The organism is Qipengyuania sp. CAU 1752 (genome assembly GCF_054482615.1).
In genome coordinates this window covers 115,344-170,653 of record NZ_JBTLRE010000002.1, presented here as the reverse complement: position 1 = coordinate 170,653, position 55,310 = coordinate 115,344, and the positions used below count along the sequence as shown (strand labels likewise).

Genomic DNA, 55,310 nt, shown 5'->3' with positions numbered 1-55,310 from the left:
TCCCCTTTGGGTTGGCCCGCCAAGGTAACTTGCTGTGTTGCACTGTCCTCGGTCATGGCTCGCTATCCTTATGCCTCAGTCGGGGCCGGTCCCTGATCCGGTGTCTGAGCCGGTGCCGACATTGGTCGTCCTGATGGAATCGGGCTGTTTGACCTTGCCGTCGCGGTATCGCTGGACCGCTGCCTGGGCGACTTCACCACTCGAGGTTGCAGGCTCGGCGTAAACCGGCTCGGGATCGATGACTTGTGCCATCATCGTCTGCCGGTTGGCCTCGCCGAACTGCGCATCGCCGGGCTGGTTGAGCACCGACTGCGTGCAGCCGCCAAGCGCCAACAGGGTAACAGCCCCGCATGTGGCGTATCCGAGCGGGCGGAACTTAATAGTCATAGTCATCGCCGGCTCCTGTTTCGGGTGTTTGCGGTTGTGCCAGCTCGCTCGCCGGCTTGGGATTGTACGGCTCGCCGAGCAGGATGGTCTGTTCAGCGGTCGGATCCTCGACCCGGTCGGTCGGCAACTTCACCTGGTCGGGCCGGATTGGCCGTACGAGGCGCGGCGTGACCACGATCAGCAATTCGGTCTCGCCTTTCTGAAACTGGGTCGAACGGAACAGTGCGCCCAGGATCGGGATGTTGCCCAGGATCGGGATCTGGTTGATTGTCGTCTGGAAATCCTGCTGCAACAATCCGGCGATGGCGAAGCTTTCGCCGTCACGCAGTTCCAGCGTGGTCGAGGCCCGGCGCGTCTGCAGACCAGGAATCGAGAGCCCATTGAGCTGGATCGACGCGGCCGGGTCGATCGCGCTGACCTCGGGTTCGACGATCAGATGGATCGTGCCGTCACCCAGCACGGTCGGGGTGAAGCCGAGACTCACGCCGAACGGCTTGAACTCGACAGAGACCCGGTTGCCGCCGTCGCCGCTGCCGGACTGGACAACGGGAATCGGAAATTCGCCGCCAGCAAGGAAACTGGCCTTCTCGCCCGACAAGGCGATCAAGGTCGGTTCGGCCAGGGTCTTGGCAAAGCCCTTGTTTTCAAGCGCGTTGAGATAGGCTTCGACATTGAGGCCGAGGGCCCGGAACGTATCGCCGAAGATGCCGAAACTATTGCGCACCGCGCCGACTTGCAGCGTCGAGCCCACGCCGCCGGTCCCGGGTATGATCCCCGCGCCAGCGCCGAAAGCTGCGAAAGGCCCGCCAAGGTCGGTGGCAAATCCCGAGACGCCGATGTCCTCGCCGATTTCGCGTTTCACCTCGGCGAAACGAACTTCGACCATGACCTGCTGGCTGCTGCCCATGGAGATCATGTTGACGACATCGCTGCCGGCATAGGTCCTGGCCAGCTGGACCACCCGGTCCACCTCACCTGCATTCGAAGCCAGTCCGGTGAGAACCATCGAACTGCCAGAAATATGCGCGTCGATGGTGGAACCCGGCACCAGCCGGCCAACCATCGATCGGAAGGTTTCAACGTCTGGCCCGACGGAGACATCCATGACCGCCAGCACGCGGCCAGCCCGGTCGTAGAGCGTCAGGCTGGTAGTACCCATCGACTTGCCGAGGACGTAGATCGACCGATCGCTGAGCGGGACGATATCGGCGATATCGGGATTGCCGATCATTGCCTTGGCTATGGGCCGGTCGGCGGTGACGACCTGGCTCTTGTTCTTGGGTACCTCCAGCGATCCGGCATGGACCTGGCTGACGGTGGCCTGGGCATGCGCCGGAGCGGCTGCAAGCAAGGCAATGGGCGCTGCGGCAAGCGCGATACTCGCGAGTGTCTTAGTAACCATGGCGACCGACCTCCTCGTTACGTGATTCCGTACCCCTGACCACGGTCATTGTGGGACCTGTTGGTCGCGGGGGCGACACGCGGGCCGGAGCCGATGCGTTAATGGTACGAACCGTCGTGGGGGTGCCTGCTGCGCCTCGCGAACGGTCGGCGATATAAAGACCGCGACCGCCAAGGTCGCGGGTGGTCAGTACCGCGGTGGAGCCGACCATCTGGTCCTCGACATTGCGCAGGGCCATGGTCAGCCGGCCGACCTGGGTGGCGAGGCTGAGACGCTGGGCGCCGGCCTGGTCGACCAGCACGGTGGCTGTCTTGCCCACCTGCGGCTCGGTGGCGTTTTCGCTGGCACGGAGATCGACGGCCAGGACCTGCACGTTCTCGAGCAGGACGGAAATCATCTTGTCGTCGCTTTCAGCGCCATCCCCGGGGATCTGGCGGGTCAGGAAGATATCGACCACGTCACCTGGGAATACGAAACCGGCCACGCCGGTCACTGCACTGATGGGAACGGTCACCGCGCGCATGTTGTCGGGAATATTGGCCGACAGAATGGCGCGGTCGGAAATTCTTGAAATCAGGATGGGCTCGCCGCGCGCAATCGGGCGAATGGCGACGTTCTTGCCGTCAGCAAGCCTCTTCATGTCCTGGATGGCGCCGGTTGGCACTGATTGGGCTGGCCAGTTGGCGAGCCGAACCGTGTCGGGGCTGAGTGGTGCACCGAATGCAAGGTCCTGGTTGGCAACTGCAACCTGGACCAGTTCCTGTTCCTCGGCGATACGGGCCTGTTGGTCCTCGACCCCGGAAAACCAGGCGTTGGCCAGGTAAACCGCAACGAGGCCGATAACGACCGCGATGCCCACGATAATCAGATTACGTCGTTCCACCAGTATGCCCCCCGCATGACCCCTAAGGTAACAGAGACCCGGTCCGCCCGGTTCACACCGGACGGATCGAGTTCATCTGCGATTAGCTGGAAGCAGTACCGTCGATTTTGTCAGCGGTCCGGTCCATCGCACCACCGATCGAACTCGCCAGTCCGGTAGCCGCTCCAACGATCGCCAAGCCAACGACGACGAGGATCAGCGCGTACTCAGCAGCCGATGCACCGGATTCGTCAGCGATGAAATCATTAAGGAACTTAGTCATAGTCATACCCCATTATTTCGACAGCGACCGAAGATGGCCGCAGTCCCGTCAAAATTGGGCTCCGGCATCTATATCCGGCTGGCCCTCTTAATCGTGGGGGTAATCTCTGGAACCGGCGCGACCTTGTTTTGTTTTACCGGCATGCGCCGGATCCTGAAACGCAGGTTCCCTCACGAATGAACAGAGTTTTTCACATGTAGGCCCTATGTCAAAATTAAAAATTTTAACGGAAAGTTTACCAAGACAATCATAAGCTTACACAAGAGGTCCGTTAAGATTTTGAGTTAACTCGACGGCGGAGAGATACCTTTGCATGAACAAATTCAGAGGAAAAGTTCTGGCCGCGCACATGATTCGCGGATTGATTCGTTTATGATTATTGGGTTTTCTACGTGAAGCCCCCGAAACCTAACGACTTCTTGGCGCACACTTTGTTGCCGCGGCTGCGCTCTTGTCATGCAGGGCTGTCTACGGCCCTGATGCGCAAGTCGAGAGCCCTTGTGGCCGGCCTGCCAGGCGCAGTTGAAGCGATCGTCCCCTGGTGGCTCGTCCTGTTCCTTGTGGCGGGTTTGGCACGCATGGCTTTGTCTCCGGCACCGCCAACCAATATCGTACAATTTGCCGATGTATTCCTGCCCTATGCCGTCATCGCGCTTGCGCCGGCGCTCGCCTTGCGGCTGGCTTTTGCTGCCTTTCCCGAGAAGCAAGCTCACAAGCGTTTGAATTTCCATCTCTCCGCTTTTGGCAAATGGAAGAAGATCCCGCCGTCCAAAGCCCGCAGAGATCCGGACTACGGGCCTTTTGGGTTCGTCGCGTCACTGCTGGTGGGCCTGCTGCTGACTGTTCCTATACGGGGATTCGAGTTTTTTCTTGCCGTGCCCGCAATCCATGCTGGAGCGCCGGAATGGGCCCGCGTACTGTTTCTCGCCATGGCATTCGAGGCGGCCGCGTTGAGCTTCCTCTACGTTGTCTGCTTCGTGATGGCCTTGCGAACAGTGCCGCTGTTTCCCCGCATGCTGGTCGCAGTATGGGCGATCGATATCTGCTTCCAGCTCGGCATCGCCCAGGTCGTAGCGCAGCAGCCGGGACTGCCGGCATCAGTGGCCGCTCCGCTTGCCGATCTGCTCACCGGCAATATCACCAAGGTTCTGGTCAGCATATCGGTGTGGCTGCCCTATTTGCTGCTGTCGAACCGCATCAACCTGACCTATCGGCTGCGCAAACAAGCTACCTGATCCAGTCTAGCCCGCAACGCCAGGCCAGGGATTGCCAAGAGTAAACAGGCTTGCATTGCGCTGCTTTCCTCGCGAGCTTCCGGCTAGGAGATGTCGTGGGAGGAATGGTTGGCGCATATATTGCGATCTGCTGGAGAGGTAATCTTCGATGGATTTCGGCGAGATTGGCTACCGATAGTCATCGCGGCACTGATTTGTATCGTCGGCTCTGCCGCTTTGCTGGCGCAAGGGGTTAATCCCTTCAGGTTCAACTCATTCACGTACAACCTGTTCTTTTACGCGATCGCCTTGCTTCTTATGCTGGCAATTCTCACGGGGAAGCAATTGCTGACGCACAGGCCGGACCGGCCGATTGCGTTTTTGCATGAGAAAATCCTTGCTGAACACTGGCCGAGGAAATTGCTTTCCAATCTCCCGATAATCCTTGTGCTGGCGGGCTACATGCCGATTTTTTCCGCGCTCAAGAGCGCAGTCCCGTTGTTAAATGATTATACTTGGGACCAGGCGTTTATCGATCTTGATATTGCTATTCACGGAACCGATCCATGGCGCCTTTTACAGCCGATGCTGGGTCATCCCGTGATCACGTTTGCGATATCGCTGCTCTACCAAGTCTGGGCGTTCTTGATATACTTCGGATGCCTCTATTTCGCACTGTTTGGACGCGATGAGATCTTGCGGCAGCAATACTTTATCGCATTCTTTCTCGCCTGGTTTGTGATCGGGGTGGTGGTTGCGACCATGTTTGCCTCGATGGGGCCGTGTTTCATGCTGACACTCCAGGGAGATCCGCATTTCATAGAGTTGATCGGATACCTGCAAACAACGCACCAGGATCATACCCTTATCGCAATCAACATCCAAGAAATGCTAATACGCGCCTATCATGTCAAGAATTACGACCTTGGCTCGGGCATCACCGCGATGCCGTCGATGCATGTTTCGCTGGTCGTTCTCGTCTTCCTGGGCATGCGCAGGATCAGTCCGCGGCTGGGCTGGATATTCGGGATATTCGCGTTCGTCATAATGCTCGGTTCGGTCCACCTTGCTTTTCACTATGCGGTCGACAGTTACGTCTCGATCATCGGCACCGTCCTGATCTGGTTCCTCGCAGGGTATCTGGCGCGCAGGTTCGCCGCAGTTCGCGTACAGGCGGAAAAGCCACCAGCATCGCCAGCCCTGGCACAGACCGCGCCCTGACCGGTCCCAGGGGCAGTCAGAGTTCCGTTTTGAGGAATCGTCCCGCCGGTCTATATCGCAGGACGGCACAGGGTTTGGGGGAAAACCATGAAAGCCAGCGAACGGCTATTCGAGTTCGGCAGGGCAAGAGCGATCGGCGAGATTGCTCTCGTGCTGTATCTGGTCGTCATCGTAGCTGCATTGCTGCTTCTGCTGATCAGGCCGAACCTGGGGCCGCTCCGGCTTGCAGCGGCAGCGGAATTCAGCGCGAAACCCGCCAAGGGCGCGCTGGTGGAAATGGATCTCGAAAGCGGCGGTGGCGGCGGCTCGACATCCCCGGACGCATCGACCGCGATAGATCAATCCGACGCAACCGCCGAGGGTCTTGCCTTGAAGAGGGCCGGAACAGATGTGGGCACAAATACGCGCTTGCCGTCCCCGAATGCCGAGAGCGGCGCGGCCGAACGATCGTTCATCCCGCTCGATTTCTCGTTGCCGCCTGGTAATACCGACAACGGCACGCTCACCGCTGCGCCGGAAGGGAGCATTCGGGTACGCAAGGCGGTGCATGTGGGATCGAAACCGGTCGGCTCGCTGCAGATCACGATCGACCGCAATTCGCGGCTGCTGCTCGATGTGCGCGACCTCAGGAAATTAATGCGTGATCGGCCCCTGCCCGATGGTTTACCTGCCGATGGGCTGGTCAGCTTCCGGATGCTGCGCGATCTGGGGGTCAATCTGCGCTACAACCCGACCGAAGATCTGGTCTCGCTCGAGACCAACTAGCAGCCAGTCAATCCGGCCTAGCGGCCCATCGAACCTGCCGGGTTTTGCGCATTGCCATGGCGGCGGATCTCGTAATGAAGGTGCGGCCCGGTGCTCCGGCCGGTCGAACCGACATAGCCGATCACCTGGCCCCTGCTGATCGCTGAGCCGCGGCCCACTGCGATGCGCGACAGGTGGGCATAGCGCGTCTCCACGCCCGAGCCGTGCCGTACGATCACGAGGTTGCCGTAATTCCCGGCGTAGCCTGCCAATGTCACGACCCCGGCAGCAGTGGCCACGACAGGTGTGCCATGGCTGGCTGCGAGATCGATACCGGCGTGGCGACGCCATTGCCCTGTCACCGGATTGACCCGGTAGCCAAAGTTGCTGCTGACACGGCTGGTGGCGAGCGGAGAACCGGCCGGGGCGCCGCCGACTATCCCTGCTCCGCCTTTACCGGTCGTGGTGGCCGGCCTGGTGTTAACAATCCTGACCAGCGCGCCCGACTGTCCGTCGAGATCGGAAGCGCGCGAAACAGTAAGCACCACGGCGGGTTCGGGCGGTTCGACAATCACCGTTTCAGCCGCATCGGTGGCCGGCAAGACATCATCCTCGGCAAGCAATGCGGGCGAGCCCGCTGCCGAAAAAAACAATGCAATCAGAACTGTTCGTACCACCGAGATCCCCTCCTCGATGGCAGACCATACTCCTGATTTTTCAAATCTCCGAATCCAAGGTCCAGGGCTGGCCCAGGAGGACACACAATACAGCGAGCGGGGAAATTCGTTGTCCGATAGCTTTTTTCGCCCAGAACCTGGCAATCTAGCCGGTTCGGCGGTGCCTTGCCGAGTGGACCGGACGTTCGACCTGTACATCGAACTTTTCGATATACCGCCCCATCCGTTGATGCACTTCCTCCGCTGAAACGCCGAACATCTCGAGGCTGTAATTGTGCGGGTGGCGTTTCAGCTCCTTGGCCCGCTCGAGATAATCTTCCATCGCCGGGACCGCTGGATCGATCTCGAGATCGAGGAAGTCATAGATCCGCTCCATCGTCCCGCGCCAATCCCGGTCCATATCATCATACTGGACATCAATCATGCGATCGGCCGGGATCTGATCGCGCGCTGCCATCATGCGTTCGACCTGGAGTTGGGATTTGCGAAGCCATTCCTGGCCGATGCCTGCCGGATCGGCATGGTCTGAATAGATGATGGTCTGGTTCCATGCGAGCGAGGCAGCGCTACCGACGACCTGCTGCGGATCGCGGTGGCTGAAGATCAGCCGCGCATCGGGGAACACTTTGAGCAGAGCCGGCAGGTCCAGCATGTGCTGAGGCGTCTTGAGGATCCACGGGCGAAGGGTCGACACTTGCTGGCTCCAGCCGACCAGCCGCAACTGGTCGGCCATGTAGCGATAGGCGGGCGTGGCGTCTGCCTGTTCGCACCAGCGGGCATAGCTGGGTACGTGCCACTGCGCCTCGTGCTTCATCCCATACAGGCTGCCGCACAACAGGCCCAACTCTTCCTCTGGCTCGTATGGCCCGGTCGGATGGATCGACAAGGTGCGCGGATTGGCCAGCCGCGCCACGCGCATGATCCGCTTGGCCAAGACGGGGCGAAAATCTTCCTGTTCACCCGCCAGCACTGCTTCAAAATCCTGCCTCGGTACGGGACTGATGGTCTCGAAGCTGCGCATGTGACTGAAGCGATGGTCGCTCGCCAGCAGCCGATGCAGCCGCGTGGTGCCCGATCGCATCGGGCCGACAATGACCACTGGCCGCTTGATTGCGCGCTCGAGAATTTCGGGGTGACGTTTGTACCACCACTCGCTGAGCAGCCGGTGCATCAACACCTGGTTGAAATAGAGCATGGCAGAAAAATCACCCGCCGCGTTTAATCGCGCCTCTTCGCGCACCGCGTCGAGCAGGACTTCGAACGGTTCGTGAAACCATGGGTCGCCAAAATCGTCGAGCTTGGTCTGCTCGCGCGCCTGGTCGAGCAGAAAGTCCTTCTCCAGCCGTGCCGGTCGGACCTGTCTAATGGCGCGGCCGGCGCGCACGACCTTGTCGGCAATATCGATGAAGGGGGAACGGCGGGGCGGCTTAGTTGTGTTCAAGGATTGGGCCCCGCTGGCAGAGTGGATCGGATGCGGTGGACGTGGAATCCGCCCTAGTGATGGAAAAATAGCGCGCAACCCCGCGTCAGGTTCCCATCCCCAAGCTCCTCGAGACCATAAACAGTCCGCGATTTGCCCACTGGCAATCGCTGCGGTGAAACGGCATAGCGCCGCCCATGCACGATATTCGCCAGATCAGGGACAATCCGGAACACTTCGACGCCGCCTTGGCGCGTAGGGGTCTCGCGCCGGTTAGCGCAGACATCCTCGCGCTCGATGAACAACGCCGCGCCATCACCACCCGCGCGCAGGAAGCGCAGGGCCGCCGCAACGAGGCTTCAAAGGCGATCGGCCAGGCCATGGGCAAGGGCGACAAGGACACCGCCGAGGCGCTCAAGGCCGAAGTTGCCGAGCTCAAGAAGACCCTGCCCGCGCTCGAAGAGGAAGAGCGCAAACTGGGCGCAAAGCTGGAAGAAGCGCTGGCGGTGATCCCCAACCTGCCCGCCGACGACGTTCCCGAAGGTGCGGATGAAAACGGCAATGTCGAAGTCGCGAACTGGGGCATTAAGCCCGAATTCGATTTCGAGCCCATGGAGCACGCCGATATCGGCCCGCCCCTGGGGATGGATTTCGAGACCGGCGCTGCGCTCAGCGGATCACGCTTCACGTTCCTACGTGGATCGATGGCCCGGCTCCACCGCGCACTCGGCCAGTTCATGCTCGACCGGCAGGTGAGCGAACAAGGCTACACCGAATGCGCGCCACCGCTGCTGGTGCGCGACGAGGCCATGTACGGCACCGACAAGCTGCCCAAGTTTGCCGAGGACAGCTTCCAGACAACCGATGGTCGCTGGCTCATTCCCACCGCCGAAGTCAGCCTGACAGCCAGTGTCATGGACGCAATCCTCGACAATGGCGCGCTGCCCATGCGGCTGACGGCGCTAACCCAGTGTTTCCGCAGCGAAGCGGGCGCAGCTGGCAAGGATACGCGCGGCTTCATCCGCCAGCACCAGTTCGAGAAATGCGAGCTGGTCAGCATCGTCCGCCCTGAAGAGAGCGATGCCGAGCACGAGCGGATGACCGGTGCGGCCGAGGCTATCCTGCAAGCGTTGGACCTGCCCTATCGCAAGATGCTGCTGTGCACCGGCGACATCGGCTTCGGCGCGCGCAAGACCTACGATCTGGAGGTCTGGCTGCCCGGCCAGGGCGCCTATCGTGAGATCAGTTCGTGTTCGAACACCGGCGATTTCCAGGCTCGGCGGATGAACACCCGCTACCGACCCGAAGGGGAGAAGAAGACAGCCTTCGTCCATACGCTCAACGGCTCGGGTCTCGCGGTCGGACGCACGCTGGTGGCAGTGCTGGAAAACTACCAGCGCGCCGATGGCAGCGTCGACATCCCAGCGGTCCTGCACCCCTATACCGGTGGCCTGACCCGGCTGGAGCCGTCCTCCTGATGCGCATCCTGCTGACGAATGACGATGGCATCCACGCTCCCGGCTTCGAAGTGCTCGAAGCCATCGCTGCCGAATTGTCCGACGATGTCTGGGTCTGCGCCCCGGCCGAGGAGCAGTCGGGCGCAGGGCATTCGCTGACGCTGCATCACCCTGTGCGCCTGCGCGAATTGGGCGAGCGGCGCTATTCGGTCACCGGCACCCCGACCGACAGCGTGATGCTGGGCCTGCGCACCGTGCTGAGGGACAAGCAGCCCGACCTGATCCTGTCGGGCGTCAATCGCGGGGCGAACCTGGCCGACGACATCACCTATTCGGGCACCGCTTCGGCGGCGATGGAAGGGGCGCTGGCGGGGATCAAGTCGATTGCGCTCAGCCAGGTGCTGATCCGCGATGCCGAGCATGAATCCTTCGACGCCGCCCGGCGCTTTGGCCCCGAGATCGTTCGCAAGCTGATCGATGCGCCGTTCGGCGACCGGACGCTCGTCAACGTCAACTTTCCGCCTCTGCCAGCCGGCCAGGTGCGCGGAATTCGCGCTGTACGGCAGGGTTTCCACGACTATTCGCGCGGATCGGTGGTCGAGGGACGTGACCCGCGCGGACTTAAGTATTACTGGTTCGGACTGCACGCGATCGAACACACGCTCGATCACGGCACCGACCTGGAAGCCATCGACGAGGGATATGTGTCCGTGACGCCCCTGCAGCTCGACCTGACCCACCACAGCCTGCTGTCCACCCTTGGCGAGCGGTTCGAGTGATGCACCGCGCAGGGCTCATCGCTCTCGTAGCCCCGCTGCTGCTGGCCGCGACCAACCCCGCCACCGAAACCGAGCATGTCGTTACGCAGGGCGAGACCCTGTCCGGCATAGCCGAGCGAGCCGGTGTGCCTGCGGCGGTGATTGCCGCCGCCAACGGGATTCCCGAACCGCATGAAGTCCGCGTGGGCGAAGTGCTCGCCATTCCGCGTCAGCGCAACCACACGGTTCAAGCGGGTGAGACGGGCTTTGCCATTGCCTTGAAATATGGTGTGCCGTTCGAGAACATCGCGATCGCCAACGGGCTCGACGACAACGGTACCGTGAAGGTCGGCCAGAAACTCATTATCCCAGCCATGTTTCAACAGCGCCGCATCACGCGCCGCTCGGTTCCGGCCCAGCCCTATTTCCGCCGGCCGCATGATGGCCGCGTTCTATACGGCTTCAGCAAGCGGGCAGATGGTGGTGGGCATGACGGGATCGATATCGAGGCGGCGATCGGGGACATGGTCCGTGCTTCGGCCAGCGGCACCGTCGTATTCGCCGCCGAGGAGCCGACCCGCTTCGGGCGACAGGTGCTGATTGATCACGGCAATGGCTGGCAAACGTCATACGGGCACCTGGCCCGCATCACCGTGAAAAAGGGCGATGTGGTCAAGGCCGGGGAGCGAATTGGCCTGGCCGGGGATGCCGGCAAGGCTACCCGACCCGAACTGCATTTCGAAATCCGCAAGGATGGCGAGGATATCGACCCGGCAAGCAAATTGCCGCCCCGCGCCAGATAGGCTAGCGCCGACAGGCGCATCCTCTTGCGCAAGAATAACGTTCGGAGCCGATGAGCGAGCAACTCGACAAATTCGAAACGGGCAATGCGAAACGCCGGGTCCGCAGGTCGCGCTTCAAACCGCTGCGCCGCGCCGTCCGCCTGCCCGTGTGGGGGGATCTGGGCATCCGTCTCGGCTCGGCGCTGTTCCTGATCTTTGTCGTCGTCTTGATTCACTGGTGGGACCGCGGCGGCCTGGTCGACAATCTGGACGGTGAGGTCAGCTTTACCGACGTTTTCTATTTTACCATGATCTCGATCACTACGACCGGTTTCGGCGATATCGCACCGATTACCGATCGCGCACGGATGGTTGAAGCAATCATCGTCACGCCGATCCGCTTCGCGGTGTTCTTCATCTTCGTAGGCACGGCGTATAATTTCATCATCAAGCGCAGTTGGGAGAATTGGCGCATGGCCCGTATCCAGGAACAGCTATCGGAGCACATCGTGGTGCTCGGCTTTGGGGTCTCGGGCTCGGAAGCGGTCGAGGAACTGATCGAACGCGGCACCGATCCCAGTGGCATTGTCGTTATCGACCCCGGCGAGGAACGGGCCCGGGCAGCCGAAAAGCTTGGCTGCAACGTGATGGTCGCAGACGCCACTCGGGACGACACGCTGGAGGCGGTGCGTATCAGCAAGGCCTCGAACGTGCTGGTTTCGGCCGGGCGCGACGATACCTCGATCCTGATCGTTCTGACCGTGCGTCACCTGGCCCCTGACGTACCGATAAGCGTGGTGGTGCGCGCCGACGACAACGAATTCCTAGCCAAGCAGGCAGGCGCCGACAATGTCATCAACCCGGTTCGCTTTACCGGCCTGTTGCTGGCCGGCAGCGCCAAGGGCGCACATATTGCCGACTACATGGCCGATCTCGCCAGCGTTTCGGGCCGGGTGCAGTTGGTCGAGCGCACTGTCGCGGCCGGCGAAGTCGGACAGCCTCTCAAGGACAGCTGTGGTCGCGGCATCGGGTTGCGCATCTATCGCGACGGGGTGGCCTATGGATATTGGGAATCGGCCTGCGATGCCTTGCAGGAGGGCGATGTGGTAGTGGAAATCATCCCGACGCCCGATGACGAGGACGCCTAGAGACGCGCCCTGTCCGGGTCGGCCGGCTGCTATTCTATGACAATGCCCTTGGCCACATTGGCCCATTCGTCGGCATCGGCATCGCGCGCCAGCTGATAGGCCTTCCACGAAGTCTGGTCCTGGCACACGGTCTGCGCTTTGACGCGGCTTCCGAGGACAGGCTTGCGGATGCAAATCTGTTGCAGCGGATGCTCTATCTCGACGCGCAAAGCCTCCGACGAATCGGCCACGAAAATGCGTTTCAGATCGGATGGAACAGACTCGGATGCCACCGGCGGTGCTGGTGGAAGGTCCGAAGGCGAAGTCGCCTGCTGGACCATGAGCGAAAGGACAATGGCAGCATTTATCACGGCAAATCCTCCTACCATGCTGAGCTAGCACATATTGCGCTGGTCAGCGACACTGCGACGCTATCACATTGAAACCATTGCGCCAAACCGCAGTTAGGGCATGTAGGCGTGCACAAGTCCCATGGCGATGTAGAACAGCAACCAATAGCTTGCGTCGATGAAGAACAGCGTCTTCGATTTTTGCGAGAACAGATAATTGGTTCCGATCGCTGGCACGATAAATCCAAGCGCGATACCTAACGCCGTCATCACCTTGGCGAAGACTGAGAGATCGGCCCCCGCCTCGGCATAGGAGCCGAAGGTGTGCGCCAAGGTCCAGCTGGCCAGCAACGAGAAGGCGAAGGCACCACCATAAATCAGCGCCATATTGCCTTGCTTCATCTGCTCCTCGGTAATTCCAACCGCGCCCATCCATTTCTTGCCCATGATGGGCCCGTACCAGATGCCACCGACAACGAACCCTGCCAGTGCTGCCAGGATTACCCCCAACCAATTGATGTCGAACATCGCTTCGCCCTCCCCCACGGTGCGCCCCGCGCGAAGGGGATAGCGCAAACGGCCTATCAGGTGTAGAGGGCCGCCCCATCTATGACAGTTTCAACAACTCTGCCTGACCAGAAGAAAGTCGGGATGGTCAGCCTTGGCTGTCCCAAGGCCCTGGTCGATTCCGAACGCATCCTCACCCGGCTGCGCGCCGATGGCTATGCCATGAGCCCCGACTATGCCGGGGCTGACGTGGTGCTGGTGAACACCTGCGGCTTCCTCGACAGTGCCAAGGAAGAAAGCCTGGCCGCCATTGGAGAGGCCATCGCCGAGAACGGCCGCGTGATCGTGACCGGCTGCATGGGTGAGGAGGCCGACGCAATCCGCGCCGCGCACCCGCAAGTGCTGGCAGTGACTGGCGCGCATCAGTACGAGCAGGTGGTCGAAGCAGTCCACGAGCACGCTCCGCCGAGCCAGGGCCCGTTTATCGATCTGATTCCCCAGCCCGACATCAAGCTGACCCCACGGCACTACAGCTATTTGAAAATTTCCGAGGGCTGCAACCACTCCTGCGCCTTCTGCATCATTCCTGACTTACGCGGCAAACTTGCCAGCCGGCGAGTAGACGCGGTGCTGCGCGAGGCTGAGAAACTGGTCGCTGCCGGGACCAAGGAATTGCTGGTCATCAGCCAGGACACCTCGGCCTACGGCGTCGATACCCGCCACGAGGAACGCGACTGGAAGGGTAGCCCGGTTCGTGCCCACATGACCGACCTGGCCCGCGAGCTCGGCCATTTGCGCACAAGCGAAGGTGCGCCGCCGTGGGTCCGGCTGCACTACGTCTACCCCTACCCCCATGTCGACGCAGTCATCCCGCTGATGGCCGAGGGGCTGCTGACGCCTTATCTCGATATCCCGTTCCAGCATGCCAGCCCGAAAGTGCTCAAGGCGATGCGACGTCCGGCTAACGAGGCCAAGGTGCTCGAACGGCTGAAAGGCTGGCGCGAGATCTGTCCCGAAATCGCGGTACGATCGAGCTTCGTCGTGGGTTTCCCCGGCGAAACCGAAGAGGATTTCACCTACCTGCTCGAATGGCTCGAACAGGCCCAGCTCGACCGGGTCGGCGCATTCCGCTTCGAACCGGTCGAAGGCGCGGCTGCCAATGCCTTGCCCGATCCCGTTCCTGAAGCGGTGAAGGAAGAGCGCTATGCCCGCGTGATGGAGCTGACCGAGCGGATCAGCGCGGAAAAACTCCAAGCCAAGATCGGACGAACAGTCCCCGTCATCATCGACGAGGTCGGAGAGGCCGATGAAGACGGCGATATCGGTGCCACTGGTCGCAGCCAGGCCGATGCACCCGAGATCGACGGCGCAGTTTACCTGCGCAATGTGCCGGCAACACTGGCTCCCGGCGACATCGTGCAGGTTCAGGTCGAGGATGCCGACGCACACGACCTGTTCGGGGTCATCGGCTAACTCACCTGTCATGCCGCACCATGTTCATGTGATCGAAGTCTCGACCAACGGGCCGGGCCTGCATGATGTGACGCGAGATATTGCCGATTGGCTTGAACAAACGCAGGTCGAGACCGGCCTTCTGACACTCATGTGTCGCCATACATCGGCATCGTTGATCATCACCGAGAACGCTTCCGCCGCCGTCCAGCGCGACACGCTCGGGTGGCTCGACCGGTTGGCGCCGCAGGGTGCGCATTACGAGCACGATGACGAGGGGCCAGACGATATGCCCGCGCATCTCAAATCGGCGCTGACCGGCGTGTCTTTGTCGGTTCCCGTCTCCGCAGGCCGAATGATGCTGGGTACTTGGCAGGGTCTATTCCTGGCCGAACACCGCGCCAGGCCACATCGCCGCGAAATCGCGCTGCATCTGGCGGGAGACTAACTTGTTGGGGGAACCGTGACCGAACAGTCCGGTTAGATATTACATGGCGCTTTCAATCGAATCTCATCTGGCATTCACCGCGAAAAATCCGGTCGATTGCCTCCTGCAGTGTGAAGCTGCTCCGACCAAGTTGCAGACGATCGAATCGGGCGTAACCACCCTGCCCGCCTCGATCGAAGTGCAAAGGGTCGCGGCGCAGGACAATGTCGGCGAGCGGTTCTGGATTACCGCGCAAGGCGAGGTCGACATCACCTACCATGCCCGGGTCGAGATCGGGCGCGCCTCGCCGGAGCTCGAGACTTTGACGCAGGTCCATAAGCCGGACCTGCCGGCACACGCGACCCAGTATCTGTTCGACAGCCGTTATTGTGCTGGCGAGCAATTCCAGTCCTTTGTCGACGACGAATTCCCAGGACTTACGGGCGGAGCCAGGATCGCCGCCATCCGCGACTGGATCGCCGAGCATCTGAGTTATGTTCCTGGTGCCAGCGGACCGCACACTACGGCGCGCGACAGTTTCGTCGCCCGCCGCGGAGTGTGCCGCGATTATGCCCATGTGATGATTGCGCTGACGCGCGCCGCCGGTATCCCGGCCCGCTATGCAAGTTGCTACGCGCCCGATGTCGAGCCACAGGATTTCCACGCCGTAGCTGAAGTTTTTCTCGGCGATAGCTGGGTGCTGGTCGATCCTACCGGCATGTCGCAACCGCACGAAACGGCTGTCATCGGTGTCGGCCGGGACGCGGCAGACGTCAGTTTCCTGACCAGCTTCGGCCAGGTCGATTTTACCGGGCATGAGGTCACGGTCGAGCGCGTCTAGCCGAGCGCTAACATACTGAATAGCTATGCGCGGCTCTGGCCCTTGTTCGCTTGCGCTGATAGCACGAGCTTCCAAAGAGCGGAGGAGACGCCCCCATCATGAGCTTTTCTGCCGATCGCCTGCTGTTATTCGGCGCCACCGGCGACCTCGCCCAGCGGATGCTGCTGCCCTCGCTTGCCGCGCTCCACGCCGATGAGCTAATCGCCGATGATGTCTGTATCGTCGGCACCGCGCGCTCGGACCTAGACGACAATGCCTTCCGTAACTTCGCGCGCGAGGCGCTGGAAAAATACATGCCGGCGGATCGTCGCACAGGCATGGCGCGCTTCCTGAACCGCCTGAGTTACCAGCCGCTCGATGCCACCACATTGGAGGGATACGAAGCGCTCGCCGCCAAGGTCGGCCAGCCCGAGCGCGGCCTCGCCATCTTCCTTTCGACTGCGCCAAGCCTTTTCGAGCCGACCATCGCCGGCCTGCAACATGCCAAGCTAGCGGGCGAAAATGTACGGATCGGGCTGGAAAAGCCGCTCGGAACCTCGCTCGAGACCAGTTGCGAGATCAACGACGCAGTAGCCGCGGCCTTCAGCGAAGACCGGACCTTCCGGATCGACCATTACCTCGGCAAGGAAACGGTCCAGAACCTGCTTGCGCTACGATTTGCCAACATCCTGTTCGAACCGATCTGGAACGCGACCTATATCGAACATGTCCAGATCACTGTCGCCGAGACCGTCGGGCTGGAAGGGCGCGTTGCCTTTTACGACGATGCCGGCGCCCTGCGTGACATGGTCCAGAACCACATGCTGCAATTGCTCGCGCTGGTGTGCATGGAACCGCCGACCGATTTCGATGCCACCGCCATCCGTGACGAGAAGGTCAAGGTGCTGCGGGCGCTCCGCCAGGTCGAGACGGGAGAGACGGTGACCGGGCAGTATCGCGCCGGTGCCATCGAAGGCCAATCAGTCCCGGGTTACGACGAGGAACTGGGCAAGGACAGCACAACCGAAACCTTCGCCGCGATCAAGGCGCATGTCGACAATTGGCGCTGGAAGGGCGTGCCCTTCTACTTGCGCACCGGCAAGCGGCTGCCCGAGCGGGTGACCGAGATCGTCATCCAGTTTCGCTGCATCCCGCATTCGATTTTCGGATCCAAAGGGGCCAAGACCCAGCCCAACCGGCTGGTAATCGGCATCCAGCCCGACGAAAACGTGACACTCAACGTCATGGCCAAGGTCCCCGGGCTCGGCCGCGATGGCATTCGCTTGCGACAGGTGCCGCTCAATATCGCCATGCCTGATGCCTTCAGCGGGAAAATCCGCCGCATTGCTTACGAGCGGCTTCTGCTCGACCTGATCGAAGGCGACCAGACTTTGTTCGTCCGACGCGACGAGGTCGAGGCGCAGTGGGAATGGGTCGACGCCATCCGGGCGAACTGGGAAGCCAGCGACCAGGCTCCGAAGACTTACAGCGCCGGGACATGGGGCCCCAGCGCTGCCATTGCCCTGGCCGAACGCGACGGAGTGAGTTGGCACGATGAGTAAGCTCCACGATACAGTCCACCGCGTCACCCAGCGAGTGATTGAACGCTCCAAGCCGGGTCGACGTGCCTATCTCGATCTGATGGACCGCGAAGCCGAGCGTGCGCCCGACCGCGAGGCGGTGAGCTGTTCTAACCTCGCCCACGCCTATGCCGGCGCGACTGACGACCAGGCCACGATGAAGGCTGGCGGCGCGCACAATATCGGCATCGTTTCGGCCTATAACGACATGCTTTCGGCGCATCAGCCCTATGGACGCTACCCCGAGCGGATGAAGATCTACGCTCGCGAAGTCGGGGCTACGGCGCAAGTTGCCGGCGGCACACCGGCAATGTGCGACGGGGTGACGCAGGGCGAGGATGGGATGGAACTGTCGCTGTTCAGCCGCGACACCATCGCGCTCGCCACCGGGGTCGCGCTCAGCCATGCGATGTATGACAGCGTCGCCTGCCTTGGTATCTGTGACAAGATCGTACCGGGCCTGCTGATGGGCGCACTGCGTTTTGGCCATCTGCCGTGCCTGTTCGTCCCCTCCGGCCCAATGCCCAGCGGCGTCGCCAACAAGGAAAAGCAGCGTGTTCGCCAGCTTTATGCCGAGGGCAAGGTTGGCCGCGACGAATTGCTGGCGAGCGAGATGGGCAGCTATCACTCGCCGGGCACCTGCACCTTTTTCGGCACCGCCAACTCCAATCAGATGATGATGGAGATGATGGGGCTGCACGTTCCCGGCGCGGCCTTCGTCCAGCCGGGCACCAAGCTGCGGCAAGCGCTTGATCGCGCCGCGGTGCACCGGCTGGCGGCGCTGACCGGCTCGAAAGAACGCAGTCTGGCGCGGTGTGTTGATGAAAAGGCCATCATCAACGCCGCAGTTGGATTGCTGGCAACGGGTGGCTCGACCAACCATGCGATCCACATCCCCGCAATGGCGCGGGCAGCCGGGATCGTGTTCGACTGGACCGACCTGTCCGAACTGTCGGGCGTGGTGCCGCTGGTGGCGCGCGTCTATCCCAACGGGTCGGGCGACGTGAACCATTTCCACGATGCCGGCGGCATGGGCTATGTCATCGGCGAATTGCTCGAGGCTGGCCTTGCCCACCGCGATATCGCGACGGTGTGGGAGGGCGACCTGTCGGACTATGCCCGCGAACCGGGCCTTGATGACGACGCCCTTACTTATCGCGACATCGGCACAAGCGGCGATGACACGATGTTGCGGCCGGTCGCCACGCCCTTTGCCAGGGACGGAGGCATGCGGCTGGTCGAGGGCAATCTTGGCCGCGCCTGTTTCAAGACCAGCGCGGTGGAAGAGGAACGCTGGACCATCGAAGCTCCTTGTCGGGTGTTCGAGGACCAACCCTCGGTCGCCGATGCCTTCCGCAAGGGCGAACTCGATCGGGACGTGATCGTGGTCGTGCGATTCCAGGGCCCGCGCGCCAACGGCATGCCGGAATTGCACAAGCTGACCCCGCCGCTCGGCGTCTTGCAGGATCGCGGATACCGGGTCGCGCTGGTCACCGATGGCCGCATGTCGGGCGCAAGCGGCAAGGTACCGGCGGCGATCCATTGCACGCCGGAAGCACTGGGCGGCGGACCACTGGCGCGGCTGCGCGATGGCGATGTGATCAAGCTATGCGCGACCACCGGTTCGCTCTCGACCAGCGCCGATCTCGATGCCCGCGATCCAGCGCCCGATCCGCGCGCTGCATTGGGCGTCGGGCGCGAGATGTTTGCCATGTTCCGCCTCCATGCCGACGGAGCCGAGCAGGGCGCCAGCCCGATGCTGGCGGCGGCCGGACTGTGAGATGGGTGCAGTGACCGAACTTGTCGCTGTCGATATCGGGGGCACCCATGCCCGTTTTGCTATCGCAAGCGTCGCCGGTGACGGGGCGATCACCCTGTCAGAGCCGCAAACGCTGCACACCGAAGACCACGCCAGCTTCCAGACCGCGTGGGAGGATTTTCGCGAACGGATGGGCGGGACCCTGCCCACCGCGGTGAGCATGGCTGTGGCCGGACCAGTCAAGAAAGACGTCATCCGCTTCACCAATAATCCCTGGATCGTGCGCCCTGCGCTGATCGGCGAGAAGCTGGGCTGCGAACGCTTTACGATCGTCAACGATTTCGAGGCCGTTGCCCACGCTGCAGCGCGTGCCCCGGTCGATCAGTTCATCCATCTTGCAGGACCTGAAACCGACCTGCCTGCGAGCGGAACGATCAGCGTGCTCGGCCCTGGCACCGGCTTTGGTGTCGCGCATTTCTGGCGTGACGGGACAGGCGGCTACCGAGTCCAGGCGACAGAGGGTGGGCACGGCGATTTCGCCCCGCTCGACCAGATCGAGGACGCAATTCTCGCCCGCCTGCGCAAGCGCCATAACCGGGTTTCGGACGAACGCGTGGTTTCCGGTCCTGCCATCATCGATATCTACCAGACGCTGGCTGCCATGGAGGGCCGCGCGGTGCAGGAACTCGACGATATCGACATCTGGACCCGCGGGACCAGCGGCGATGACAGTCTTGCGGCTGCCGCAGTTGACCGGTTTTGTCTCGCACTGGGTAGCGTGGCTGGCGATATCGCGCTGGTCCAGGGGGCCAGTGGCGTCGTCATTGCCGGTGGGCTCGGCTACCGCATTCGAGACACGATTATTGCCTCAGGCTTTGCCGACCGCTTCTGTGCCAAGGGCCGGTTCGCCGGTATGATGGCAAGCCTGCCGGTCAAGCTGATCATCCACCCCCAACCGGGCCTGTTCGGCGCAGCGGCCGCCTTTGCAAGGGAGCACCTTTCTTGAGCGATATCGAAACCATCATGCGCACAGCCCCGGTCATTCCGGTCATCGTCATCGACAAGCTCGAGGATGCCGTGCCGCTGGCCGAAGCGCTGGTCGAAGGCGGGCTGCGGGTGCTCGAGGTCACGTTACGGACACCTGTGGCGCTCGACGCCATCCGGGCGATGAAGCGGGTCGACGGCGCAATCGTGGGCGCAGGCACTGTCGTCAACCAGCAGGACTTGGCCGCCGCGCTGGAAGCGGGAAGCGAGTTCATCGTGTCGCCGGGTCTCACCGAAACGCTTGGCCGCGCGGCCATGCGCGAAGGCGTACCCTTCCTGCCGGGTATCGCCAATGCCGGCGACATCATGCGCGGGCTGGATCTGGGCCTTACTCACTTCAAGTTCTTTCCGGCCATGGCGGCAGGCGGTCTGCCGGCGCTCAAGGCCCTTGCCGCCCCTTTCGGCCAGTCCCGCTTCTGCCCTACGGGTGGTATCACCGAAGCCACCGCACCAGAATGGCTCGCCTTCGACCCGGTTCTGTGCGTTGGCGGCAGCTGGGTAGCGCCGCGCGCGCCGGAAGATTTTGCCGCTATCCGCGACTCTGCCCGCGCCGCTGCGGGGTTGGCAGCATGAAAACTCTCGGCGATCTCCGCGAACGACTGCAGGAAATGCATGCCCGCACCGCCGAGACACCGCTGTTCAATCCGGTGTTCCAGCTCTCGCTCGACCTGTCGCGCAAGCTCGAGGCAGGCGAGCTGTCGCTCGACACGATAGAGGGCATGATCTGCGAACTGGAGACCACCGCGCTCGAGGATCGCGCCGGGCGCACCCGTCGCCTGCTAGGCCTACCACGAACCGAAGATGCCCGTCTCGGGCCGAGGTTCACGGATTTCGGTGCTTTCCGCGAGCATTGGGAACAGCCGCGCCTGCACGCCGTGTTCACCGCCCACCCGACCTTCCTGTTGACGCCAGACCAGGCCAGTTCGCTGGCCGGTGCCATCACCGGCGACGGCAGCGTCAGCAACGCCGCTTGCACCGCGACCGAGGACCGGCCCGAAGTCACGCTCGCGTATGAACACGCTCGTGCAATGCGCGCGATCGGCCATGCCCAAGATGCGCGAGACACCATCGTCGCCCGCCTATTGTCTGATGCCGCGGTGCAATGGCCCGACCGCTGGCGCGACCTCAGGCCGCTGCCGTTCCGGTTTGCCAGCTGGGTTGGCTACGACATGGACGGGCGGACCGACATCAAGTGGTACGATTCGATCGGGTTTCGCCTCGCCGAAAAGGCCCAGAGGCTGCGGCGCTACGTTGCCCGGCTCGACCGGATAGACAGCGGCCACAAGCTGCTGGCAAAGCTACATCCCGCGTTGGCCTATGCCGAAGCACGGGCCGAGGATTTCGCGCAGGACCTGACCGATCCGGTCGACCTGAGTGATGCTGCCAATCGGTTGACCGAGGATCACGAGTACAAGCTACTCAGCCTCGAACCCTTTATCGCGGCCCTAGAAGACGAAGCGCAATCTGCGCCCGAGGCGCGCGCAGTCGAGCTGTTATCGCTCGCCGCTGCCATGCGTGCCGACGGGCTTGGAATGGGCTGGATTCATTTCCGTGTGAACGCCAAGCAATTGCACAATGCCATCCGCCGCCGGATCGACGGCGGCGAAATGCTCGACATCGGCAGCCGCGGCGCGCTTGCCGTGTTGCGCAAGATGGTTGCCGAGATCGAGCCGAAGCGCGCCAACTTCGGCGCGCTGGCGATCGAGGCCAGCACTGCCATCCGCCAATTCCTCGCCATGGCGCAGATCCTGCACCATATCGACGCCGATGCGCCGATCCGGATGCTGGTGGCCGAATGTGAACAACCCTCCACCGTCATGGCCGCGCTCTATTTCGCCCGACTGTTCGGGATCGAGGACCGGGTCGACGTCTCGCCATTGTTCGAGACCGAGGCCGCGCTCGAACATGGGGGTCGTTTCCTCGATGCCTTGCTGCAGGAGGACGAATACCGCGCCTATGCGAAGAAGCGTGGCCGCATCTGCATCCAGACCGGCTTTTCCGATGCCGGGCGTTTTGTCGGGCAATTGCCCGCCAGCCTCGCCATCGAGCGCCTGCAGGGCAGGATGGCCGATGCCATGCGTGCCAATGCGCTGACAGGCGTGGCAGCACTGATCTTTAACACCCACGGCGAGAGCATGGGCCGTGGCGCACATCCCGCGAGTTTTCAGGACCGGCTCGAATGGCCGCTCTCGCCTTGGGCGCGGCGACGCTTCGCCGCCGGCAGCATCCGCCTCGAACCCGAGGCCAGTTTCCAGGGCGGAGACGGCTACCAGTTTTTCGAGACGCCCGAACTCGCGCTGGCAACGCTCGAACAGATCGCCGACTACGACTGGACCGAGCACGCGTCGGAAGAACCCGACCCGTTCTACACCCGCACCGACATCAGCCTGGATTTCTACCGCGCGATCAGGGCGCACCAGCGCGAACATCTCGAAAGCGAGACCTATTCGCGTGCGATCACCGCCTTCGGTCTGGGAATGCTGAACTCGACCGGCAGCCGGGTCAGTCGCCGGCAGAGCGATATCTCGGCCGACCGTTCGATGAGCTTGCGGCAGATCCGGGCAATCCCCCACAATGCGATCCTCCAGCAGCTCGGATACCCGGTCAATGTGGTCGCCGGCATCGGCGCGGCCGCAGACGGCAACGAGGAAGACCTCGCGCAGTTGATCGAATCAAGCCCGCGCGGGCGGCAAATGATGCGGCTGGCGCGCAATGCCAATGCACTTGCCAGTATCAAGACAGTCGCCGCCTATGGCGAGTTGTTCAACAGCGCCTATTGGGCCAGCCGCACCTATCGCGGGACCGAGGAGGGCATATCGGAGGCTTGCCAGGCGCTGGCCGACTACCTGACCAAGGACGATCGCAACGGCGTGTTCCGCCGGCTGGCCTCGCGCCTGCGCGTCGACGCGCTGAAATTTCACCGCCTGATCGAGCATTTGTCACCCGAAGAGCCGCTGCCCGAGCGGGAACGCACCCGGCGCACCATCGGCGTATTACAGGCCCTGCGGCTGGCGCTGTTCAAGCATATGTTCCTGCGCGCCGTGTCGCTCCCGAGCTTCAGCCGGGCCAACGACATCAGCCGCGACGACGTGCTTGAGATGGTCTTCACCTTGCGGATCGAAGACGCGCTGGCACAGATGCGCCGCGCCTTCCCGACCAGCTTCCCCCAGCTTGGCGACTTTGCACTCGACGAACCGAGCGACTGGCCTGACGACGAAGGCGCAGGCTATGGCGCGATCGGCCGGCAATTCATCGATCCGATTGAACGTGCCTACTCACTCTCCCTGCGGGTCACCGGGGCCATCGCCAACCATTTCGGGGCCCACGGATAGCCTCCTAGCCTGCGTTAACACTTGCCCGGCTCCTTCGTCCGATTGCGGGACGCCCGTTCGTGGTCATTGGAAATGAGGCCGCGGACCGGGCATAAGGACACCATGAACCAGATGCTCAAATGGATTGGTGGCGCCACGGCGGCCACGGTTATCATCCTCGGCGGCGCGACGCTGGCGAGTTCGATGATGGAAGACGACGGCGCTTCAACGGAGGTCGCGCTCGAAGAGGCAATCCCCGTTGATCCCGCGCAGCTTGCCGACAAGCAGGAAGGCGATGGCGCGCAATTGCAGCCTGCTTCGAGCGCTGCGGACGAAGCTTTCACGGTCAAGCGCATCCTCGATATCGACGGGCCGATCAAATATGGCGAATGGCACTGGAACACCGACAATGTTCCGGCCGACGGAGCGATCGTGATGACGGTCGACCTGGAAGCGCGCGTGATTTCGGTGTTCAAGGGCGGCTATGAAATCGGCGCTTCGGCGGTCCTGCTGGGCACTGACGAGCATCCGACCCCGCTCGGCACCTTTCCGATTAAGTACAAGATGCGCCACAACGTGTCCGAGAAGTACGACAACGCACCGATGCCATATTCGATGTTCCTGACCAATGACGGCATCGCGCTACATGGATCGGACGTCCAGAACGGTTATGCCAGCCACGGCTGCATCGGCATGCCCGACGATTTTGCTGCCAAGGTTTTCGCCGTCGCCAAGAAGGGCGACAAGGTGATCATTACCAATGGCGAGACGCTGGACATGGGCCAGTCTATTTTGTGACGACCTAACCTGTCCGACGCGGCGGCTCGGAGCGAAATACCCATTCCTCGCCTTCGATGGTGGCCAGGACACCGGCCAAGTTGACCTGTTCACCCTGCATCAGACTGTCGGTCATATCCATCGCCGGTCCCAGCATCGTGGTTCGTCCGACCTGCGACACCGCGCGCATTACGGCAAGCCCGGCGATCAACCGGGGCGATCCGAAGCGATATCGCACTTCCTCGCGGTCGCCAGAGAGGTTTTCCTCCTGGTCCTTGCGACAGGCCCAGGCGATGGCGTCCTCGGCATCGCCAAGGTTGGCAACCGTCGCGGCGATTGCTTCGTGCGATACGAGGTCGAATTCGGCCAGTCTCTTGCGAAGCCGAATCCGGTCGAACGCCTCGTTCTCGTTGCTGGGATCGCGAACGGGATCGATCCCCGCCTCGGCAACTACCTGCTCCAGCTCGGCTCTACGAAAGCCCAGCAAGGGGCGCAGATACCGGATGTCCGGACCGGCCAAGAAGGAGGATGCCCGGATCCCAGCCAATCCGTGCAAGCCGCTCCCGCGCGCCAGTCGCATGAAGAAAGTTTCCACCTGGTCATCCAGTTGATGGCCGGTGGCGACGGCCCCGATATCGCGCTCCAACGCCCAATCGCGAAGTGCCGCATAACGTGCCTTGCGGGCCTGATCGAGAGTATTGCCCTCGCCGAGTTCGATGGACAGGGTCGTGCAGGGAATGTCGAGCCTGGCGCAAATTTTCGCGACGAAGGCACATTCCGCAGCCGCTTCGGGCCTCAAGCCATGATCGACACAGGCCACTGCGATGCGCCCCGGCAAGGCAGAATGCGCGAGCAACAACAGGGCCAGGCTATCGGGACCGCCCGAGACCGCCAAGCCGAGCCGACTATCCGGACTGTCCGAACGCGGCCAGGTCTTCGCCAGATCGACCTGGAAGCGTTCTACCTGCTTCGGGTCGACCGGCGTATCAATTGCATTTCACCTTGCGGCGATTGGCCTCGTACTGATCTTGCAGCCGACCGGCCGCGAGCGCGGGATAGGTCTCGCCAAATTCCGCCAGCGCAATACATGCGCGGTCGGTGTCCTTGAGCGCGATCATCGCTTCAGCGAGGTAGAGCAGGCTATCCGCCGCGCGGGCAGCGTTGCGATCGGCCTGGTAATTGCGCAGGAACCAGGGCGCGGCGTCGCGCGCATTGCCCGCATCGAGATAGGCCCGCCCGAGCAGATTGCGGCCATAGGTTGCACGCCAGTGGTTGGGATACTTTTCGACGAACATCGCCAACTGCTGTTGCGCTTCGGGGTAGAACTTGGCTTCCCACAGCCTGAAGCCATAGGAATACTCGTCATCGGCGGCATCATCGGTCTGCGGCTTGGTGATCGCCTGGACCGCAGCTATCCGCGCGGCGCTGGGGCCCGGTGCGGTCTGGGCCGGAGGTGTGGTCGCGTTTGCCACCGCCTGGGTGCGCGCCGCACCGCCGCCTTCGCCGCTCTGAACCGGTGCCAGATTATCAGGGCCGGGGGTTGTTCCGCCGGTATTGGCCGCGCCGACGCGCGGCGTATCGCCTCCGTCGAGTGCCGTCACCCGCGTGGAAAGGCGCATGACTGCGTTAGAGTTCTGTTCGACCTGGCCGGTCAGTCGCTGGAGCGAATCTTCCATCGCATCGAGCCGGGCGAGAATATCGGTGACCGCCGTCGTCGAGGTAACCGCCTGCTGGCTGGCCGTGCTTACTGGCGCTGAATTGTCGATCTGCGGTTCGAAATACCGCCCGTCGCCGCCGGGAAACACGCGCCGCTGCAAGGCCCGCACTTCGGCTTCGAGTTTGCGGACCCGGGCCTCGGCGTTCGCGTCCTGCGCCGCAGCGGGCGCGAGCGGGACCATCAGACCCAGCAATGTTGCGCCCATGATCACACCTGAATGGCGGAACTTCATTGATCGTCCTCTCTGTCGCTTTATAGCGCCACTGCCCGGCTCGCCCCGAACACTGGCTGAATGAGCGCCTGCGGGAGCGAGAACCTCGGCAAAATTAACCGTGATTGGTCTTATGTCGAGGGCGGACCCGCGAATTTTGGGGGAAATGCCTAGCCCGCCGGAGTCGGCTGAGGAGTCGGCGCGGACGGCGGAGCGGCAGTCCGGGTTAACAATGCTTCGGCACTGACCGGCACATCCTTCATTATCTTGTCCTCTTCGGTCAGCTTGGGCACTTCCTTGCCACCAACGGTTATGGTGAAGGCGTGCGGTCGGCCGGTCCATATCTGAGGATTTTCCACGTCGGCGGGAATGGTATAGGTTTCGCCAGCCGCCATTTGTTTCTGCATCAACTGGTTGCCGTTACCATCGTAGAATTTGACCCAGGTATCATCTTCGAGCGCGGTGAAGACCACTTCGCCAGTAGGATCGATCGCCCCTTCCGAACTTGCAGTTATTTCTTCCCGCGCTTCCTGTTGCGCGGCGGCATTGGCCTCTTGTTCGGCGGTAAGGATCGAGCCCGGCCCCGATCCAGGCGCAAAATAGGTGCGATAGAACATGAACCCGCCCGCCAGCAGCAGCGCGATGGCGGCAATCGAGAAGAACACCAGGCCCCGCGACGGGACCCGCGCCGGGTCTCCCGGTTCGAGGGTGTCGACCTTCGCATAGCGCTCGCTCGGCCCGGACGCCCCCATGTCCGCGCGCACCATTTCCACCATCTCACGCTGGTCGAGACCGAGAGCCTTGGCATAACTGCGCGCAAAGCCGATCGCGTAGGTGCGACCCGGCATGCTGGCGTAATTGCCAGCCTCGAGGGCTTCGAGATGGCGCTGCGGTATGCGCGTCTCGCCGGAGAGGTGCTCGAGAGACAAGCCCTGCCGCTCACGCTCTGCACGCAAGTGCTCGCCCGCGCTCGCCATCACCTCCGGTTCCCCGGTTGCTACGTTATCTTCGCTCATAATCTGCCTGCTGCGCGACCCTATCACTTGAGGCGGGTACATCCCAGTGCACTGGCTTGCCTGTCAAGCGCCGAATGTGTGCGGCGCTTCGGCATCCCCCGTGTTGCGCCGCGCCGGTGCGCGGCGGCGATGGACTGCTATTCGGTATCGATGCCACGTTCGGCGGCCCATGCCGTCAACGCTACGCGGATGGAAACTGGCGGAGTGAGCAGCATTTCATTCATGGCCTGCTCTATTTCCTTCAGGTCGACCTGTCGCACCAGTTCCTTGATCGGCCCGACCGAAACCGGGGTGATCGAAAAGCGGTGAATGCCCAGCCCCATCAGGGCCAGGGCCTCCAGCTTCCTCCCACCCATCTCGCCGCAAACGCCAAGATCGACCGGATGACCGATCGTCGACTGCACGATCCGGCGCAGGAACCGCAGGATGGCCGGGCTCAGCCAGTCATAGCGCGCCGCCAGCTTGGGATTGGCGCGATCGGCGGCAAACAGGAACTGGGTCAGGTCGTTGGTGCCGATCGAGATAAACGACACTTTCGGGATCAATATGTCGAGCGCATCTGCCAGCGCGGGCACTTCCAGCATCGCACCGTAGTGGACCACGTCCGGCAACTGCTTCTTCTGTTTGTGCAGGAACGCGGCCTGGTTTTCGAAAATGGCTTTCGCCGCGTCGAACTCCCACGGTTCGCTGACCATGGGGAACATGACTCGCAATTCCTTGCCCGCACATGCCTCCAGCAAGGCACGCGCCTGCACCTTGAGCAGCCCTTCGCGCTCCAGCGCCAGGCGCAATGCACGCCAGCCCATTGCCGGGTTCTCTTCGGTCAGGTTTTCACCTGCGGCAAGATAAGGAACAGCCTTGTCACCGCCGATATCGACTGTGCGGAATACCACCGGTTTGCCACCGGCAGCGTCGAGTACGTCCTTGTACAACCGCAACTGACGCTCGCGCTGCGGAAGGGTTGCCGATACCAGGAACTGGAACTCGGTACGGAACAGCCCGATGCCATCCGCACCCACCAGCGCCAAATTGGCCAGGTCGTCACGCAGTCCGGCATTCATCTGGACCTGGATGCGCGTTCCACAGCGGGTGAAGGGCTCGACGTCGCGCAACTCGGCCAGGGCGGCCTGGCGCTCTTTGCTTTTGGCAAACCGCGCGTCGAAGGCATCGGCAACCTGTGGGGTCGGCCTGATCGTGGCACATGCGTCGTTGCAGTCGAGCAGTATCTCGTCGCCTTCGCCCACGATGCCGCGTAAGCCGCGGACCCGGCCGAGTACCGGGACCCCCATGGCACGGGCAACGATGACAACGTGCGAAGTGAGCGACCCCTCCTCCAGCACGACTCCCTTGAGCCGGCGCTTGTCGTATTCGAGCAGTTCGGCGGGGCCGAGATTCTTGGCGATCAGGATGGTGTCCCGCCGCAATCCCTGGGTCGCGGCCGTGCCGAGCTGGCCCGAAACGATCCGCAGCAGGCGATTGGCCAGATCCTCGAGATCGTGCATCCGATCCTGCAGCAGCGGATCGTCGATTTCCCGCATCCGCATGCGAGTGCGTTGCTGGACACGCTCGATCGCGGCTTCGGCGGTCAGGCCGCTGTCGATAGCTTCGTTGATGCGGCGCGACCAGCCTTCGTCATAGGCAAACATCTTGTAGGTCTCGAGGACCTCCTCGTGCTCGCCACCCTTGCCGAACTCTGCCTGCTGGGAGAGCCCGTCGATCTGGTCCCGCATCTTGTCGAAGGCGCGATAGACGCGCTGGCGCTCCAGCTCGGTATCTTCGGCAACGATCTGGTCGATCTGCACGCGCGGCTGGTGGTAGACAGCGTGGCCGGCGGCAATGCCGTTGACCAATGCCAGGCCGTCCACCGTGATCTGGCCCGTCTGCAACTCGGACTTGCCGACCACTTCCTCGTCGATCAGTTCGGCATTGGCGATCAGTTCCGACAGCACCATCGCGGTCGTCTGCAGCGCCTCGATCTCGACATCTTCATAGCGGCGCGGCTCGACATGCTGGACGTTGAGGGCACCCACGGCCCGCTCGCGATAGACGATCGGAACACCGGCAAAGGAGTGGAACTTGTCCTCGCCGGTTTCCGGACGATACTGGAAGTCGGGGTGCGCGCGCGCTTCGGCAAGGTTGAGCGTTTCGCCATTGGCGACCAGCGTCCCGGTCAGCCCTTCGCCGATCGCCATGCGAGTGACGTGTACTGCTTCCTTGTTAAGGCCGCGGGTCGCGAACAGCTCGAGCATACCTTCGCGCAGGAGATAGATCGAGCACACTTCGCTATCGAGCGCCTCGCCGATGATTTCGGCCACGGAATCGAGTTTGCCCTGCGCATGGATACGCGAGGCCATGACATCATGCAGGCGTGTAAGTATCTGGCGGGCGGCATCGGCAGCAGCAGTCATGCAACGACGCCTAGCCTATTGCCGCCCTTGTGGAAATGCTGCTGCCCGCATTGCGGGCGCGGAGGTCAGTTCGCAGCGATTTCTTCCTTCAGTCGCAGCTTCGCCTTCTTGAGTTCCTGGATTTTCGCCGTGTCAGGTGCCGGTCGGTTCATTTCGTCATTCAGCCTCTCTTCGAGGCCAGCATGTTTGCTTTGAAGGGCGTTGACGTGTGACGAGACCATGGGGCTCTTCTCCTTGAGTTGTACGACCAACAGGAGCGACTCGCCTCGCGGGGCGAACCGCGTATCTGCATACAAACACATTGTACGCAGATTGCGAAGCCTTGTTTCCGCCTATGCGATTGTTAAGACCCTGCGTGCGACGAAATGCATGTCGTCCCTCGGGCCAGGAGAGCCTTCACGTCGTGACCGAAGCAGAACTGCGCAAGAAGCTGGAACATCTCCGGGTCGAGCACCGCGATCTCGACGTGGCCATCGCCGCGCTCGGTGATGCCAATGCTGGCGACCAGTTGCAGATCGCCCGGCTCAAAAAGCGTAAACTTAAACTGCGTGACCAGATCGGCATGATCGAGGATGAGCTGATCCCCGACATTATCGCCTGAATTTCATTATAAAGCGCCCAGACCAAGCTTCGCTGCAAAGCGTGCCATCGCGGGACAGGGATACGTTCCGGTCGGGAGAAAGTGCTTTCCCGTCTTTGCCAGTTGCCTGGCACGGTCTAGCCATTCAGACGATGAGTGCATCGACCGACATAACCGCCACGATTATCGAAGAGCTCTATCCCCAAGCACTGGTTTTGGCCGACGATGTTCGCGCAGCATTTGACCTGGGGACCCCGCGCGAGGTGGGTAACGACTTGGTGCGCATCGCGCTGTCGACCGAGGGACTCAAGACGACCACGCGGATCATGCATGTGCTGGCCTGGCTGCTCAACCAGCGGGCTTATTTCCGCGGCGAGATGAGCGCCTACCAGCTCGAGCGGCACGGACTGCTGCCGCCCGACCGTCCGCCCGAAGACAGCCAGATGGCGCTGTTGGAAATACCCACGCAGTTGTTGATCCTCGAAACCCAGATACTCCACGCACGGGTTGCACGGCTGGACCGGGCCCGCCGGAAGGGCGGGCCGAGCGGATGCGAAGGACCGAATGAAATGCAGGCGCGTCTCCGACACGCCTTTGGCCGGCACTAGCGCAATTCAAGCGGCCGCGAGCGCCTTGCGCCACCGGGCCAGCCTTTCATCGCGCACCCCGTTCCGCATCCCGGGCTCGAAGATTTGCACGCTGCCACGCATGGCGGCGGCGGCGCTTTCCAGCGTCGGATACAGCCCCGCACCGACCGCAGCGCTCATGGCCGCGCCCAGCGCGGTGGTCTCGACGAAATCGGGGCGTTCGACCGTCAGTTGCAGCATGTCGGCAAGGTCCTGCGCCATCCAGTCATTGGCGCTCATCCCGCCGTCGATCTTGAGCCGGGTCCATGGAGCACCGTCGGCGGCGAAAGCTTCAGCCAGATCATGGGTCTGGTGCGCCATCGCCTCCAGCGCGGCTCGCGCGATCTGCGCCTTGCCGCTGGCAAAGCTGAGGCCGGCGATGACCCCGCGCGCATCGGCGCGCCAGTGCGGGGCTCCCAAGCCCGATAGGGCCGGCACGATGACGACCTCACCACTATCCGGGATCGACCGCGCCAGCGCCTCGGTTTCGGCCGCGCTGGAGATCAGGTCGAGTTGGTCGCGCAGCCATTGTACGAGACTCCCGGCGACGAACACCGAGCCTTCCAGCGCATAGGTCCGCTCACCGTCAAGCTGGCACAAGACGGTGCCGAGCATCCGGTTGCTGGAACTCGGGACTTCGCTCCCCTCGTTGGCCAGGACGAAGGCTCCGGTGCCGTAGGTTGCCTTGGTATCGCCGACAGCGAGGCACCCCTGCCCCAGGGTCGCCGATTGCTGGTCGCCGACCATTCCGGCGATGGAAATGGCTCGTCCGAACCAGCTTGCGTCGGTCTGTGCCAACGCGCCGCTTGTATCGACGACATGGGGCAAGGCAGAGCACGGTACGCCGAGCAATTCGCACAGGCCATCATCGAACTGCGCCCCGCCCAGCGCCAGCAACTGGGTCCTACTGGCATTGCTGGCATCGGAGATATGTGCGTCGCCCTTGGTCAGATTGGCGACCAGCCAGCTTTCGATCGTTCCGAAGGCCAAAGTGCCCTTGCGCGCGGCCTGCCTGACCCGCTCGTCGTGATCGAGCAGCCAGCGCATCTTCGTGCCGGAAAAATAGGGATCGAGCAGCAGGCCGGTTTTTTCCTGCACGGCCTCCTCGTGGCCGGCCTCGCGCAATTCGGCACAGAACTGGGCCGTACGCCGGTCCTGCCACACGATTGCGCGTGAGAGCGGCTCCAGCGTCTGGGCATCCCACGCAACGACGGTCTCCCGCTGGTTGGTGATGCCGATACAAGCGATTTGGTCGATCCCTGCCTTGTCGATCACGCGGCGTGCACAGGCGAGCGTGCGGTCCCAGATCTCGCCGGCATCGTGTTCGACCCAGCCGGGTTTGGGATAGTGCTGGGTCAGTTCCTTCTGCGCGACGTGCATCATCCGGCCATTGCGCGCAAAGACCATCGCCCGGGTCGACGTGGTGCCTTCATCGAGTACAAGTATATGGTCCGACAAGCTGCTCTCTCCCGGCGGCTATTTCTTGTCGCGTGACATGCGGCAGTTGCCCCTCCATATGCAAGGCCATGGCACAGTCTCCCCCCAAACCGTGGCCGGTGGGCCTGGTCGAGCGGCCCGAACCGCTGGTGGGCCGTATCCTTGCCCCCAATCCCTCCCCATACACCTTCACGGGTACCCAGACCTATATTGTCGGGACCGAGGGCGAAGTGGCGGTGATCGATCCTGGTCCGGCTAATCCCGAACATATCGAGGCTATTCTCGCCGCCGTGGGCGAGGACCATTTGGTCGCCATCATGTGCACTCATACCCACCGCGACCATTCGCCTGCTGCAGCCCCGCTGGCGGAGCGGACCGGCGCGCCGATCGTCGGCTGCGCTCCGCTGGTCATCGACACCGATCTGCCGCGCTCCGACGAGGCTTTCGATACCACCTATGCCCCGGATCGGGTGCTGTTGGATGGCGAGGCGATGACCGGGCGCGGCTGGACACTCCGCGCGGTCCACACTCCGGGTCATACCTCCAACCACTTGTGTTTCGCGCTGGAGGAAACGGGAGCGCTGTTTACCGGCGATCACGTGATGGGCTGGTCGACCAGCGTCGTCATCCCGCCAGACGGAGATATGGGTCAATACATGGATAGCCTCGACCGGCTCTATCAGCGCGAGGACCGGATCTATTACTCCGCTCACGGTGCACCGATCACCAAGCCGCGCCAACTGGTCCGCGGGATGATCGGCCACCGCCGGCAGCGCGAAAACCAGATTCTGCGCTGTTTGGGTGAAAAGCCGCTGCATTTGCCCGATTTCATACCACTCATGTACAAGGGGCTCGATCCGCGGCTCGACAAGGCTGCTCAGATGAGCGTGTTGGCGCATCTGATCGATCTGGAACGTCGCGGCATGGTGGGCCGTTCGGGGGACATATGGCAAACGACGTAAAGAGCGCTCCGCACAGCGACGAGACAGTGGTGCCCAAGCCAGAGCGCGAGAAATCGCTGGCGCGGGTTCAGGCGGTTCCGTGGCTGATGGTAATTGGGTTGCTGGCAGCGGTGTTCTGGCTGGGCTGGAAGGCATTCGGCCCGAGCGACATGGGCGATCCGCTGGCGACCAGCCTGGTCGCGTTTGAGGAACAGAACACGCTGAACGTGTTCAGCGCCGAATTTGCACCCGTAGTGGCCAGCGACGACAGCCGATTTTTTGGGGCCATCAAGACCAGACAGGTCGCGGTGATCCCGACTCGTGTCACCTATTCGGTCGAGCTCGGCGCAGTCGACCGTTCGCGTTTATCCTGGGACGAGGAAGGCGAGACTTTGAGCGTGCAATTGCCCCAGATCACCGTCGGCAAGCCCAATCTTGATGAAGCCCGCGCGCAATATTTGCGCGAGGGCATCTGGATCAGCCGTGAAGCGCAGGACAAGCTGACACGCGACAATACCCAGCTCGCCGAGCGCGAGGCGCGCAAGCAGGCCACCAACCCGGTGCTGATGAAGCTGGCCCGCGACGCCGCCCGGCAGGCGATCACGCAAAATCTCGCCATTCCCCTCAAGGTGGCAGGCTTTGGCGATGTCGAGATCGTGGTCCGGTTCGACGGCGAGACCGACGGCTAGGTTTTGCTCATCGCACCCGCGGTGTTAGAATTGGCGGAAAGCTGGTCTGAGGGGGAGGAAGAGCGATGGCCACAAGGGCAAGAGATCACACTGTAGCGCAGCGCGAAGCGCGCTTCTTCTTTATCATGGCCTGTATAATGGCGGCGACCGTGGTCGGCGGTTTCGGTCTCAATGCAGCGCTGGGAAGATCGACATTCGACGTACCGTGGCTCTACCATGTTCACGGCCTCACCTTCCTTGGCTGGACCGCATTATACGTTGCTCAAAATACCGCGATATTCCGCGGCAATATCGCGCTTCATCGCCGCATGGGCAAGCTCGCCCTGCTGTTCATTCCAACGATGGTGGTGCTGGCAATTTCACTTACTTTTGTAACGCTGCAGGTACTCGGCGGACCGTTCTTTTTCGGACAGGCCGAGTTCCTGATCGTCAATATCGCGCATATCCTGGCCTTTGCCGCTTTGGCAGTCTGGGCTCTTGCCAGACGACGACAGACCGATTGGCATCGCAGGTTGATGTTCGGTGCCATGGCAACTGTTGCGGCCCCGGGCTTGGCCCGATTGCTGCCGCTGCCGTTCACCATTCCCTATACTTTCCTCGTAGTCTTTCTCGCCGCGATGGTATTCCCTGTCATCGGCATGATCGCCGACAAGCGCCGCAACGGCCGTGTCCACCCGGCATGGTGGTGGACTCTCGCCATTCCGCTCGCCGCACTGGCGATTGGCGAGGCGGTTGCGAAGACCGATTGGGCGTTGGACATAGCGGCAGACCATGTCGCGGGAACGCCCGGTGGCGAGCGCCCGCCACACGCCTTTCTTCCGCCCGGCGTGTTATAAGGTGTGCAAGCCATAGTGCCCGGAACGCACTCGCCTTCGCGACCGTTCTGGCTATAGGATGTGCAACTGCCAACGCTTACAGGATGCGCCATGACCGCTGAAACCAGACTGCCTACGGGCGACGACCTGCTGGACGAGATCAATCGCCTGCGCAAAGAGCGCAACGCGGTGATTCTGGCGCATTATTACCAGACGCCTGACATCCAGGACCTGGCCGATTATGTTGGCGATTCGCTGCAATTGTCGCAGATGGCGGCCGAGACCGATGCCGACGTCATCGCCTTCTGCGGCGTCAAGTTCATGGCCGATACCGCCAAGATCCTCAGCCCGGAAAAGATCGTTGTCCTGCCCGACATGGATGCAGGGTGCAGCCTGGAAGACAGCTGCCCGCCGGAGAAATTCCGCAAGTTTCGCGAGGCCCATCCCGATCACATCGCGCTGACTTACATCAACTGCTCGACCGAGGTGAAGGCGCTCAGCGACGTGATCGTTACCAGTTCCAGCGCCGAGACCATCCTGCAGCAGATCCCCAAGGACCAAAAGATCATCTTCGGGCCCGACCGGCACCTGGGCGGGTATCTCAGCCGCAAATTTGATCGCGAGATGCTGCTGTGGCCCGGCGTCTGCATCGTCCACGAGGCTTTCAGCGAGACCGAGTTGCTCAAGCTGCAGCAAAAACATCCCGGTGCCCCGATCGCTGCCCACCCCGAATGCCCGCCTTCGATCATCGAACACGCCGACTATGTCGGCTCGACCAGCGGAATCCTCAAATTCGCGTCGAATTTCGAAGGCGACACGCTGATCGTCGCGACCGAGCCGCACATCATTCACCAGATGGAAAAGGCGCTACCGGAGAAGAATTTCATCGGCGCGCCGGGTGCAGACGGCAACTGTAGCTGCAATATCTGCCCCTACATGGCGCTCAACACGCTGGAGAAGCTTTATACCGCGCTGCGCGACCTCGAACCGCGCATCGAGATCGAAGAAGGTTTGCGCCTCCAGGCCAAGAAGAGCCTGGACCGGATGCTGGAAATGGCCAGCGCCAGCGTCGGCAAGGGCGATATCGGCGAAGTGCAGATCGAGGACGTGCCGGAAGAGGAAATCCCGAGCGGAGACTGACCCTGCACGCAACCCTTTGTCCGTTCGCGCGTTCGTGAAGGAGGCAATAGGGGTTCAAATCAATGTGGGGCCGAGTGAAAGCTGCCTGGGAGGCAGTCAACGCCAGTTACTGGTTCTATCCGGCGCTGTTCGCACTGACAGCAGTGTTGCTAGCATCACTGACTATTCATCTAGACCGCATCGGCTGGTCCGAACAACTCAGCACGGTCGAGTGGATCCAACCAGCGCGCCCTGAAGGCGCGACCAATATGCTGACCGTCATCGCCGGTTCGATGATCGGGGTCGCGTCGACGGTCTTTTCGATCACCATAGCGGCCGTCGCCTATGCCAGCGGCAACTACGGACCGCGCCTGCTGACCAATTTCATGGAGGACCGCGGCAACCAGTTCAGCCTGGCGACCTTCATCGGCACTTTTGTCTACGCCCTCACCGTGTTGCGCGCGGTCCGGACCGGCGAGGAGAGGGTCTTGCTAGACTTGAGCGTGGCAGGCGAATCCACCGCGTTCGTGCCCCAGTTATCGCTGCTGACGGCCTATGTCCTGATGGCCGTCTCCATCGCAGTACTGGTGTTCTTCCTCAATCACATCCCGGCCTCGATCCGCATCAATTCGGTCCTGCAGGGTATCGGTCAGCGCCTGCTCGACGATATCAAGCAGTTGTTCCCCGAGAAGGTCACCGGGGCAACCGAAGCTGATGTTCCGTTCGGCCGCCCGGTCGATTCCGATACCGTCGGGTATGTCCAGCGGATCGACTTCGGCCGCCTAGATAAGATCGCTAGCGAGGCCGACGGCCATATCAAGCTCGGCGTGCGAACGGGCGAATTCGTCCACCCGCATGTCCCGCTTGCCTATTGGGCCAAGGACGATGAACTCGACGAGCGTCATGACGAGAGTATCCGGGCCTGCTTCACCCTTGGCGGAATGCGCACCCCGACGCAGGACCTGCACTTCCTGATCGATGAACTGGTCGAAATTGGGCTGCGGGCGCTGTCGCCTGGGATCAACGATCCCTTCACGGCGATTACCACGATCCACTGGCTTGGTTCGGCCACGTCCGAACTGGCCCGACGCGACCTGACGCGCAAATTCGGCGATGCCGACCGGGCGGACGAAGACCGGCTCATCCTGCTGGATGATGATTTCACGCATTATGTCGCGCGCGGGTTCGGCGCGATGCGTTCGGCCGTAGCCACAAGCCCGACTGCGGCGCGTGTGACTTATGATGTGCTCTACAATGCTGGCAAGGGATGCAACGACACCAGCCGTCTGCAGATCCTGCGCCGCGAAGGAGAACGCTTGTACCAGCAGGCCGAGCTTGAACTTGAGGGCCCTGCGCTCGAGGACGTTCAGGGCCGATATCAGAGCTTTCTCAAACGCTTCGAAGCCTAACTGAAATCATTGCCCTTTTCACGAGGCGGTGCATGCCTTGGTGCCGCCATGCCTGGCCCCCTGCGCACGCCAGCAACCCGCCCCTGTTGCATGCGTGCAACCACCAGCGCGCTGCCGAGCAGAACCATCCCGAGGATGTCCCACGCTCCCAGGACCTCGCCAAAAACGCCATAGCCATACAGCGCGGCAATCGCAGGCTGGGTCAGCAACGCGAGGCCGATGATGAGCGGGCGGAAGTGACGCAGCGCGAAAACCAGCAATCCCTGGCCGACAAGCTGGCTGAGGACCGAAAGGACGATCAGCGGCGTCCAGTCTGTCGGGATGACCGGCTCGCCCAAGGCCAGCGCCAGCGCCAGTAAGACGGGACAGGCGAAAATGCTGACCCAGACCAGCAGGCTCCACGCACCGATATCCTTGCGCGCGTCCTGCAGTGTCAGCAGGTAGACTGCATAGGCAAGGCCGGCAGCCAGGCAGAACAGGTCCCCCACCAGCGTCGTGGTGCTGATCTCAAGGCTCTCGCCCATCAATATCGCCGCCCCACCCAGCGCGAATGCGATAGCCAGCCATTCGCTGCCGCGCGGCAACATGCGTCCGATAATGAAGCCCCAGAACAGCAATACGATGCTGCCAGCATTGCCGAACAAGGTGGCATTGCCGAGCCGGGTCAGCCGTATGCCGAAATGCCAGCTGGCGAGGTCGAATGCAAAAGCAAGCGAACCAAGCGCAACCAGAACCATCGTTCGCTGCGGTATCCCGCCAAGCCGCTGGCCACTGGCGCGCGCAAGCATTGCGAGGAAGGGGAGCGCCAGCGCGAGGCGCCAGAATGCGGCGCTGACGGGACCACTGTCTGCCAGCCGCACGCTCCAAGGGCCCAGTGCCAGGGCGACATTGCCCGCCAGCAACGCCAGCAACAGCCACCATTGCCGCCCTGACAGTTTTTCGACGGTTGCGCCCTCCATGTCTGTGTCCTAGCCGCTGGCGCAACAGTTTTAAAAGAAAATGCGCCGAGAGGATGACGTATGCATGATAGCCTTTTCCAGCCGCTGAAGATGGGGGCGCTCGAAGCCCAGAACCGTATCTTCATGGCTCCGCTGACGCGTGGTCGCGCGACCCAGCCTGGATCGATCCCCAACGACATGATGGCAACCTATTACCGCCAGCGTGCCGGTGCCGGGCTGATCATCTCCGAAGCCACCGGTATCAGCCGCGAAGGGCTTGGCTGGCCCGCCGCGCCAGGTATCTGGAGCGAAGAGCAGACCGAAGGCTGGAAGCAGACGACCGAGGCCGTGCACGAGGAAGGCGGGCTGATCGTCCTGCAATTGTGGCACATGGGCCGGCTGGTCCATCCCTCGTTCCTCGATGGCGAACCGGGCGTTTCCGCCAGCGCCACCACCGCGCCCGATCATGCCCATACGGCAACCGGCCGCCAGCCGCACCAGCAGGCCCGCGCGCTAGGCACGGACGAGATCAAGCGCGTCGTCGGTGACTATGCCCATGCCGCCGAGAACGCTCGCAAGGCAGGTTTCGACGGAGTGCAATTGCACGGTGCCAATGGTTATCTGGTAGACCAGTTCCTTCGCTCGAGCACTAATCTGCGCGAGGATGAATATGGCGGCTCGGTCGAAAACCGCTGCCGCTTTCTCGATGAAGTGCTCGAGGCACTGGTGGGCGTATGGGGCGCGGACCGGGTTGGAGTGCGACTTTCTCCCAACGGCGAAACCCAAGGCTGTGACGATCCCGATCCCGCGGGCCTGTTCGGCGCTGCCGCCTCGGTGGTTGAAAAGCATGGCCTCGCATTTCTCGAACTGCGCGAGCCCGGACCCAATGGCACTTTCGGCCAGACCGACGTCCCCAAGCAGAGTCCGCTAATCCGGCAGCGATATTCCGGCGCTCTGGTGCTCAACAGCGACTACGATGCCGCCGGGGCAGAAGCTGATATCGCCAGCGGCAAGGCCGACGCAATCTCGTTCGGGCGCCCCTATATCTCCAACCCTGATCTCGATGTCCGCATCGCTCGTGGTGCCAAGTTTGCTCCCAATACAAATGTGCCCAAAAGCTGGTATTTGCCGGGTCCTGAAGGTTATATCGACTACCCGACACTCGAGATGGAGAAGGCGAAGGTCGCCTGACCGCGATGCACCCAAAATCATGGCTTCTCGCCCCGGCTGACAGCGAAACCAAGTTGGCAAAGGTACCCGGCATAGGTGCCGGGGCAGTCGTGCTCGATCTGTCCTCGGTGGCCGAAGACTGCAAGAAGGCGGCGCGGCAGAACGCGGTCGATTTCCTCGCCGGATACAAGGTGCACAGCTTTTACCGCTGGGTGCGCATCAATCCAATCGGCAGCCCGCATTGGAAGGAAGACCTCGTTGCGGTCATGGGGCAGCAGCCGCACGGCATTGTCCTGCCCCGGGCGACTGGCGCACAGCAGGTGCAACTGCTGGCCGCCGAAATATACGAATTGGAACCCGCCAGCGGGTGCGAGCACAATTCGGTAAGGATCATCCCGCAGGTCGGTGACACCCCCGAAGCCGCGCTGGCAATAGAGGAATTCGCGCACGATCCGCACCCGCGTATCCTGGGGCTGTCATGGGACCTGCAGGCGCTGGTCTCGGCGGCCCATATGACCAGCACCGACAATGATGTGACACGCAATGTGCGTGCCCGGATCTTGTTGACGGCCAAGGCGCAGAGGCTCCTGGCGATCGAGAGTGCCTCGGGAATGGTCAAGCGAAAGGACGCGCTCGAGGCTGCGGCCAGGCGAGCCCGCACAACCGGCTTCGACGCCATGCTGGCGCGGCATCCAGCGCAGGTGGCCGTGATCGACGATGTCTTTGCGCCCGATGACAAGGATCGTGCGGCGGCGAACACTATTATATCGACCTTCGCGCTTTACCCTGACACGCAGATCGTGACCGTGGGAGGGCGCAACTTTGATCGAACCGCGCTGCAGCACGCGAAGCGGTTGCTCGACGATGGTTAGTCTTCGGCGGCCGGCGCACCTGATTGGTCTTCAGCTTCCGCCGCGCCGGTATCGGAAGCTTCTGTGCCCGCATCGGAACGTGATGACTGCGCCTCACCGTTTCCGCCATCGTCCTGCGGGGAGCTTCCGCTGCTCTCCTGCCCTGCCGAAGGCGAGGATGATCGCAGTTCCTCAACCGGGATCATCGCGTCACTGATTGTGCCGCCGAGGATTTCGCCCTGCGCTCCGGCACCTTCCTCGGTCGGAGCAACTTTTTCCGACCCCTCGTCGCAGCCTGCCAGCATCAAGGTGGCAAATCCCATCGCCGCTGCGGTTATCCTCCCTGTCATGCCGTTTCTCCTTCGAGCGCGCCAAAGAAAGCTGGCGCGGTGCGCTGTAGCGCCTCGTCCCATTCTTGCGGCGTCACATTCATTCCAAGATGCGCGAGGCTGGTGACCCCGAATTCGTCGATCCCACATGGCACAATTCCGCTGAAATGTGCCAGATCAGGGTCAAGATTGATCGAAAACCCGTGCATGGTTACCCAGCGCCGAACCCGCACGCCTATGGCACCGATCTTTGCCTCCCGACCATCGCCGTCATGGGTCCAGATGCCGACCCGCCCGTCGACCGACCAACCCTTTACGCCAAAGCCAGCGAGAGTGGCGACGACCCAATCCTCGAGCGCGTGGACGAACCGGCGCACATCCTTGCCGCGTGTCCTCAGGTCGAGCAGCACATACCCGATGCGTTGGCCGGGGCCGTGATAGGTATAGCGGCCACCTCGCCCTGCTTCGACAACCTCGAACCGCGGATCCAGCAATTCGGAAGCGGCGGCACTGGTACCGGCGGTATAGACAGGCGGATGTTCGAGGCACCAGATCAGCTCGCGCGCCGTTCCGGCGGCGATCGCAGCATTGCGTTCCTCCATTGCCGAAAGCGCGGTGCGATAGGGCACAGGGGCCGTTTCCAGCTGCCATTCCGGCTGTATCGGGCTTTGTATAAGCGGGTGCGCCATAATCCTTCATTGCGTGGCGTGCGCGAGTGCGCTTATCAAGAGGTAATGACACAAGCTCCCGAACGCCGGACCAAATTCGACATGACCAGTGCCTGGGAGCAGGGCGTAGCCATGCTGCGCGCCAATTCCAGCGTGGTTTCCGTTATCGCGGGGGTGTTCTTCTTTCTCCCGCTTGCGGCCCTCCTTTATCTCCTGCCCGACCTCAGCAATGACCCTGCCTTTGCTGGCAACGCAGGCAATCCCGAGGCCATGACCAAGGCAATCACCGCCGTAATGGCCGAAACCTGGTGGATGATCCTGATCGTGATCGTTTCGCAGTCGATTGGGCAATTGGCCCTCTATCGCCTGCTCAATGACCGGTCCCGGCCAACCGTTGCGGAGGCGCTGAAGTTCGGGGCCGTCGCTTTCCTGCCCTATATCGGCGCGATGATCCTGGCTGAAGTGGTCCGACTGGTGGTGGTCGGGATTCCCACCACGCTGGCGGGCACGGTCGGGCTCGGCGCGGTGTTTGCGTTGATCGGATTGGTGGCCACGATCTACCTTTACGTGAAGTTCTCGCTGATTGCCCCGGTGGTGGGGATCGCCAAGGAACTCAATCCGTTCAGCGTGCTGTTGCGAAGCTGGAAGCTCACCCGGCACAATTCACTGCGCCTGTTCCTGTTCTATTTCCTGCTGGTTGTGGCCTTTGCCGTGCTCTGGCTGGTCGCAACGCTGGTGATGACACTGGTGTTCGGTCTGATGGGTCCAGGCGTTGCCGGATTCGGGTTCATACTCAGCACAGCGGTCGCCATGTCGGCATTCTGGTGCGTCTATCTGGCGGTATTGAGCGCCATATTCCACCAGCTCGGCGGTGTGTCAGAGACCGTCGCGCAGGCCTGAGGGCGCGGCTCGTCAGTCTTTCCAGCCCCAGAACAGCTTGCACGGCAACACGTTCCAGAATTCGAACCCGCTGTCGATTCGTTCGAAACGGGTCCGCATCAGGTCGCGCACCGCGGCGGTAAACTGATAGGCCATGAAGGCTCCGCCCGGCCGCAGTATGCGGTGGGTGGCAGCCATGATCGCCTCGCCCACCCCGCCGGGAAGGGTCGAGAACGGCAGGCCCGACAGGATGTAATCGGCGTGATCGTGGCCGGCGAGACGAACGATATCCTCGACATCCTCGGCCGACCCCAGGACGGCGGTAAAGCGGCTGTCAGTAATGGTGCGGTTGAGATAATCGACGTAGAGCGGGTTGGTATCGATCGCGATCAAGCGCGCGTTGCCCTTCATCTTCTCGAGCACCGGCAAGCAGAATGTGCCGACCCCGGGACCATATTCGACGAACATGTCGCAGCGGTTCCAGTCGACCGGTTCCAGCATGCTGGCGATAGTGAAGCGCGAGGACGGGATGATCGAGCCGACCATGCGCGGTTCCTCGACAAATCCTTTGAAGAACACACCCCACTGGCCGAAATAACGCGCCGCGAGATTGCTCATCCGATCGCGCAGGCGCTCGACCGTTTTCGCACTTTCATTGCTCAACTCTGATTCTCCGGCAGCGCCTTGGCCGCATTGCAAGCTGTTGAAACGCCGAGGTGGCAGCATCGCGGGGCCATTGCAACCGTGCCCGTGCGCGACTAGCGATCCGGCATGGCTGATGCCGATCACGACCGGGCACCGGCGACAACGCCTCAAACCGCGCCTAGCGCAGCGCCCGCGCGCGCCATCTCGCGCGGACGATTGGTGCTGCTGTTCGCGGTGATGCTGGTCACCGCTGCCGGCAATACAGCGATGCAATCGGTCATGCCCTCGATCGGCACTGCCCTCGGGGTGGCCGACGTCTGGATCAGCCTTGCATATAGCTGGTCAGCGCTGTTGTGGGTGGCTTGTGCGCCGATCTGGGCACGGCGCTCCGATCAACGCGGGCGCAAGTCAATGATGGCACTGGGAATGATCGGCTTCATTGCCTCGATGGCGCTGTGCGGCTTCGTGCTGATGCTGGGCTTGACCGGGGCGTTGACGGCGATGTGGACCCTGGCGCTGTTCGCGCTGTGCCGCTCGCTCTACGGCCTCTTCGGGTCAGCCGCGCCACCTGCTGTGCAGGCCTATGTTGCCAGCCGCACCCCGCGCAGCGAACGTACGCAGGCGCTAGCGCTGGTCGCATCGAGCTTCGGGTTGGGCACGGTGCTGGGACCGGCGCTTGCGCCGCTAATGATCTTTCCCGGTGCCGGACTGACTGGCCCCTTCATTGCTTTTGCCCTGATCGGCTTGGTCACTCTGGTAGCACTGCGACTGCGGCTGCCGAACGACGAACCGCAGTTCGCCGCCCGCGGCCGCACCTATGATGCGCCCTATGGCAGCGGTGCGGCGCGCCATGCGCGCGAAAGCTACGAGGAAGGCACAGAGGACGACAGCGGGGAAATGCAGTTGGGCGAAGCAGCAGACCCGCCTGATCTCAAATGGACCGACAAGCGGCTGTTGCCGTGGATGACCGCAGGGCTGCTCGGCGGCCATGCACAAGCCATGATCCTGGGCATTTCGGGCTTCCTGGTTCTCGACCGGCTGGGCTTGCGCGATACGCCCGAGGCAGGGGCCGGTCCGGTCGGCATTGTGCTGATGGTTGGCGCGGTGGCGACTCTGCTGGCGCAATGGGGCCTCATACCGACGCTGCAGCTCGGCCCGCGCACTTCCACGCTTGGCGGAATGGTGCTTGCGGTTGTCGGGGTCGTTATCTTCGGCATGGCGCAGGACCTGCACGCGATCGCGCTGGGCTTTGGTGTCGCGTCACTGGGTTTCGGACTCTACCGACCTGGCTTCACCGCCGGTTCTTCGCTCGCCGTGACCCGCCCCGAACAGGGGCAGGTTTCAGGTAAGGTCGCCTCCATTAACGGGGCAAGCTATATCTACGCGCCAGCGCTGGGTGTTTGGCTCTATGGCCATTCGGACTGGCTGGGCTTTGCCGTCATCATCGGTTTCTGCATTGCCGTCTTCGCACTCGGTTGGCGTACCTTGCAGAGCGACGAGTATCTGACCCGCGACCGCGGCTGAAACAGCCTTCGTTTCGGTCAGAGAATCTCCAGCACATTGTCCTGCGGCCGACATAGCCGCACGCCTTTTTCTGTTTCCACCAACGGACGGTTGATCAGGATCGGGTCGGCAACCATGGCGTCGAGTACGGTAATATCATCGGCGTCGGGCAGCCCTCGTTCCTCGGCATCGGTGCCGCGCAGGCGCAGCCCCTCTTGCGGCGAAATCCCGGCCTTGTCGAAAAGCTCGGCAAGCCGCTCGCGACTCGGCGGATTGCGCAGATACTCGACCACCGTGACATCGACCTGCGAGAGATTTTCGAGAATTGCCAGCGTCTTGCGCGAGGTCCCGCACTTGGGATTATGCCAGATGGTCGCTTTCATTGCGCGCCTTTCAGTAATCGATTTTGCCTGCCGCCCCGCTAGCAACCGAAGAATTTTTCGCCAAGTGCGATAGTGCGCTTGCAAATGCGAACTATTCTCAATAGCAGGTCATCGAAATCGAGAATCATTCGCAAGAAGGCCCATAAATGACCCCTGCTCTCCGCCGCTCCATGCTCCTTTGCGGTTCTGCACTGCTGCTGGCCCCGGTGCCTGCATTCGCCGCCGAAACTGCTGACGCCGGCGCTGCCGAAGAACGTCCAGCACGCGACTACCTGCCCAACGAAATCGTCGTCACAGGCGCAGTCGGGGAATATGCGGTCGAGGATGGCTCGACCGGAACCAAAACCCCGACCCCCCTGGTCGATGTCCCGCAGACGGTCACCTTCATCACCGACGACCAGCTGGAAGACCAGTCGATCCGCCAGCTAGGCGAGGCCCTGCGCTACGTGCCCGGCGTCAGCCTCGAGACCGGCGAAGGCCACCGTGACGAGGTGTTCATCCGCGGCCAGGAATCGACCGCTGATTTCTACATCGACGGGCTTCGCGATGATGCGCAATATTATCGATCGCTCTACAATGTTGCCCGGGTCGAGGTCCTCAAGGGCGCCAATGCGCTGATCTTCGGTCGCGGCGGCGGTGGTGGCGTCATCAATCGCGTCAGCAAGACCGCCAAGCTGGGCGAACGCTTTGTCGGCGCCGATGCATCGGTCGATACCTTCGGTGCATTTGCGCTACTTGGCGATGTCAACGCCGGGGTGTCCGACAACGTCGCCCTGCGGCTCAACGCGACCTACGAGGAATTCGACAGTCACCGCGATTTCTATGACGGTCGCTTCATCGGCATCTCGCCTACCCTGACCGCGCAGCTTGGCCCCGACACTACGCTGACCGCGAGCTACTCCTATGACGACGACAGCCGGGTGACCGATCGCGGCCTGCCGTCTTTCAATGGTGAAGTTCTGGTCGGCTACGACGACACCTTCTTCGGCGCGCCCGGCTTCAACCGCACCGATGCAGAAGTACACATCCTGCGCAGCCGCATCGATCACGCCTTTTCGGACGGACTCAGCGTGAACGCCTCGGTCCAGTATGCCGATTACGACAAGGTCTACGCCAACATCCTGCCCCGCGGGACCGACGGCACCACCGTCGATCTCAGTGGCTATGAAGATGCACAGACCCGCGAAAACCTGATCGGACAGGCCAATCTCGTCTGGCAGGTCGAAACGGCCGGCGTCGAGAACACCTTCCTGTTCGGCGTCGAGGGGATGAAGCAGGATTCAACCAACCAGCGTCGCAACGTCCTGTTCGCAGGCGGCGTGACGAGCGCAAGCGCGCCCTTGGCGCAAACGATTGCCGTCCCGGCGTTCTCGCTTGGTCCGCTCGCGCGCAACCGCGCCAGCACGCTCGATATCTTCTCGGCCTATATCCAGGACCAGCTCAGCCTCGGCATCGTCGAGATCGTCGCGGGCCTGCGCTACGAACGCTTTGACCTCGATACTATCGAGCAGTTAACCGGTGTACCAGGCGCGCGCGTGGACGAGGAAATCAGCCCGCGGCTCGCAGTCATCCTCAAGCCGCGCGAGGACCTGTCGTTCTATGCCTCCTATGCCGAGAGCTTCTTGCCGCAGTCGGGTGACCAGTTCTTCCTGCTCACCCCCGACACGGCGGCGTTCGAGCCGGAGAAGTTCGCCAATTACGAGATCGGTGCCAAGTGGTCGGTCCGACCCGGCCTGCTCGCCACGGCCTCCGTCTTCCGCCTCGACCGCGACAACACCCGCGCCACCGATCCCAATAATTCGGGGCTCACCGTCCTGACCGGTGCCAGCCGCACCGAAGGGTTCGAATTCAACGTCATCGGCGACATTACCGCCGATTGGCACGCAAATATCGGCTACACCTATCTCGACGGAGAAATTACCAGCGATTCAGGCTTCGGTGCGGCTGGCCAGCGCCTCCAGCAATTGCCCAGGCACCAGTTCAGCGCCTGGAACCGGTTCGACCTGACGGAAAAATTTGGGGTCGGCTTTGGCGCTATCTACCAGGATGAACAGTTTGCCAGTTTCTCCAACGCGGTGACGCTGCCCGATTACTGGCGGTTCGACGCTGCGGCCTATTACGACATCAATGAGCAGGTTTCTCTGCAACTCAATATCGAGAACCTGTTCGACGAAACCTATTATCCGAGCGCACATGGCGACAGTAATATCCAGCCGGCCGAACCGTTTAGCGCTCGTTTCGGGGTCCGTATAATACTTTGAAGACAAAGCTTTACCGGTTCCTAACCTGTTAAACGCTAGAATTCCCTGTGATTGACATTGGGGGACCTAGGCAGTGCTGAGACGACTACTGAATGATCAAGCCGGAACCTCGGCGGTCGAATTTGCGATCGTGGCCTCGGTCATTTCGCTCGCTGCGCTGGGCGCCTTCAAAATGCTGGGCGAGGAGTCGAACAACCAGATGAGCGGCGTCGAAAGCGCCTATGCCGAGGTCAATTGAGCGGCATCACGCTGCTACCTAGTCTTCGCTATCGGGCGGTGCCATCGCCGGGACTGCTTCGGCGGCATCCTCGGGATCGATCCCCGGCGCCGGTGCAGCGCTAATCCGTTCGAGCCGCCGCGCGACCCGCCCGGCGCGCTGGATTGCCTCGACCAGCCGCGGATAGACCCCGCAGCGGCACAGGTTGGGTATCGCTTCCTCGATCTCAGCTCTCGACGGCGCCGCGTTGCGCTGCAGGAGGGCGGCCGCCGCCATTGCGATTCCGGGAGTGCAGAACCCGCACTGGATGGCCTGCTCGGCCACCAGGGCCTGTTGCACCGGATGTGACCTGTCGCGGCTCAACCCCTCTATCGTAGTAACGAAGCGACCCTCTGCTTCCTCCAGAGTGATCAGGCATGACCGCAAGGCTGCACCGTCGACCAGCACCATGCAGGCACCGCAATCGCCATCGCCACAGCCATATTTGGTTCCGGTGAGATTGGAGGCATCGCGCAAGGCCCACAGCAACGGAGTGGCTGTGTCCATGTCGTATTCGACCGGGCGGTCATTGACCGTGAGGCGCGGCAATTCGCTGTGCTCCCTTGCGCTTGATCAGTTGCGCCAGCTAGTATCGATACGGTCGATCCGGCGCTTCCAGGCCTCGAAATCGAACACCCCGGCACCGCCTTGCGACTGAACGACCGACAGGTCGCGCTGGTGCACGTCGACCACTTCCTGCGGAACGTGGAGCGGCTTGCCCATGCCGAGAGTTGCAACCTGGATCTCGCAGGCACGCTGGAGAGCCCACATCTTCACGAACATTCCGGGCAAGGTCTTGTCCATTACTACCGGGCCATGATTGCGAAGCATCAGGATCGAGCGGTCACCCAGGTTCTTGACCAGCCGCTCGCCCTCTTCCTCGCGCACGGTCACGCCTTCGAAATCATGGTACCCGATCTGGTTCTGGAAATTGCAGGCGTAGAAATTGGTCGGCTCCAGTCCGCCTTCGTGGCTGCACACCGCCATGGTCGCGGTCGTGTGGACGTGACAGATGGCAGCAGCGCGTTCGCCCAGGTGCTTGTGGAAATAGGCGTGCTGGGTAAATCCGGCCTTGTTGACCATGTATTGCGATGGGCCGACATTGTTGCCCTCGACGTCGATCTTGACCAGGTTCGAAGCGGTCACTTCGTCATACAGCAGGCCAAAAGGATTGATGAGGAAGGTATCCTCCTCCCCTGGCACCTTGACCGAGATGTGATTGTAGATCGACTCGCCCCAGCCGAGATGGTCGAATATCCGGTAGCAGGCCGCCAAGTCCTGCCGGACTTTCCATTCCTCGTCCGTGCACGGGAAATCTGCTGAACGTTGCGTGGCCATGGTTGCACTCCTGAACTTTCTGTGCCCTTCGTATCGCATGACTCGCCGCCGCCAGACAAGGCGAGAACCGGCATTTGCACTTTCCACCTTATTGGCCTGCCGCTAGGCGGCTGGGCATGAGCGATCCCCTATGAGCGAAAATGCCAAGCTGACGCGCGGAAGCATCCCTGGTCATCTGGTTTCGCAAACCTTGCCAATGATCTTCGGGGTGGCCGCGATCATGTCGATCGGACTGGTCGATGCATATTTCATCGGGCAGCTCGGCAGCGAGCAATTGGCGGCCATCAGTTTCATCTTTCCAATTGGCGTCGCGATCAGCAGCCTCGGCGTGGGCATGATGGTCGGCATCAACTCGGTAGTCGCGCGCGCTCTGGGCGCTGGCAACGACCACCAGGCTGCTCGGCGCGCCAACGTCGGCATCGTATTCGCAATTACCTTTGGCCTGTTGTTGGCGAGCCTGCTCTATCTGCTGCTCGACCCGCTGTTTCGGCTGATGAATGCGCCGGACGACCTGCTGCCCTTCATCCGCGACTACATGCAGCCCTACCTGCTCGGCTTCCCCCTATTGCTGGCGATCATGGGCTTCAACGGCGTTTTGCGCGGTCAGGGGGAGGCGCGCAAGACCAGCTATGTCTCTATCACCTATGCTGCCGCCAACTGGATACTCGATCCCATCCTGATCACCGGCGCGCTGGGATTCGAGGGCTTCGGCGTGGCCGGCGCCGCCTATGCAACAGCCATTGGCTGGGCGCTGGGGCTGGCGATGGCATTCATGCTGCTGCGGCGCACTCCGATACCCCTCAATCTGGCACTGCTTGCCCGCGGAGGCAGGGCCGAACCGGTGTGGGCCATCCTGCGCGTGGCGGGCCCGGCTGCATTCAGCAACGCTATCAACCCGGTCGGACTCTCGGTCCTGACAGCGCTGGTCGCCGCGCAGGGCCAGGCTGCGGTGGCCGGCTTTGGCGCCGCAGGGCGATTACAGAGCTTCGCCGTCGTGCCGCTGCTCGGCCTCAGCGGTTCGATCGGAGCTATTGTGGGCCAGAACTGGGGTGCGGGCCAGCGCGGGCGGGCCAAACGCGCAGCGCTCTATGCCGGCGGCTTCTGCATCGCCTGGGGCCTTGCCATCGCCACCGCGCTTTTCGCCGCCGGCGAATGGTTTGCGCAGGCCTTTACCGACGATCCGGAGGTAGTCAGGGAGTTCGCGCGCTATCTCAGCATCGCGGCCTGGGGTTATGCCGGCTATGGCTTGCTGATCGTGGGCAACGGCATCCTCAACGCGGTCGACAGGGCGGGCTATGCGCTGATGCAGAGCGGTTTCCGCGTGTTCGCCGTGATGGTTCCATTTGCCTGGCTGCTGCGCGAGGATTGGGGATCCGATGCCGTCTACGGTGCGGAACTGGCCGCCAACCTTGTCGGCGGAGCCATTGCGATGACCCTGGTCTGGTGGATATTGAACCATCGGTCCAATGAGACACCACAATGAGTGACATTCACCTTTATATCTTTTGCCGCTGGCCCGAGCCGGGCAAGGCCAAGACGCGGCTGATACCGCAATTTGGCCCCGACGGCGCGGCGGCGATCTATACCAAGTTGCTGACGCACACCGTCGAAGTTGCGCGCGCTAGCGGCATTCCCTTCGAACTGCGTGCTACCGGAGCCAGCGCTGCTGCTTTCCAGGCCGGACTGGGCGACGATCTCTGCGTAGTCGACCAGGGCGACGGCAACCTCACTGACAGGCTATCGCGCATTCCTGCCCCTGCCATCGTCATCGGCAGCGATTGTCCGGGGCTAACGCAGCAACACCTGTGGGCAGCGCACGATACGCTGGCGCTGGAGGAAATGGTGATCGGTCCTGCCAGCGACGGCGGCTATTACCTGCTCGGCTTCAAGTCAGATGCCCACTTCGCCTTCGAAGATATTGCGTGGAGCACCGACAAGGTCTTCGAGCAAACCGTCAAGCGCTTCGCCGAGCGCGGGGTTCGTCCGGCCGTGCTGCCGCAGCTTTCTGATGTCGACATCCCAGCCGATCTCGAAGAATGGCCGGACTTCCTGCCGTGACGCAATCGGTTGCGCTGATCATTCCCCTGCTCGACGAGGAAAAGGCGCTCCCCCTCCTGATCGAGACCCTGAGCGGGCTTGACCCGGCACCTGCTGAGATCATCGCCGTTGATGGCGGCAGCCATGACCGCACCTGCGAACTGGTTCGCGAAGCCGGGTGGAGCCTGATCGAAACAGGGCGCGGGCGGGCCATGCAGATTAACGAGGGCGTGCGCTCTGCCCGTTCGGCTCTCGTGTGCGTCCTCCACGCCGATACCACCCCGCCAGCCGACATGGTGTCGGTGATCCGCCACACGCTTGAGGACAACCGGATCGCGCTGGCCAGTTTCACCCCACTCATTACCGGCGAAAAGACCCGCTGGGTGACCAGCGCACATAATTACATCAAGACCTGGTACGCCCCGCTCCTGACCCGACCGCACCTGTTCTTTCGCGGTGTGCGGCTATTGTTTGGAGACCACGCGATGTTCTTTCGCCGGGCGGACTTCCTGATGGTCGGCGGCTGCACGCCTGGAGACGCGGTGATGGAGGAAGCAGATCTCTGCGTAAAATTCGCCTCGCTTGGCCGCATCAAGATGGTCCACCGGATTGTGCGCACATCGGACCGGCGGATCGCCGCCTGGGGTCCGCTCAAGGCCAACTGGATTTACTTCAAGGTCGGGATGCTGTGGGCCTTCGGGCTGCGCGACCGCATGGCCGATAATTATCCCGACGTCCGCTGAAGCTCGGGCGCGCGCAGGAAGCCGACATCGATACAATACTGGATCAGCCGCCGCAGCATGGCCAGGTCCATCGGCGGCGGTACGAGCCCCGTTACTGCACGGAGCCGCGCATCGTCGAAGCGCGGATCGCGCTGGAAATAATTGGCGTAGAGCCCAGCTACCCGCTTGAACAAACGCCTCTCCAACGCTGGCAAGGTGGACGGATCGAACGCGGTAGCATCAACCAGCCTGGGCGCTTCAAATATGGAAAAGCTGCCAATCGCTTGTGCAAAGGCCTCCACCGGGACCGGACCGCCGGAGACCAAGTGAAAGGCGCCGCCATCCTCTCGCGGAATGTCTTCGGCCAGCGCGACGATAGCGTCCGCGACATGGTCGAGCGGAACGAAATCGAGCGTTGCGCCAGGCATGGCGGGCATGTGCCGCACACGGCCTTCTGCGATCAACTTGAAGGCGGCATAGATGGTGTCGAACTGGCGAATGGCGCCGTCGCGGCTATCGCCAACGACGATACTGGGGCGCGCGATCGCGTAGCGAAGCCCGCTGTCACGCACGAGCTTTTCAGCTTCGGCCTTGCTCGCTTCGTAGCCATTGGTGAATCCGCCCGTCGGCAGTGGATCGTTCTCTCCGATCGGTCCCGACCGGCCTCCGCAAACATAGGCGGTGCTGACATGGAGGAAGTCCATCCCGCCCAATGATCCCAGTTCCAGCGCCACCCGCGTGCCATCGATATTGGTCGCGCGATAGGCCGCTTCATCGAGATCGAAGCGAGTGACCGCAGCACAATGGACGATCAGGTCGTGGCCTTTAGCCAGCGCCTCCCATTCCGCGCGCGCCAGGCCTGCGCGGGCCTGCGACAAATCGCCAGCAACGATGCGGTCCAGCGCCGCTGGCGTGCCATCATTGGCGCACACATCGCGGTTGGTGTGGACAAAGCCCGTCACGGTGTGCCCGCGCGCTGCGAAACGCGCGCAGATCTCGCCGCCAATGAGGCCGGCGGCTCCGGTGACGAGAATTCGCATCAGCAGCAGGCAATCTTGGCGGCGGGCGATGGGTCTCGAAGGACATTGTCATGGTCAAAGCGCGAATTTTTTTGACTCATGAAACTTGTCGACCCTCGCTTACGAACATGCTCTTGATGGCAGGTACGCCGGTTAGACGTTTTTGGTTGCAAGGGCACACATGAAATTCACTCACGACGTCATTGTCGTCGGCGCCGGCGCCGCCGGGCTTACTGCGGCCGGGGGCTGCGCCCTGTTCGGCCTTGATGTCGCGCTTATCGAAGGCGGCGAAATGGGGGGCGAATGCCTCAACAACGGCTGCGTCCCATCCAAGGCACTGATTACGGCGGCCAAGCGCGCTGCCGAGGCGCGCGAGGGAAAACGCTACGGCGTCCAGATCGCGGCCCCGCAGATCGACTGGACCGGGGTGCACGGCCACATCCACGGCGCCATCGCGGCTATCGCTCCCCATGATTCCCAGGAACGGTTCGAGGAAATGGGCTGCGAGGTCATTCGCAACTGGGGCAAGCTTACCGGCAACCACACGGTCGAAGTCGGTGGGCGCACGCTCAGCGCGCCCCGCATCGTCCTTGCCACCGGATCACGCCCATTTGTCCCGCCGATAGAGGGGCTCGACACCGTGCCCTATCTCACCAACGAGAACCTGTTCGAACTGGAAACCCGGCCCGATCACCTCGTTATCATTGGCGGCGGGGTCATTGGCATGGAAATGGCACAGAGTTTCGTCCGTTTGGGCGCGCAAGTGACAATTATCGAACCCGACCGACCCATGGGGCGCGACGATGCGGAATCGGTCGATATCGTGGTCAACGTGATGAAGGCGGAAGGTGTCCGTTTTGTGCAAGGCAAGGCCGAACAAGTGGACGGCAGCGGCAACGAAGTCAGCGTTCGCGTCGATAATGGCGAGACGATCACAGGTTCGCACCTGCTGGTCGCCGTCGGCCGCGAAGCGCGCATTTCCGGCTATGGGCTGGAGGATGTTGGCATCGCCACCGGCAAAGGCGGAATTGTGGTCGACGAACGCCGCCGCACCTCGATCAAGAACATCTACGCCATCGGCGATTGCCGCGACGGTCCGCGGCTGACGCATGTATCGGGCTACGAAGGATCCAACGTGGCGCTCGAAATTACGCTGGGCCTGCCCACCAAGGTGGACTGGAAGGCGCTGCCGTGGTGCACATATACCGAGCCCGAAGTCGCGCAGATCGGCATGACCGAGGCAGAGGCGAAGGATAAATTCGGCGACAAGGTCACGGTGATCAAGGAAGGCTTCGACCACAACGAGCGCGCCGTTGCCGAAGGCGAGACGCTGGGCCATCTAAAAGTCATCCTGAAGGGCAAGAAGGTACTGGGGGCGAGCATTTGCGGCAAGAATGCCGGCGAGTTGCTGCTGCCATTCAGCCAAGTGATCACCGGCAAGAGCAGCACATTTGCGCTAGGCTCAGCCATTATCAGCTATCCAACCCGCAGTGAAATCAGCAAGGCCGCCGCCTTTGCCGCATGGGAGCCAACCGTGTTCGGTGCTGTGCCAAAAGCGTATGCCCGCACCCTTGCCCGTCTGCGCCGGACATTCGCATGACCGGCACCAGGACCAAGAGCCGCAATGCACCCGAGGGCGCCTCGCCCTTCGCGATCGAGGCGGGCGAACTTGCGCCCGAGAAATTCACCGACCCCGACTGGACGGCCAAGGGAGAACCGCGCGCCAGTGTTTCGCTGAAAAGGCTCGACACGCTGTGGCTCAACACCGGCACGCTGTGCAATCTCGCCTGCGCAAGCTGCTATATCGAGAGCAGCCCGACCAACGATGCGCTAATGTATCTCAGCCAAGCGCACGCCGCGCGTTTCCTTGACGAGGCGCAGGCAATGGGCACACGCGAAATCGGTTTTACCGGCGGCGAGCCGTTCATGAATCCCGACTTCGTGCCGATGCTGAAAGACTCACTGGAACGCGGGTTTGAAGCTCTGGTCCTGAGCAATGCGATGAAGCCGATGCGTCGTCACGAGACGGCATTGTTGGCCATGCGCGAACGGTTCGGCGACCGGCTCACCATCCGTGTCAGCCTCGACCACCACACGCAGGCCGTTCACGAAGCCGAGCGCGGCCCGCGCAGTTGGGACATCGCAATCGACGGCCTGCGCTGGCTGTCCGACAACGGATTTACCGTCTCGGTGGCCGGTCGCATGTTGCCCGGCGAGGGCGAGGCTGATGAACGCGCCGGCTATGCGCAGCTTTTCGTACAGCACGACTTGGCCATCGACGCCGCTGATCCGATGCGGCTGGTCCTGTTTCCGGAAATGGACGAGGACAAGGATATTGCCGAAATCACCACTGCCTGCTGGCAGATCCTGGGCCAGAACCCGGCCGATATCATGTGCGCCAGCAGCCGCATGGTGGTCCATCGCAAGGGTGAAACCGAGCCGCGCGTGGCTGCCTGCACACTGATCCCCTACGACGCCGGTTTCGATATGGGCGCAACTCTCGACGAAGCTTCGCGCGACGTGAAGCTAAACCACCCGCACTGTGCCAGGTTCTGTGTACTCGGCGGGGCGAGTTGTTCGGCCTAGACAGCCACCTGCTTGGGAAAGTCGCGTTTGAGCAGGAATGATGCCCGCATGTAGCAAGCGATAGCCAGCGGGGTCATGCTGGCAATCACAAGCAACGCATAGCGCAGCGATTCATCGCCGAAGCGCGGAATGAACAGGTCCGACAGGATGCCCACCAGCGTCGGACCCAGCCCGAGCCCGATCAGATTGAGGATCAGCAAGGTAATTGCTGCCCACACCGCGCGCATCTTTAGCGGAGCTAGCGTCTGGATCACGGCAAAACTCGGGCCGAGATAGCTCGACTGGAAAAGCAGCGCGACGAAATAGACCCCCACCGCCATCCACGCGTCGCCGGCGAGGTAGAACCAAACCAGAAACGGAAGCGCGATCGTCTTCAGGACGGCTATCATCCATGGC

General features: G+C 62.2%; 58 protein-coding genes (2 of these 58 cut by a window edge). 34 read left to right on the top strand and 24 right to left on the bottom strand.

What is annotated here, in order from left to right; all coding sequences use genetic code 11:
- From ACXYL9_RS13315 to ACXYL9_RS13295, 5 genes are all read right to left on the bottom strand, one after another.
- Positions 1 to 56, bottom strand: partial view of a pilus assembly protein TadG-related protein gene (locus tag ACXYL9_RS13315; RefSeq protein ID WP_459040046.1) — the 5' end (the start) only. The gene continues 1,582 nt to the left of window position 1, outside the view; 56 of the gene's 1,638 nt are visible here — the first part of the coding sequence; it begins with the start codon at positions 54 to 56; the stop codon falls past the left edge of the window.
- A gap of 19 nt (positions 57 to 75) precedes the next feature.
- Positions 76 to 393 (bottom strand): hypothetical protein, encoded by a 318-nt coding sequence (locus tag ACXYL9_RS13310; protein ID WP_459040045.1) that lies wholly within the window; start codon positions 391 to 393, stop codon positions 76 to 78.
- Entirely contained in the window at positions 377 to 1,789 is a 1,413-nt protein-coding gene (locus tag ACXYL9_RS13305; protein WP_459040044.1) for a type II and III secretion system protein family protein, read from the bottom strand. The genes ACXYL9_RS13310 and ACXYL9_RS13305 overlap by 17 nt, the downstream gene beginning before the upstream one ends.
- Positions 1,779 to 2,672: a Flp pilus assembly protein CpaB gene (cpaB, locus tag ACXYL9_RS13300; RefSeq protein ID WP_459040043.1), complete on the bottom strand. Its 894-nt coding sequence runs from the start codon at positions 2,670 to 2,672 to the stop codon at positions 1,779 to 1,781. Before cpaB ends, ACXYL9_RS13305 begins: the two co-directional genes overlap by 11 nt.
- Before the next feature lie 82 nt (positions 2,673 to 2,754).
- On the bottom strand, positions 2,755 to 2,934 hold the full coding sequence (locus tag ACXYL9_RS13295) for a Flp family type IVb pilin (protein WP_459040042.1): 180 nt from the start codon (positions 2,932 to 2,934) through the stop codon (positions 2,755 to 2,757).
- A 434-nt stretch (positions 2,935 to 3,368) separates the two neighbouring features.
- On the opposite strand from ACXYL9_RS13295, the gene ACXYL9_RS13290 reads away from it, so the two are divergent.
- The 3 genes from ACXYL9_RS13290 (at position 3,369) to ACXYL9_RS13280 (ending at position 6,134) form a co-directional block, all read left to right on the top strand.
- Positions 3,369 to 4,169: a DUF2569 domain-containing protein gene (locus tag ACXYL9_RS13290; RefSeq protein WP_459040041.1), complete on the top strand. Its 801-nt coding sequence runs from the start codon at positions 3,369 to 3,371 to the stop codon at positions 4,167 to 4,169.
- Between the two features lie 90 nt (positions 4,170 to 4,259).
- Positions 4,260 to 5,369 carry a phosphatase PAP2 family protein gene (locus ACXYL9_RS13285; RefSeq protein WP_459040040.1) on the top strand — a complete coding sequence of 370 codons (1,110 nt, stop codon included), beginning with the start codon at positions 4,260 to 4,262 and terminating at the stop codon, positions 5,367 to 5,369.
- Between the two features lie 87 nt (positions 5,370 to 5,456).
- Complete coding sequence (locus ACXYL9_RS13280) at positions 5,457 to 6,134, top strand: hypothetical protein (protein WP_459040039.1); 678 nt, start codon at positions 5,457 to 5,459, stop codon at positions 6,132 to 6,134.
- A gap of 17 nt (positions 6,135 to 6,151) precedes the next feature.
- Here ACXYL9_RS13280 and ACXYL9_RS13275 read toward each other — a convergent pair whose 3' ends face one another.
- Entirely contained in the window at positions 6,152 to 6,790 is a 639-nt protein-coding gene (locus ACXYL9_RS13275; protein ID WP_459040038.1) for a M23 family metallopeptidase, read from the bottom strand.
- 145 nt (positions 6,791 to 6,935) lie between these two features.
- The gene (locus ACXYL9_RS13270; protein WP_459040037.1) at positions 6,936 to 8,231 is read right to left on the bottom strand and encodes a sulfotransferase family protein; all 1,296 of its coding nucleotides are present in this window, start codon (positions 8,229 to 8,231) and stop codon (positions 6,936 to 6,938) included.
- 176 nt (positions 8,232 to 8,407) lie between these two features.
- Between ACXYL9_RS13270 and serS the strand changes: the two genes are divergently transcribed.
- The 4 genes from serS to ACXYL9_RS13250 are packed head-to-tail and all read left to right on the top strand — an operon-like array spanning position 8,408 to position 12,355.
- The gene (serS, locus tag ACXYL9_RS13265) at positions 8,408 to 9,688 is read left to right on the top strand and encodes a serine--tRNA ligase (RefSeq protein ID WP_459040036.1); all 1,281 of its coding nucleotides are present in this window, start codon (positions 8,408 to 8,410) and stop codon (positions 9,686 to 9,688) included.
- On the top strand, positions 9,688 to 10,446 hold the full coding sequence (gene surE / locus ACXYL9_RS13260; protein ID WP_459040035.1) for a 5'/3'-nucleotidase SurE: 759 nt from the start codon (positions 9,688 to 9,690) through the stop codon (positions 10,444 to 10,446). The genes serS and surE overlap by 1 nt, the downstream gene beginning before the upstream one ends.
- Entirely contained in the window at positions 10,446 to 11,228 is a 783-nt protein-coding gene (locus ACXYL9_RS13255; protein ID WP_459040034.1) for a peptidoglycan DD-metalloendopeptidase family protein, read from the top strand. Before surE ends, ACXYL9_RS13255 begins: the two co-directional genes overlap by 1 nt.
- 50 nt (positions 11,229 to 11,278) lie before the next feature.
- On the top strand, positions 11,279 to 12,355 hold the full coding sequence (locus ACXYL9_RS13250) for a potassium channel family protein (protein WP_459040033.1): 1,077 nt from the start codon (positions 11,279 to 11,281) through the stop codon (positions 12,353 to 12,355).
- 29 nt (positions 12,356 to 12,384) lie between these two features.
- Here the strand turns inward: ACXYL9_RS13250 and ACXYL9_RS13245 are convergent, their stop codons facing one another.
- Both ACXYL9_RS13245 and ACXYL9_RS13240 read right to left on the bottom strand, forming a co-directional pair.
- Entirely contained in the window at positions 12,385 to 12,705 is a 321-nt protein-coding gene (locus tag ACXYL9_RS13245) for a hypothetical protein (protein WP_459040032.1), read from the bottom strand.
- A gap of 93 nt (positions 12,706 to 12,798) precedes the next feature.
- The gene (locus ACXYL9_RS13240; RefSeq protein ID WP_459040031.1) at positions 12,799 to 13,212 is read right to left on the bottom strand and encodes a DUF1761 domain-containing protein; all 414 of its coding nucleotides are present in this window, start codon (positions 13,210 to 13,212) and stop codon (positions 12,799 to 12,801) included.
- A gap of 81 nt (positions 13,213 to 13,293) precedes the next feature.
- Here ACXYL9_RS13240 and rimO point away from each other — a divergent pair, with 81 nt between their 5' ends.
- The 9 genes from rimO to ACXYL9_RS13195 all read left to right on the top strand — a co-directional run bounded on the left by rimO (position 13,294) and on the right by ACXYL9_RS13195 (position 24,382).
- A complete protein-coding gene (gene rimO, locus ACXYL9_RS13235) occupies positions 13,294 to 14,664 on the top strand; it encodes a 30S ribosomal protein S12 methylthiotransferase RimO (RefSeq protein ID WP_459040030.1) in 1,371 nt (456 codons plus the stop codon).
- Between the two features lie 10 nt (positions 14,665 to 14,674).
- Complete coding sequence (locus ACXYL9_RS13230) at positions 14,675 to 15,091, top strand: secondary thiamine-phosphate synthase enzyme YjbQ (RefSeq protein WP_459040029.1); 417 nt, start codon at positions 14,675 to 14,677, stop codon at positions 15,089 to 15,091.
- Between the two features lie 43 nt (positions 15,092 to 15,134).
- A complete protein-coding gene (locus ACXYL9_RS13225) occupies positions 15,135 to 15,911 on the top strand; it encodes a transglutaminase-like domain-containing protein (RefSeq protein WP_459040028.1) in 777 nt (258 codons plus the stop codon).
- 98 nt (positions 15,912 to 16,009) lie between these two features.
- Positions 16,010 to 17,452, top strand: coding sequence for a glucose-6-phosphate dehydrogenase (zwf, locus tag ACXYL9_RS13220; RefSeq protein WP_459040027.1), 1,443 nt, complete (start codon positions 16,010 to 16,012; stop codon positions 17,450 to 17,452).
- Positions 17,445 to 19,250, top strand: a complete 1,806-nt coding sequence (edd, locus tag ACXYL9_RS13215; RefSeq protein ID WP_459040026.1) for a phosphogluconate dehydratase — start codon at positions 17,445 to 17,447, stop codon at positions 19,248 to 19,250. Before zwf ends, edd begins: the two co-directional genes overlap by 8 nt.
- A 1-nt stretch (position 19,251) precedes the next feature.
- A complete protein-coding gene (locus tag ACXYL9_RS13210; protein WP_459040025.1) occupies positions 19,252 to 20,235 on the top strand; it encodes a glucokinase in 984 nt (327 codons plus the stop codon).
- Positions 20,232 to 20,846 (top strand): bifunctional 4-hydroxy-2-oxoglutarate aldolase/2-dehydro-3-deoxy-phosphogluconate aldolase, encoded by a 615-nt coding sequence (eda, locus tag ACXYL9_RS13205; RefSeq protein WP_459040024.1) that lies wholly within the window; start codon positions 20,232 to 20,234, stop codon positions 20,844 to 20,846. Before ACXYL9_RS13210 ends, eda begins: the two co-directional genes overlap by 4 nt.
- The gene (locus tag ACXYL9_RS13200) at positions 20,843 to 23,605 is read left to right on the top strand and encodes a phosphoenolpyruvate carboxylase (protein ID WP_459040023.1); all 2,763 of its coding nucleotides are present in this window, start codon (positions 20,843 to 20,845) and stop codon (positions 23,603 to 23,605) included. Before eda ends, ACXYL9_RS13200 begins: the two co-directional genes overlap by 4 nt.
- Before the next feature lie 102 nt (positions 23,606 to 23,707).
- The gene (locus ACXYL9_RS13195; RefSeq protein WP_459040022.1) at positions 23,708 to 24,382 is read left to right on the top strand and encodes a L,D-transpeptidase family protein; all 675 of its coding nucleotides are present in this window, start codon (positions 23,708 to 23,710) and stop codon (positions 24,380 to 24,382) included.
- Between the two features lie 4 nt (positions 24,383 to 24,386).
- On the opposite strand, the gene tilS is transcribed toward ACXYL9_RS13195, so the two are convergent.
- The 5 genes from tilS to ACXYL9_RS13170 form a co-directional block, all read right to left on the bottom strand.
- A complete protein-coding gene (gene tilS, locus ACXYL9_RS13190; protein WP_459040021.1) occupies positions 24,387 to 25,256 on the bottom strand; it encodes a tRNA lysidine(34) synthetase TilS in 870 nt (289 codons plus the stop codon).
- 91 nt (positions 25,257 to 25,347) lie between these two features.
- Complete coding sequence (locus ACXYL9_RS13185; RefSeq protein WP_459040020.1) at positions 25,348 to 26,310, bottom strand: tetratricopeptide repeat protein; 963 nt, start codon at positions 26,308 to 26,310, stop codon at positions 25,348 to 25,350.
- A gap of 149 nt (positions 26,311 to 26,459) precedes the next feature.
- Positions 26,460 to 27,305, bottom strand: a complete 846-nt coding sequence (locus tag ACXYL9_RS13180; RefSeq protein ID WP_459040019.1) for a helix-turn-helix domain-containing protein — start codon at positions 27,303 to 27,305, stop codon at positions 26,460 to 26,462.
- A 137-nt stretch (positions 27,306 to 27,442) separates the two neighbouring features.
- Positions 27,443 to 29,713 carry a phosphoenolpyruvate--protein phosphotransferase gene (ptsP, locus tag ACXYL9_RS13175; RefSeq protein WP_459040018.1) on the bottom strand — a complete coding sequence of 757 codons (2,271 nt, stop codon included), beginning with the start codon at positions 29,711 to 29,713 and terminating at the stop codon, positions 27,443 to 27,445.
- Between the two features lie 65 nt (positions 29,714 to 29,778).
- On the bottom strand, positions 29,779 to 29,934 hold the full coding sequence (locus tag ACXYL9_RS13170) for a YdcH family protein (RefSeq protein WP_459040017.1): 156 nt from the start codon (positions 29,932 to 29,934) through the stop codon (positions 29,779 to 29,781).
- 182 nt (positions 29,935 to 30,116) lie between these two features.
- Between ACXYL9_RS13170 and ACXYL9_RS13165 the strand changes: the two genes are divergently transcribed.
- Positions 30,117 to 30,314, top strand: coding sequence for a YdcH family protein (locus ACXYL9_RS13165; protein WP_459040016.1), 198 nt, complete (start codon positions 30,117 to 30,119; stop codon positions 30,312 to 30,314).
- 131 nt (positions 30,315 to 30,445) lie between these two features.
- Positions 30,446 to 30,901: a DUF1465 family protein gene (locus tag ACXYL9_RS13160; RefSeq protein ID WP_459040015.1), complete on the top strand. Its 456-nt coding sequence runs from the start codon at positions 30,446 to 30,448 to the stop codon at positions 30,899 to 30,901.
- Between the two features lie 6 nt (positions 30,902 to 30,907).
- Here the strand turns inward: ACXYL9_RS13160 and glpK are convergent, their stop codons facing one another.
- Positions 30,908 to 32,377, bottom strand: a complete 1,470-nt coding sequence (gene glpK / locus ACXYL9_RS13155; protein WP_459040014.1) for a glycerol kinase GlpK — start codon at positions 32,375 to 32,377, stop codon at positions 30,908 to 30,910.
- 68 nt (positions 32,378 to 32,445) lie between these two features.
- Here glpK and ACXYL9_RS13150 point away from each other — a divergent pair, with 68 nt between their 5' ends.
- The 5 genes from ACXYL9_RS13150 (at position 32,446) to ACXYL9_RS13130 (ending at position 37,329) form a co-directional block, all read left to right on the top strand.
- The gene (locus ACXYL9_RS13150) at positions 32,446 to 33,318 is read left to right on the top strand and encodes an MBL fold metallo-hydrolase (RefSeq protein ID WP_459040013.1); all 873 of its coding nucleotides are present in this window, start codon (positions 32,446 to 32,448) and stop codon (positions 33,316 to 33,318) included.
- Positions 33,303 to 33,986 (top strand): DUF4230 domain-containing protein, encoded by a 684-nt coding sequence (locus ACXYL9_RS13145; RefSeq protein WP_459040012.1) that lies wholly within the window; start codon positions 33,303 to 33,305, stop codon positions 33,984 to 33,986. Before ACXYL9_RS13150 ends, ACXYL9_RS13145 begins: the two co-directional genes overlap by 16 nt.
- Before the next feature lie 65 nt (positions 33,987 to 34,051).
- Positions 34,052 to 34,822, top strand: a complete 771-nt coding sequence (locus ACXYL9_RS13140) for a hypothetical protein (RefSeq protein WP_459040011.1) — start codon at positions 34,052 to 34,054, stop codon at positions 34,820 to 34,822.
- A 90-nt stretch (positions 34,823 to 34,912) separates the two neighbouring features.
- Positions 34,913 to 35,941, top strand: a complete 1,029-nt coding sequence (nadA, locus tag ACXYL9_RS13135; RefSeq protein WP_459040010.1) for a quinolinate synthase NadA — start codon at positions 34,913 to 34,915, stop codon at positions 35,939 to 35,941.
- Positions 35,942 to 36,015: 74 nt separating this feature from the next.
- Positions 36,016 to 37,329, top strand: coding sequence for a DUF2254 domain-containing protein (locus ACXYL9_RS13130; RefSeq protein WP_459040009.1), 1,314 nt, complete (start codon positions 36,016 to 36,018; stop codon positions 37,327 to 37,329).
- Here ACXYL9_RS13130 and ACXYL9_RS13125 read toward each other — a convergent pair.
- Positions 37,326 to 38,288, bottom strand: coding sequence for a DMT family transporter (locus ACXYL9_RS13125; protein ID WP_459040008.1), 963 nt, complete (start codon positions 38,286 to 38,288; stop codon positions 37,326 to 37,328). The genes ACXYL9_RS13130 and ACXYL9_RS13125 overlap by 4 nt on opposite strands.
- 60 nt (positions 38,289 to 38,348) lie before the next feature.
- Between ACXYL9_RS13125 and ACXYL9_RS13120 the strand changes: the two genes are divergently transcribed.
- Both ACXYL9_RS13120 and ACXYL9_RS13115 read left to right on the top strand, forming a co-directional pair.
- Positions 38,349 to 39,458: an alkene reductase gene (locus ACXYL9_RS13120; protein WP_459040007.1), complete on the top strand. Its 1,110-nt coding sequence runs from the start codon at positions 38,349 to 38,351 to the stop codon at positions 39,456 to 39,458.
- Positions 39,459 to 39,463: 5 nt separating this feature from the next.
- Positions 39,464 to 40,309, top strand: a complete 846-nt coding sequence (locus tag ACXYL9_RS13115) for an HpcH/HpaI aldolase/citrate lyase family protein (protein WP_459040006.1) — start codon at positions 39,464 to 39,466, stop codon at positions 40,307 to 40,309.
- On the opposite strand, the gene ACXYL9_RS13110 is transcribed toward ACXYL9_RS13115, so the two are convergent.
- Positions 40,306 to 40,638: a hypothetical protein gene (locus tag ACXYL9_RS13110; protein WP_459040005.1), complete on the bottom strand. Its 333-nt coding sequence runs from the start codon at positions 40,636 to 40,638 to the stop codon at positions 40,306 to 40,308. The genes ACXYL9_RS13115 and ACXYL9_RS13110 overlap by 4 nt on opposite strands.
- Entirely contained in the window at positions 40,635 to 41,306 is a 672-nt protein-coding gene (gene lipB / locus ACXYL9_RS13105) for a lipoyl(octanoyl) transferase LipB (RefSeq protein ID WP_459040004.1), read from the bottom strand. Before lipB ends, ACXYL9_RS13110 begins: the two co-directional genes overlap by 4 nt.
- A 45-nt stretch (positions 41,307 to 41,351) precedes the next feature.
- On the opposite strand from lipB, the gene ACXYL9_RS13100 reads away from it, so the two are divergent.
- Positions 41,352 to 42,185, top strand: a complete 834-nt coding sequence (locus tag ACXYL9_RS13100; RefSeq protein ID WP_459040003.1) for a glycerophosphoryl diester phosphodiesterase membrane domain-containing protein — start codon at positions 41,352 to 41,354, stop codon at positions 42,183 to 42,185.
- A 12-nt stretch (positions 42,186 to 42,197) separates the two neighbouring features.
- Here the strand turns inward: ACXYL9_RS13100 and ACXYL9_RS13095 are convergent, their stop codons facing one another.
- Positions 42,198 to 42,782, bottom strand: a complete 585-nt coding sequence (locus ACXYL9_RS13095) for a class I SAM-dependent methyltransferase (protein ID WP_459040069.1) — start codon at positions 42,780 to 42,782, stop codon at positions 42,198 to 42,200.
- Between the two features lie 153 nt (positions 42,783 to 42,935).
- Between ACXYL9_RS13095 and ACXYL9_RS13090 the strand changes: the two genes are divergently transcribed.
- A complete protein-coding gene (locus tag ACXYL9_RS13090; protein ID WP_459040002.1) occupies positions 42,936 to 44,333 on the top strand; it encodes an MFS transporter in 1,398 nt (465 codons plus the stop codon).
- Between the two features lie 17 nt (positions 44,334 to 44,350).
- Here ACXYL9_RS13090 and arsC read toward each other — a convergent pair whose 3' ends face one another.
- Positions 44,351 to 44,695 (bottom strand): arsenate reductase (glutaredoxin), encoded by a 345-nt coding sequence (gene arsC / locus ACXYL9_RS13085; RefSeq protein WP_459040001.1) that lies wholly within the window; start codon positions 44,693 to 44,695, stop codon positions 44,351 to 44,353.
- A gap of 146 nt (positions 44,696 to 44,841) precedes the next feature.
- Between arsC and ACXYL9_RS13080 the strand changes: the two genes are divergently transcribed.
- On the top strand, positions 44,842 to 46,956 hold the full coding sequence (locus ACXYL9_RS13080; protein WP_459040000.1) for a TonB-dependent receptor: 2,115 nt from the start codon (positions 44,842 to 44,844) through the stop codon (positions 46,954 to 46,956).
- Positions 46,957 to 47,029: 73 nt separating this feature from the next.
- Entirely contained in the window at positions 47,030 to 47,194 is a 165-nt protein-coding gene (locus tag ACXYL9_RS13075; protein WP_459039999.1) for a Flp family type IVb pilin, read from the top strand.
- An 18-nt stretch (positions 47,195 to 47,212) separates the two neighbouring features.
- Here the strand turns inward: ACXYL9_RS13075 and ACXYL9_RS13070 are convergent, their stop codons facing one another.
- Positions 47,213 to 47,761, bottom strand: a complete 549-nt coding sequence (locus ACXYL9_RS13070) for a (2Fe-2S)-binding protein (protein WP_459039998.1) — start codon at positions 47,759 to 47,761, stop codon at positions 47,213 to 47,215.
- A gap of 24 nt (positions 47,762 to 47,785) precedes the next feature.
- The gene (locus tag ACXYL9_RS13065) at positions 47,786 to 48,550 is read right to left on the bottom strand and encodes a class II aldolase/adducin family protein (RefSeq protein WP_459039997.1); all 765 of its coding nucleotides are present in this window, start codon (positions 48,548 to 48,550) and stop codon (positions 47,786 to 47,788) included.
- Between the two features lie 130 nt (positions 48,551 to 48,680).
- Between ACXYL9_RS13065 and ACXYL9_RS13060 the strand changes: the two genes are divergently transcribed.
- From ACXYL9_RS13060 to ACXYL9_RS13050, 3 genes are read left to right on the top strand one after another with little or no spacing between them, the layout of a single operon-like run.
- Entirely contained in the window at positions 48,681 to 50,033 is a 1,353-nt protein-coding gene (locus ACXYL9_RS13060; protein ID WP_459039996.1) for an MATE family efflux transporter, read from the top strand.
- The gene (locus ACXYL9_RS13055; RefSeq protein ID WP_459039995.1) at positions 50,030 to 50,608 is read left to right on the top strand and encodes a TIGR04282 family arsenosugar biosynthesis glycosyltransferase; all 579 of its coding nucleotides are present in this window, start codon (positions 50,030 to 50,032) and stop codon (positions 50,606 to 50,608) included. Before ACXYL9_RS13060 ends, ACXYL9_RS13055 begins: the two co-directional genes overlap by 4 nt.
- The gene (locus tag ACXYL9_RS13050) at positions 50,587 to 51,330 is read left to right on the top strand and encodes a glycosyltransferase (protein ID WP_459039994.1); all 744 of its coding nucleotides are present in this window, start codon (positions 50,587 to 50,589) and stop codon (positions 51,328 to 51,330) included. The genes ACXYL9_RS13055 and ACXYL9_RS13050 overlap by 22 nt, the downstream gene beginning before the upstream one ends.
- Here ACXYL9_RS13050 and ACXYL9_RS13045 read toward each other — a convergent pair.
- On the bottom strand, positions 51,312 to 52,349 hold the full coding sequence (locus ACXYL9_RS13045) for an SDR family oxidoreductase (RefSeq protein ID WP_459039993.1): 1,038 nt from the start codon (positions 52,347 to 52,349) through the stop codon (positions 51,312 to 51,314). The genes ACXYL9_RS13050 and ACXYL9_RS13045 overlap by 19 nt on opposite strands.
- 160 nt (positions 52,350 to 52,509) lie before the next feature.
- On the opposite strand from ACXYL9_RS13045, the gene ACXYL9_RS13040 reads away from it, so the two are divergent.
- Positions 52,510 to 53,928, top strand: a complete 1,419-nt coding sequence (locus tag ACXYL9_RS13040; RefSeq protein WP_459039992.1) for a dihydrolipoyl dehydrogenase family protein — start codon at positions 52,510 to 52,512, stop codon at positions 53,926 to 53,928.
- A complete protein-coding gene (locus ACXYL9_RS13035; protein WP_459039991.1) occupies positions 53,925 to 54,914 on the top strand; it encodes a radical SAM protein in 990 nt (329 codons plus the stop codon). The genes ACXYL9_RS13040 and ACXYL9_RS13035 overlap by 4 nt, the downstream gene beginning before the upstream one ends.
- On the opposite strand, the gene ACXYL9_RS13030 is transcribed toward ACXYL9_RS13035, so the two are convergent.
- Positions 54,911 to 55,310 carry the end of a spinster family MFS transporter gene (locus tag ACXYL9_RS13030; RefSeq protein ID WP_459039990.1) on the bottom strand. Its footprint extends 899 nt past the window's final position, so 400 of the gene's 1,299 nt are visible here — the last part of the coding sequence; the start codon falls outside the window, past its right edge — the gene reads right to left on this strand; the stop codon is at positions 54,911 to 54,913. The genes ACXYL9_RS13035 and ACXYL9_RS13030 overlap by 4 nt on opposite strands.

What these genes read in the sequence shown, in the direction of transcription:
- ACXYL9_RS13310 (WP_459040045.1), bottom strand. Translation starts at nt 393, where the DNA reads ATGACTATGACTATTAAGTTCCGCCCGCTCGGATACGCCACATGCGGG.
- ACXYL9_RS13305 (WP_459040044.1), bottom strand. Translation starts at nt 1,789, where the DNA reads ATGGTTACTAAGACACTCGCGAGTATCGCGCTTGCCGCAGCGCCCATT.
- ACXYL9_RS13295 (WP_459040042.1), bottom strand. Translation starts at nt 2,934, where the DNA reads ATGACTAAGTTCCTTAATGATTTCATCGCTGACGAATCCGGTGCATCG.
- ACXYL9_RS13285 (WP_459040040.1), top strand. Translation starts at nt 4,260, where the DNA reads ATGTCGTGGGAGGAATGGTTGGCGCATATATTGCGATCTGCTGGAGAG.
- ACXYL9_RS13280 (WP_459040039.1), top strand. Translation starts at nt 5,457, where the DNA reads ATGAAAGCCAGCGAACGGCTATTCGAGTTCGGCAGGGCAAGAGCGATC.
- serS (WP_459040036.1), top strand. Translation starts at nt 8,408, where the DNA reads ATGCACGATATTCGCCAGATCAGGGACAATCCGGAACACTTCGACGCC.
- surE (WP_459040035.1), top strand. Translation starts at nt 9,688, where the DNA reads ATGCGCATCCTGCTGACGAATGACGATGGCATCCACGCTCCCGGCTTC.
- ACXYL9_RS13255 (WP_459040034.1), top strand. Translation starts at nt 10,446, where the DNA reads ATGCACCGCGCAGGGCTCATCGCTCTCGTAGCCCCGCTGCTGCTGGCC.
- ACXYL9_RS13250 (WP_459040033.1), top strand. Translation starts at nt 11,279, where the DNA reads ATGAGCGAGCAACTCGACAAATTCGAAACGGGCAATGCGAAACGCCGG.
- ACXYL9_RS13240 (WP_459040031.1), bottom strand. Translation starts at nt 13,212, where the DNA reads ATGTTCGACATCAATTGGTTGGGGGTAATCCTGGCAGCACTGGCAGGG.
- rimO (WP_459040030.1), top strand. Translation starts at nt 13,294, where the DNA reads ATGACAGTTTCAACAACTCTGCCTGACCAGAAGAAAGTCGGGATGGTC.
- ACXYL9_RS13230 (WP_459040029.1), top strand. Translation starts at nt 14,675, where the DNA reads ATGCCGCACCATGTTCATGTGATCGAAGTCTCGACCAACGGGCCGGGC.
- ACXYL9_RS13225 (WP_459040028.1), top strand. Translation starts at nt 15,135, where the DNA reads ATGGCGCTTTCAATCGAATCTCATCTGGCATTCACCGCGAAAAATCCG.
- zwf (WP_459040027.1), top strand. Translation starts at nt 16,010, where the DNA reads ATGAGCTTTTCTGCCGATCGCCTGCTGTTATTCGGCGCCACCGGCGAC.
- edd (WP_459040026.1), top strand. Translation starts at nt 17,445, where the DNA reads ATGAGTAAGCTCCACGATACAGTCCACCGCGTCACCCAGCGAGTGATT.
- ACXYL9_RS13210 (WP_459040025.1), top strand. Translation starts at nt 19,252, where the DNA reads ATGGGTGCAGTGACCGAACTTGTCGCTGTCGATATCGGGGGCACCCAT.
- ACXYL9_RS13200 (WP_459040023.1), top strand. Translation starts at nt 20,843, where the DNA reads ATGAAAACTCTCGGCGATCTCCGCGAACGACTGCAGGAAATGCATGCC.
- ACXYL9_RS13195 (WP_459040022.1), top strand. Translation starts at nt 23,708, where the DNA reads ATGAACCAGATGCTCAAATGGATTGGTGGCGCCACGGCGGCCACGGTT.
- ACXYL9_RS13185 (WP_459040020.1), bottom strand. Translation starts at nt 26,310, where the DNA reads ATGAAGTTCCGCCATTCAGGTGTGATCATGGGCGCAACATTGCTGGGT.
- ACXYL9_RS13180 (WP_459040019.1), bottom strand. Translation starts at nt 27,305, where the DNA reads ATGAGCGAAGATAACGTAGCAACCGGGGAACCGGAGGTGATGGCGAGC.
- ptsP (WP_459040018.1), bottom strand. Translation starts at nt 29,713, where the DNA reads ATGACTGCTGCTGCCGATGCCGCCCGCCAGATACTTACACGCCTGCAT.
- ACXYL9_RS13170 (WP_459040017.1), bottom strand. Translation starts at nt 29,934, where the DNA reads ATGGTCTCGTCACACGTCAACGCCCTTCAAAGCAAACATGCTGGCCTC.
- ACXYL9_RS13160 (WP_459040015.1), top strand. Translation starts at nt 30,446, where the DNA reads ATGAGTGCATCGACCGACATAACCGCCACGATTATCGAAGAGCTCTAT.
- ACXYL9_RS13150 (WP_459040013.1), top strand. Translation starts at nt 32,446, where the DNA reads ATGGCACAGTCTCCCCCCAAACCGTGGCCGGTGGGCCTGGTCGAGCGG.
- ACXYL9_RS13145 (WP_459040012.1), top strand. Translation starts at nt 33,303, where the DNA reads ATGGCAAACGACGTAAAGAGCGCTCCGCACAGCGACGAGACAGTGGTG.
- ACXYL9_RS13140 (WP_459040011.1), top strand. Translation starts at nt 34,052, where the DNA reads ATGGCCACAAGGGCAAGAGATCACACTGTAGCGCAGCGCGAAGCGCGC.
- nadA (WP_459040010.1), top strand. Translation starts at nt 34,913, where the DNA reads ATGACCGCTGAAACCAGACTGCCTACGGGCGACGACCTGCTGGACGAG.
- ACXYL9_RS13125 (WP_459040008.1), bottom strand. Translation starts at nt 38,288, where the DNA reads ATGGAGGGCGCAACCGTCGAAAAACTGTCAGGGCGGCAATGGTGGCTG.
- ACXYL9_RS13120 (WP_459040007.1), top strand. Translation starts at nt 38,349, where the DNA reads ATGCATGATAGCCTTTTCCAGCCGCTGAAGATGGGGGCGCTCGAAGCC.
- ACXYL9_RS13115 (WP_459040006.1), top strand. Translation starts at nt 39,464, where the DNA reads ATGCACCCAAAATCATGGCTTCTCGCCCCGGCTGACAGCGAAACCAAG.
- ACXYL9_RS13110 (WP_459040005.1), bottom strand. Translation starts at nt 40,638, where the DNA reads ATGACAGGGAGGATAACCGCAGCGGCGATGGGATTTGCCACCTTGATG.
- lipB (WP_459040004.1), bottom strand. Translation starts at nt 41,306, where the DNA reads ATGGCGCACCCGCTTATACAAAGCCCGATACAGCCGGAATGGCAGCTG.
- ACXYL9_RS13100 (WP_459040003.1), top strand. Translation starts at nt 41,352, where the DNA reads ATGACACAAGCTCCCGAACGCCGGACCAAATTCGACATGACCAGTGCC.
- ACXYL9_RS13095 (WP_459040069.1), bottom strand. Translation starts at nt 42,782, where the DNA reads ATGAGCAATCTCGCGGCGCGTTATTTCGGCCAGTGGGGTGTGTTCTTC.
- ACXYL9_RS13090 (WP_459040002.1), top strand. Translation starts at nt 42,936, where the DNA reads ATGGCTGATGCCGATCACGACCGGGCACCGGCGACAACGCCTCAAACC.
- arsC (WP_459040001.1), bottom strand. Translation starts at nt 44,695, where the DNA reads ATGAAAGCGACCATCTGGCATAATCCCAAGTGCGGGACCTCGCGCAAG.
- ACXYL9_RS13080 (WP_459040000.1), top strand. Translation starts at nt 44,842, where the DNA reads ATGACCCCTGCTCTCCGCCGCTCCATGCTCCTTTGCGGTTCTGCACTG.
- ACXYL9_RS13065 (WP_459039997.1), bottom strand. Translation starts at nt 48,550, where the DNA reads ATGGCCACGCAACGTTCAGCAGATTTCCCGTGCACGGACGAGGAATGG.
- ACXYL9_RS13060 (WP_459039996.1), top strand. Translation starts at nt 48,681, where the DNA reads ATGAGCGAAAATGCCAAGCTGACGCGCGGAAGCATCCCTGGTCATCTG.
- ACXYL9_RS13055 (WP_459039995.1), top strand. Translation starts at nt 50,030, where the DNA reads ATGAGTGACATTCACCTTTATATCTTTTGCCGCTGGCCCGAGCCGGGC.
- ACXYL9_RS13050 (WP_459039994.1), top strand. Translation starts at nt 50,587, where the DNA reads ATGGCCGGACTTCCTGCCGTGACGCAATCGGTTGCGCTGATCATTCCC.
- ACXYL9_RS13045 (WP_459039993.1), bottom strand. Translation starts at nt 52,349, where the DNA reads ATGCGAATTCTCGTCACCGGAGCCGCCGGCCTCATTGGCGGCGAGATC.
- ACXYL9_RS13040 (WP_459039992.1), top strand. Translation starts at nt 52,510, where the DNA reads ATGAAATTCACTCACGACGTCATTGTCGTCGGCGCCGGCGCCGCCGGG.
- ACXYL9_RS13035 (WP_459039991.1), top strand. Translation starts at nt 53,925, where the DNA reads ATGACCGGCACCAGGACCAAGAGCCGCAATGCACCCGAGGGCGCCTCG.